Origin of the sequence: Acinetobacter sp. YH16042, assembly GCF_013417245.1 — a bacterium.
GTDB lineage: Bacteria > Pseudomonadota > Gammaproteobacteria > Pseudomonadales > Moraxellaceae > Acinetobacter > Acinetobacter amyesii.
The window spans coordinates 1-57,671 of record NZ_VPEJ01000001.1 but is presented as its reverse complement, the minus strand read 5'-3'; the positions used below and the strand labels follow the sequence as shown (position 1 = coordinate 57,671).

Genomic DNA, 57,671 nt, shown 5'->3' with positions numbered 1-57,671 from the left:
CAATTGCAGCTAAAGTCGCACCAATATTGGTGCCTTTAGAGTCATTATAATAACGAACACCATGCACTTCTTTGACAAATTCACAGCGGTGTTCTAAGCCTTTAAAGGTTTTCAAGGTTTCCAACATGCCTGCTAGTGGCAAACCAATCGCTTCACCCAAAGCTAAACATGCCAAGGCGTTTGCCACATTATGTGTCCCTTGGATATACATATCTGCACTTTTCAGTAAACGCTCACGACCACGTGCCAACCAAATTGTGCCATCAGTATCGCGTAAAATACCGAACTGATTCATATCTGGAGCATTTAGGCCAAAGCTTTGCATTGGAGTAATATCTGGAACCAATGGACGTGTTAATGAGTCATCACGGTTATACACCACTTTTTTCACCGCTTGGAAAATACGATGCTTCGCAGTGTGATAGCCCATCATATCGCCATGACGGTCCAAATGGTCTTCGCTCATGTTCAACACAACAGCAACCTCTGCTGCCAAGTTCGACGTGGTTTCTAATTGAAAACTTGAAAGCTCTAAAACATAAAGCTCAGGATCATCTTTGGTGAGATCCAAAGCCGGTCGACCCAGGTTGCCACCCACTGCCACTTTTTTGCCTGCATCTGCTGCCATAAGACCAAATAAAGTCGTTACGGTACTTTTCGCATTCGAACCTGTAATCGCGACAATTGGCTTATCCGTCGCACGACGTAAAATTTGAATTTCTGAAACCACAGGAATGTTGGCTGCAATGGCCGCCTGAATTTGCGGTAATTTTGGATCTAGCCCCGGGCTGATAATAATTTCTTCTGCTTGGAGTAATAAATCTTGATCCAACTGACCAAAACTGGTTTGTACATCACTTGGAATTTGATCATGACCCGGTGGGACTGCTCGTGAATCGGTGACTGCAACGCGGTAGCCATGGCTATGTAAGAAATTCACTGCGGAAACACCAGAAATCCCTAATCCGGCAACAACCTTCAATCCACCACGCTGTATTAACATTTTCGCCCCATTTTTTGGTCGGTTTTTAAATCTGACAAAATGTTAGCACTTTGCTGTTTTGAATGCTTTTTATGTTTTCACTTTCTCGCAGTTTTTTTGTGTCCGCTCGTAAAAAACCGCCCATCTCGGGCGGTTTCTTCACGCAACGGGCGGTGAGCTTATTTCCACTTCACCGCTTGTACTTCAGCTTTTTTTGCAGATGAATTATCCGAAGCTGAACATCCACAACCGCCTGCACAGCCTGCGACCATTTTTGGCTTTAACCATTTGGCTAGACTGTTCCAACCACGGTTTGCACAGTGCTCAGATAAAGTTGTGAAGACTGAGTTCGATGTTTTTGGAAATACCTTCTTAAACACCACGACAGCACTCCAAATCACCAATACCGCAATAATTATTGATTCAAGCATGTCTCTCTCCTTTGTTCAGCTTTTGCCATTCACAATTCAGAATCCAAAATAGCGTGTTGCAAATTGATACGTGATGAATGCCATTAAATAAGCCAAACCAAATAAATAGATGGTCATGAAACTCACCGTTTTCAAGGAGCCAGTTTCACGTTTAACTGTCGCCAGTGTCGCCAAGCAATGTGGCGCATAAATAAACCACACCAATAATGATAAACCGGTTGCCAATGACCAACCCAATGACCCATCACTACTAATTAAATTTGCCAGGCCTTGAGACATGGCATCGTCATCTGTTGCAGACAAGGCATACACCGTACCCAATGCCGCTACAACAACTTCACGTGCCGCCATCGCTGGAATTAAGGCAATACAGATCTGCCAGTTAAACCCTAATGGTGCAAAAATCGGTTGTAATACATGCCCAAGCATACCTGCCAATGAATAATCAATATCCGGCAAGGTTGCGCCTTCTGGCGGTTGCGGGAAGGTACACAAGAACCATAACAAAATCGATAAAGCGAAAATGATGCCACCGACACGTTTCAAGAAAATCTTGGCACGGTCCAGTAAACCAATCCAAACACTCTTAATATCTGGGAAACGGTAGCTTGGAAGTTCCATCAATAAGGCATGCTGTGATTTATCTTTTTGGAAGAATTTCAGCACTGTTGCCACAATTAAGGCACTCACAATCCCTGCTGCATATAATGCAAATAGCACCAAGCCTTGTAAGTTAAAGACGCCCCAGACCATTTGCTGTGGAATAAATGCTGAGATCAGCAAGGCATAAACCGGTAAACGTGCCGAACAGGTCATCAATGGCGCAACTAAAATCGTGACCAGACGATCTCGGGGGTCTTGAATACTCCGAGTTGCCATGATGCCCGGTACAGCACAGGCAAAGCTCGACAGCAAAGGAATAAAAGCACGACCACTCAGTCCGGCTTTAAACATCAGCTTATCTAGCAAGAATGCTGCACGTGGTAAATAACCTGATTCTTCTAAAACCAAAATAAAGAAGAATAAAATTAAAATCTGCGGCAAGAACACCACCACACCACCTGCACCCGCAATGATCCCATCAACCACCAAGCTGTTCAGTAGTGGATGTGAAATGTGTTCACCGACTAATTCACCGAACCAACCGAAGAAGGTTTCAATACCGTCCATAAACGGCGCAGCCCATGCAAACACCGCTTGGAAGATAATAAACATCATCACCGCTAAGGTAATTAAACCAAAGACTGGATGTAGAAAAATTTTATCGAGGAAGTCTGAGCGTTTATCTTCATGATCAACAAACACCACCACGTCTTTTAAAATTTGTTCAATTTTTTCGTGGTTAGTCCCAGAAAGATTGGTATCACTTAATGACGCATCTGGTTTTCTGAAACCTTCAGCATCCAAAGCGCCCATTAAGTTTTCAATACCCGCATTACGTACAGCAACGGTTTCTACAACAGGCACACCCAAACGCTGAGACAGCTTTTGGGTATTGATTTGCATGCCACGACGACGTGCTTCATCCATCATGTTGAGGACAAGTAAAATTGGACGACCCAAATCGATCATTTCCATGACCAAACCGAGGTGCAATTTTAAGTTTGTCGCATCAACTACACATAAAAAGACATCTTGATGCCCTTCTTCTGCAATTTTACCTTGCACGACATCACGCGTAATCGCTTCATCAGGACTCGTCGCTTCTAAGCTATACGTCCCCGGCAAATCCAAAACTCGAACAGATTTACCCGATGGCAAAGTAAATTGACCAACTTTACGCTCAACCGTTACTCCAGCATAGTTCGCAACTTTCTGACGTGTACCCGTTAAATGATTGAATAATGAAGTTTTACCACAGTTTGGATTACCAACGAGGGCAATACGTAACGCATCACTCATGCTGATGCCCCTTCCATTGCTATTTCCACTTTTTCAGCTTCTACTTTTCGCAGTGCAAAACGAGTAAACCCAACTTGAATTAAAATCGGGTCACCACCAAAAATACCTTTGGTAATCACCTGTACTTTTGTTCCGGGAACAAAACCCAAAGTCTCTAAACGGCTAGCGACTAAATCAGCCGGAGCATTGTTGCCATTCTGGTTACGATGTACCTTATGAATGACTGCGCTTTGTTTCACTTTCAAATCAGATAATCGCACGCAACTAACCCTAAAAAATTTTGAACATTATACAAACAAATGAGAATAATTAACAAATCGGATTCGATTTCAATTCTCATTTAACAATCTAGCATCGACACGACTATTTTTTTAAATTACATTGCATTAAACCATTGTGATTTCTTGGTTTAATTTCAAAAATGAGCGGCACATGTTAAATAAAAAACCACGAATCCCGACCCCAGTCCAAATTCCAGAAACACTCAGTTTTTTACACGGATATCGTGATGATTTAATTGCTCAAACGGTCAGTCCACATACTCGAAATGCATATTTATCTGATTTAATTCAATGCAGTGGGTGTCATACACATGTCATGACAGATTGGAGCAGTGACGACATTTCAGATGTCTTGCTCAGCCTGACTAAACAAGGAAAAAGCCCTCGCTCGATCGCCCGCTCACTTTCTGCACTGCGTTCATTTTTCAAGTTCTTACGCGAACAAAAAATACGCAGCGACAATCCTGTTGCAATCCATAAAACACCCAAATTGGGTCGTGCCCTACCAAAGGACTTATCTGAAGCAGATGTCGAAGCACTGATTAATGCCCCTGACCTCAGCACCGCATTGGGTCTACGTGATCGTGCCATGCTCGAAGTGCTGTATGCCTGTGGTTTACGTGTCTCTGAGTTATTAAATTTAAGATTAGAACTGATCAATCTGAAACAAGGCTATTTACGGATTACTGGTAAAGGCAATAAAGAGCGCTTAGTTCCTTTAGGTCAAATGGCGGTGGAATGGATCGAGAAATATTTAGCTGAAGCACGTCCCGTCTTATACAAAAGCGCAACCGATGCTTTATTTCTCACTCAACTCGGTGGAATGATGAGTCGCCAAAACTTTTGGTACGCGATTAAACGCTATGCGCTCATTGCAGGTATTCAAACTGAATTATCACCACATACCTTACGCCACGCCTTTGCCACGCATTTGCTCAACCACGGTGCCGACTTACGTGTCGTGCAGATGCTGCTCGGTCACAGTGACTTGTCTACCACTCAAATTTATACCCATGTCGCGCAAGTTCGTATGCAAAAATTACATGCAGACTATCATCCGAGAGCTTAACGGCAGGAAATATCAGACCAAGAAGTTCTATCGTGGCCGATATTTTTTGCTATGCTTACTCACCTGTTTGATAAAGCTAAAAGAAAAGGGTTGTTTATGTTATTTACCCGTTCAAAATTTTTTCTCGCATCGACACTTGTTGCCAGCATGGCGTTAGTGGCTTGTTCTAATTCAAATAATGATGAAAAGAAAGACGCGACATTAACGGCAAGTACGCCTGCAACTGGTGAAGCTTCGAATTTATCTGAACGTAATGCTCAGCAGCGTTTAATTGATACTTTGCAATCCAATCTGCAAAAAGCCAATATCAATGCCAAAGTCACTGGGGTGAAAGCGACTGAAGTTCCTAATTTGTTTTGGGTCAGCTTTGAAGGCATGCCTGCGGTCTATGCTACAGCTGATGGTAAATACATTTTCCAAGGCGACGTGGTTCGTTTAGGTGAAAAACAACTCTTTAATGTAGGCGATACCCTACAAGCAGAAGCCAACAAAAAATTATTTGATCAATTAAAAACTGAAGACTTACTAATCTATAAAGCCAAAGGTAAAACCAAACACGTGGTTTATGTATTTACCGATGTCAGCTGTCCTTATTGCCACAAATTACATGAACAAATCGATGATATTAATGCCCGCGGCATTGAAGTCCGTTATATCGCTTGGCCACGTGGTGAACAACACATGCCAATGATGGAAAATATCTGGTGTAGCAAAGACCGTCGTGCCGCATTTGATAAAGCTATTGCCGGTGAGCAAATCGAGCCTGCATCATGTAAAAACCCAGTGCGCAGCATGTATGAAATGGGTCTAAATATTGGTGTGAATGGTACGCCAGCGATCTATAACGCAGAAGGTAAACACATCGGTGCGTACATGTCGGCTTCCGAACTTGAAAGTGCGCTTAAATAACTAATTTTTATAGGCTAAATGAATGTTTTTTATGGGTGGGAATAAAGTGATTTCTACCCTAGAGTCCGAACGTTTTTTTAGCTATGATCTAAACTCACTTAAAGCAATGATGAAATAAATGGAGTGTGACGTGAAACCAGTTCGTCTGGCAATCCTCGGTCTTGGTACTGTGGGTGGTGGTGCCCTTAAACTACTAAAAGAAAATGCTGCTGAGATTAAACGTCGCACCGGTCGTGAAATTGAAATTACCCATGTGGGTACGCGTCGCCCTCGTCCTGATTTAGAACTACCTGCTTCAGTGAAGCAAAGTGCTGATTTATTAGATATCGTCCGTCAACCCGATGTAGACGTTGTGGTTGAAGTTATGGGCGGCATTCACCCTGCCTATGAAGTGATTCGTGAAGCAATCGTTCATGGCAAACAAGTAGTCACAGCCAACAAAGCTTTATTAGCTGAACACGGTAATGAATTATTTAAATTGGCCGATGATCATCACGTTCAGATTGCTTATGAAGCAGCTGTCGCAGGTGGTATCCCAATTATTAAAGTCCTCCGTGAGGGTTTGGCAGCCAATAAAATTGACTGGCTTGCAGGTATCATTAACGGTACTGGTAACTTTATCCTGACTGAAATGCGTGAAAAAGGTCGTGCCTTTGCAGATGTTCTCAAAGAAGCGCAAGAACTCGGTTATGCCGAAGCAGATCCAACATTCGACGTCGAAGGGATCGATGCAGCGCACAAGTTAACATTGCTGGCTTCTATTGCTTTTGGTATCCCACTCCAATTTGACAAAGTCTTCACTGAAGGCATCAGCAAAGTTACTGCCCAAGATGTCAAATATGCTGAAGACCTTGGTTTCCGTATTAAACATTTAGGTATTGCACGTCGTGCTGCAACAGGTATTGAGCTTCGTGTACATCCAACGCTGATCCCTGAAGACCAACTGATTGCCAATGTAAATGGCGTTAAAAATGCCGTATTGGTTCAAGCCAATGCCGTTGGTCCAACGCTTTACTATGGCGCAGGCGCAGGTGCAGGCCCGACCGCATCAGCGGTGGTTGCTGATGTTGTCGATATTGTCCGTGACATCTCCTATACCGAAGATGGTGCTGGCACAATTCCACAGCTTGCTTTTGAAGCACTGACCGATTTACCAATTCTTCCACGTGAAGAAATGACCACTGGATACTACATCCGTATTAATGCCGAAGATCAAACTGGCGTTCTTGCCGATGTGACGACTATTTTAAGCCGTGCAGGAATCAGCATCGATGCGATCATGCAACAGCCGCGCTTAAAAGACCTTATTCCTATCGTGATTCTGACTGATCCAGTCAAAGAATCTAAAATGGATGAAGCACTTCAACAAATTCAAGCATTGCCTGTCATTCATGGCGAAATTGTACGAATTCGTTTAGAATCGCTTGATAATTAATCGGGTCGAGGGGAATATTTCAGTTCCTCTCGCCAAGCTCTACACACAATTGGAACATCATCATGTCTAATGCCAATCGTTATACTGGTTTAGTTGACCGCTATCGCGACCGTTTACCCGTATCTGCAACTACTCGCGCAATTTCTTTGGGCGAAGGTAATACGCCACTGATTAAGCTTGAGAATATTCCACGCATTATTGGCAAAAATGTTGAAATTTATGTGAAGTACGAGGGCTTAAACCCGACTGGTTCATTTAAAGACCGTGGTATGACCATGGCTGTAACAAAAGCAGTTGAAGAAGGCTCTAAAGCAATTATCTGTGCATCTACAGGTAATACATCTGCTGCAGCGGCTGCTTATGCTGCACGTGCAGGCATTAAAGCCTTTGTGCTCATCCCAGAAGGCAAAATTGCCATGGGTAAAATGGCACAAGCAATGATGTATGGCGCGGTAACAATGCAAATTCACGGTAACTTCGATGACGGTATGCGTCTTGTAAAAGAAGTTGCAGATCAAGCACCAGTTACGATTGTAAACTCAATCAACCCATACCGTCTGCAAGGTCAAAAAACCATTGCTTACGAAATCGTTGACGAATTAGGTCGTGCACCAGACTACCACTGCCTACCTGTAGGTAATGCGGGTAACATCACAGCACATTGGATGGGTTATACCGAAGCTGTGGCGAATCAGCCTAAAGAAGAATTTGTACAAGTAGTTTATGATCCTGAAACTGATCAATTCACAGGTCCAAAACCTGCGGGTCTACCAACAATGGTGGGTTACCAAGCTGCTGGCGCGGCACCATTCCTACGCGGCGCACCTGTAGAAAACCCTGAAACTGTAGCAACTGCAATCCGTATCGGTAATCCACAAAGCTGGAACCATGCTAAAGCCGTAGTCCGCGACTCAGAAGGTTGGTTTGACGAACTGCAAGATGCTGAAATCTTAGAAGCACAGCGTCTACTATCTATGTACGAAGGTGTATTCGTAGAACCTGCTTCTGCAGCTTCTATCGGTGGCGCGATTCGTGACATCAAAGCAGGTAAAATTGCTGAAGGTTCTGTGATCGTATGTACTGTAACAGGTAACGGTTTAAAAGATCCTGACACTGCCATCAAGCAATGCCAAGATGCCGTAATGTTGTCGATTGATGCAACTATGGATCAAGTTCGTGATTCAATTCTGTCAAATATGTAATTTATATGCTGACTGAATAAAAAAAAGCCCTGCTCTTGCAGGGCTTTTTTTATATCTTGCATTCACTTCAGCATTTAAACGTTGAGTAAATCTAAATACTGAAAGAATGAAAAATCTGAAATCTTGTTAAATACGTTTTGGTAACTGGCTCGCCCAGTTCATTAAACGAGTCGCATCATTGGTTCGTGCCACTGAAGAATCCGCACCCAATAACACCACCACCGCTGGACGGTTATTCAGTGTGGTATGCATCACAACACAGCGCCCTGCTTCATTAATAAATCCTGTTTTTGAAATATTAATATTCCAACCACCATTACGCACTAAAGCATTAGTATTGTTTGATTTCAACACGCGGTAGCCCAAATTAAAGTCATAACTTGGTGTGGTTGAAAATTGACGAATCAAACCATACTGCGAAGCGGTATTCACCAAAATCCCCAAGTCACGTGCCGAAGCGACATTGCCTGGGTGCAAGCCAGTCGATTCCATATAATGAGTCGAGTTCATCCCTAATGAGCGTGCTTTCGCATTCATCGCTGAAATAAATGCAGAACGACCACCTGGATAAGTACGTGCTAATGCCGAAGCCGCTGGGTTTTCAGATTTCATCAAAGCAAATAGCAAAGCTTCTGCGCGGTTCATACTGTCGCCAGCACGCAGCGTTGAACTTGAGCTTTTACAGCCTGAACATGAGAAATCAGACTGTTGTAAGGTAATCTTTTCAGACATGTTTAATCGGGCATCTGAAATCACTACTGCTGTCATGAGTTTGGTAATTGATGCAATCGGTAAAGCGGTATTGCTATTTTTGCTATATAGCACTTCACCAGTTTGACCATCCATAACCAGTGCTGCACGCGCATTTACAGAGGGCTGTCCTGCGTATTGATTGGTATCAATAATACGGACCGTTTTCGATGGTGCTGTCTGTACCACACCGCCTGTACTACGTACAGAAGTAGTCACTTTCGTTGACCCTTGAGGAGATGGCTCTTCAGCGCTATAAGACACGTCACCGTTGAGTAACTGGTTTGCATCTTCAGATGACCAGCTAATATTTGACTGCTGATTTGCAGCACTATTCATCACAATTTCAGCAGAACTGAAACTGCTCATACTGAATAAAATTGACATGCCCAAAACGTGCATGAAGGATTTATTTAATTTTTTCACCATTGCTCACTCAACTCAGGATACTAAACATTTGCGCAAGACCAGCAATATGCCGTACATTGGTCACAACTACGAACATTTTTTGCTCACACATTGTGTATGAAGTTTTTCATTTCATATAAGAATAGGATTGCTAATTTTGTCGTTTCATTGCAAGCTTATTTTGCTTTATGTAACAAAAAAAACAGATTTTGATTTGAGGGAGAGTGTAGGTGATCACAGTTTTGGTGGTAGATGACCATGAATTAGTCCGTACTGGTATTTGCCGTATGCTCGAAGACCATGCAGATGTCCAAGTCATTGGACAAGCCGAATCGGGTGAAGATGCGATTACACTTGTTCGCCAACACCATCCAAATGTCGTTCTATTAGATGTCAATATGCCGGGGATCGGAGGTGTAGAAACCACACGTCGCCTACTTCAAACAGCGCCAGATACAAAAGTCCTCGCAGTCAGTGGACTTGCTGAAGAACCCTACCCGTCTTTATTGTTAAAAGCAGGTGCCAAAGGCTATATCACCAAAGGTGCACCAGTTACTGAAATGGTCCGTGCGATTAATAAAGTGATGCAAGGTGGCAAATATTTCAGTGCAGACATTGCGGAACAACTGGCTAGCTCATATTTGTCTGATACACAACAATCACCTTTTGACGCCCTGTCTGAGCGTGAAATGCAAGTTGCCATGATGGTGGTCAATTGTATTAGCGCACAAGAAATTTCCGATAAATTATTCGTTAGCGTTAAAACAGTGAACACCTACCGTTACCGCATTTTTGAAAAACTGAATATTGATAGTGATGTCAAACTAACTCACTTGGCGATTCGCTACGGGTTAATCAAACCTTAACACAACGTACATCCTGTTACTTATGACACAGCGTTCAATCCATAGTGAATTGAACCAGTATCATTTGGGCCTTTGGTACAGTGCTTATCGCTTTATCATCAGTGCCTGTCTGTTACTGGTCTTTTTACTGACCTACACTCAATTCAGTTCAGATTATGAATACCCACGTTTATACCTATATGTATTGACGATTTATTTGCTGTTTACCAGCATTCAATTCATGTCACTTGGACGTTTCAAAGTCCGGATCCCAAACCAGTTACTACTGTTATTCATTGTAGATGTCATTTCGCTGAGCTTACTGACCTTAGCCATCGATGGACCTAATTTACATTTGAGTTTGCTGTTTGTGATTACGATTTTTGCAGCATCCCTGTTATTAGATGCCCAAAAAGCTTTGGTCATCACCCTCATCGCTGTGATTTGCGTGGTGTATCAACTGTTTTTAGGTTCAATTCTTGAATTTACCTCACTCAAAAATTTAACCAACAGTGCGATTTTGGCTTTTTTATTTTGTGTGGTGTATGGCAGTGCGCAAATTGCCGTGAAACGTTTCCAGTTACTAGAAAATCTGAATTTTTCGCAATCCTTAGAGCTACATCGACTACAAAACATTAACCGCTATATCTTGGAGCAGATTGATACGGGCTATTTGGTGTTGGATGAAAACTGTCATGTGGTGCTGAGTAATCCTGCTGCTTGCCATTTACTCGGCATGCCAAATTCTTATCATCATGATCAATATCCACTGTATACCACGCAGCCCGACTTATTTGAATTACTCAAGTTTGAAGATTTAAAAAGCGGGGAAAAATTTCAATTTGAATCGCAACAAAGCCAATACCACATTCAGGTACTCGTACAAAAACTCGTTGTGCCGCATCAAATGTTGACCTTGCTGATTTTACAAGATGCACAAAAACTCAATCAGCAAGTGCAACAATTAAAATTAGCCGCTTTAGGTCAACTCTCAGCCAGTATTGCTCACGAAATTCGCAATCCCTTAGCGGCGATTGTGCATGCCAATGATTTATATCCGCAAAGTGATACCGAACAACAGCACATGTTGAATCATATGATTTCACGTCAAGCGGTGCGGATTGACCGAATTATTCAAGACACCCTAAATATGGTGCGTAATAAGGAAACCCATCCGACTCGTCTAAATCTAGAACAATTTTTACCGCTGTTCCTGCAAGAAGATCTGGCAGACATTCAACAGAACATTCGGCTCAATGTGCAAGCCAAGACTTTAATCGATTTTGATGAGGCACAGTTCAGACAAATTTTAATCAACCTAATTCGTAATGCAATTCGCCATAACAATCCGGACATGTCGTATATCGAAGTGGTAGCGCGGACGGATCAGAAAAAAGTCCAGATCGATGTCCGAGATTTCGGTCATGGGGTTGCTTTACAAAACCGCACACAGTTATTTCAACCATTTTTTAGTACCGAAATTACTGGAACTGGTTTAGGATTATATCTTGCTCATAGCTTCTGTGAAGCGAATCAAGCACAGCTTTCCTATGTAGAACAAAAACAGGGAGCTTGCTTTAGGATTGAGTGCTTACAAGCTGTTATTTAATTGTTTTTAGGGGGAAACTGTGGATTCACAACCACTGGTATTATTAGTTGATGACGAAGAAGACTTATGTATGCTAATGCAAATGTCTTTATCAAGGATGGGGGTTAAAACGCATGTTGCACATCGCCTCGACGAAGCTAAAAAAGCCTTGTCTACCTATAGCTACGATGCCTGCCTAACCGATCTCAACTTACCCGATGGTAATGGTCTACAGCTCTTAGATTGGATGAATGAACACTGTCCTACCCTGCCCGTTGCTGTGCTAACAGCCTATGGCAACATGGACATTGCCATTGCCGCATTAAAGGCGGGAGCATTCGATTTTGTCAGCAAACCGATCAATCCCAAACATCTTGAACAACTGCTACAAAAAGCCCTGAATAAGCCTTTGGCCGAAGACATTACTTCGCAAGATGCTTTAGAACATAAAATGTTGATTGGTGAATCACTCCCAATCCAGCAATTGCGTCGAACTCTAAAGAAAATTGCACGTTCACAAGCACCTGTTTTTATTACGGGTGAATCTGGTACGGGTAAAGAGGTCGTAGCCAATCTGGTTCACCGTTTAAGCAACCGTAATGAAGGGCCCTTTATTGCTATTAACTGTGGGGCAATTCCCACAGAGTTAATGGAAAGTGAACTTTTTGGCCATAAAAAAGGCAGCTTTAGTGGTGCCACCCAAGACAAGCAAGGTCTGATTCAATCTGCACATGGCGGTAGCTTATTTCTGGACGAAATTGCCGAATTACCTTTAGCCATGCAAGTTAAACTGCTACGTGCGGTACAGGAAAAACGTATTCGCCCCGTAGGTTCAGACTGTGAAATTGATGTTGATTTCCGTGTGATCAGTGCCAGTCATCAGGACTTAGAAGCTCTTGTCCAACAAGGTCGATTCCGCCAAGATTTATTCTTCCGTATCCATGTGATGGATTTAGTGTTGCCTGCCTTACGTGAACGTGGCGACGACATCCTCTTATTGGCACAACATTTTATCCAAAAAATTAGCCATGAATGGGAAATTGCCTCTAAGCCTCTGACTGAACGTGCGAAGAGTTTCCTGCTCAGCCAATATTATCCGGGTAATGTCCGTGAACTCCGCAATATTATCGAACGTGCCATGACCCTCTGCGATGATGAGCAAATTGATCTTCAACATCTGCAAAGTGCGCCATTAAGACAACCGAGTGCTCAGTTCAATTCCGCTCCAACAACGAATGATTCTGCTCAGCTTGCTGCAAACAGCAACGAACAGAGTGTGGTTCCTCGTAAACTACCTGAAGAAGGTTTAGAACTCTTTTTAGAAAATATCGAAAAAGAAGTGCTCATGAATGCGTTGAATTTGACTCACTGGAACCGAACCCTTGCCGCAAAAAAATTAGGTATGTCATTCCGCTCATTGCGCTATCGTTTGAAAAAATTCGGCTTAGATACCGAAGACGAAGAGTAAAAGTTTTCCAGCGTATTGCTGTTTATTTTTGATTCAGCAATAACTCTGCAACATGATCGACATAGTGATCTTCACGTGCATCATGTTGCAGCGGATAGTTATAGTCTGGCTGCACCCCAATTCCTTCAATCATTTTGCCATTCGGTGTCAGATATTGCGACACAGTCATTTGTAAAGCCGCACCATTACTCAATGGAAATAGTTTTTGAACCACACCTTTACCATAACTTTTCTCACCCGCTACCCATGCACGTTTATGCTCTTTTAATGCTGCGGTAAAGACCTCTGCGGCAGAAGCAGAACGATTGTTGATTAAAATACCAACTTTCATATTTTGAAATTCAAAACTTGGTAAAGCCTGAAATTGTTGGTCACCCTCAGATCGACTTCGTGTCGACACAATAATGCCCTGATTCAAAAATAAATCGGCAGACTCGACAGCTGCGGACAATAACCCACCGGGGTTATTTCTTAAATCAAACAATACGGCTTTGACACGTGAACCATGGCTTTCAATTAAACGCTTTATTTCATTGGCTGTATCTTGTTGAAAAACTTTAACGTGTAATACTAAAACCTGATTATTTAATAATTTAGATTCTATATCTGTTTCAACTTTAGTGTTTCTGACCAAATTGATCGGTTGACTTGCAGTTATCAGCTGTAGATTCAGCGTCGAGCCTATACTGCCGGTGAGCAGGTGTCGCACTTGATCTTGATTAAGTTTTTTGAGTTCTTGATCATCAATTTTAAACACCGCCGCGCCATTTTTCAGACCTAGCTTTGCTGAGTCGGCATCAGGCTTTAAATTGGTGATGACCCATTGCTGTAGACCTGCATCAAAGCGCAAATTGAAATCGACACTCGCAATATCCCCTTCGGTATATTGCAAAAGCTGCTTATAGTCTTCAGATGAAAGATATCGTGAATAGCGGTCTAAACCACTGACCATGCCTTTGATGGCTTGTTGGAATAATGCATCGTCATTTTTTTCAACGACATAATTTTCTTTGACAATGCCATAGATCTGAACAAATTGTTGGATTGATTCGACAGGTACTTCGGCATAACTTTGTTCATAGCTGCCATCAAATTCATCGAAAGCCGACTTTGCTTTGTCGGCTCCCCATGTCGAATGACTAGAACACAGCAGCAAGGCTGTAAGACTTACAACTGACATCCAGTGTGCTTTAGTCATTCATGCTTCCTTACATTTTAAGCTTCAAGAGTAATCAAGTTACGACCTTGCATTTCTGTTGGTACAGGAATGTGCATAAGAGTTAACAGTGTCGGCGCTACGTCAGCCAAAACACCACCTTCTGCAATTGTTGCATGGGTCGGACCAACATAGATAAACGGCACAAGTTCAGTGGTATGTTGAGTATGCACCTGACCACTTTGGTAATCCTGCATTTGCTCTACGTTACCATGATCGGCGGTCACTAACATGTGACCTTTATTTGCCATCACAGCTTCATATACACGACCTAAGCACGTGTCTACGGCCTCAACTGCTTTGACTGCTGCATCAAACACACCAGTATGACCAACCATATCACCATTGGCATAGTTCACCACGAGTAAGTCGTACTCACCTGAGTTAATTGCGGCAACCAACTCATCAGTGACTTCATAAGCACTCATTTCTGGTTTTAAGTCATAAGTCGCAACGTTTGGTGATGGAATCAAAATACGTTTTTCACCCGGATATTCATCTTCACGACCACCACTGAAGAAGAAGGTCACGTGTGCATATTTTTCAGTTTCAGCAATACGCAGTTGTGTTTTACCCAAATTAGACAGGTATTCACCAATCGAGTTATGCAACGCTTCTGGCATATAAGCCACAGGTGCATCAATTGTTGCTTGGTAACGTGTCAACATGACAAATTTTGATAAAGCAGGAACCACTTTACGTTCAAAACCTGCAAAATCTTTTTCCACAAAAGCTTTGGTAATTTCACGCGCACGGTCAGCACGGAAGTTCATAAAGACAACGCTATCACCATCTTGGATCGGTGCTAAATCACCAATACGGGTCGCTTTCACAAATTCATCTGATTCTTCAGCAGCATAAGCCTGCTCTAGACCTTCAACAGCAGTCGCTGCAGTGCGCACTGCTTCACCTTCAGTTAATAGGCGATAGGCTTGCTCAACACGATCCCAACGGTTGTCACGGTCCATCGCAAAGTAACGACCAATCATGGTAGCAATACGACCTTGACCCGGATACTGAGCAAACAGCGCATCTAATTTTTCAAGCGAAGGTTGTGCGCTTTTTGGTGGCGTATCACGACCATCAAGGAATGCATGAAGATAAACTTTTGCACCGCGTTTTAATGCCAATTCAGCCATCGCCACAATGTGATCTTCATGTGAATGCACACCACCTTCAGACAACAAGCCCATGATATGTACAGCACGGTTTGCAGCTTTGGCTTTTTCAACCGCATCGACTAATACGTCATGTTCAAAGAAGGCACCGGTACGAATATCTTTGGTAATACGAGTAAAGTCTTGATACAGCACACGTCCTGCACCAAGGTTCATGTGACCCACTTCAGAGTTACCCATTTGACCATCAGGTAAACCAACGTCTTCGCCAGAGCCTGAAATCAATCCATGCGGATGCTTTTCCTGCATTGCAGTCAAGTTAGGTCGTTTTGCTGCTAAAAAGGCATTGTCCTCGACCGCTTCGCGATGACCCACACCATCCATAATTACCAATACGTGTGGGATTTTGCCAGCAGTTGCATCCGTCATAATGAACACTCTTTCGTTTATAAATTAATCATACTATCTTACCGAATTTTCGGTGAAGACTCTATGTGACAACCATGGTTTATCTAGGTCATCAACATTGTTTTACTCAATCTTGCATGCACTTAACGTGCGCGGTGCAGCAGATAGCCACCCGCTACAAACATCAAAATAATTGGTATAAAGACGAACCATGCAGGCGATGGAGCGTACACCAAACTTGCATAACCCAAGAAATCTTGTAAGTAGTAAAAGCCCAGTCCAGCAAATAAGGCAATCACCAAGCGGAAACCCATCGACTGTTGACGTAAAGGTCCAAAAATAAATGAACACGCAATCACCACTAAGGCAATTAAAGCAAAGGGCGAACCAAACTTTTGCCAAAACGCCAATTGGTAAGTTTTCGGGACTTGGCTATATTCATGCATATAACTCATAAAGCTCACCAATTGACTGGGTGATAGGTCTTCAGGGTCAATGGTAACCATATGCACATATTTAGGTTGCAAGGCCAATGAAAGCGGCTGTTCAGCATTTTGCTTCGCCACGGCATCACCCGTCGCTAAGAGATCGACTTGGGTTGAATTTTGCAATGTCCAAGAGCCATTTTTGACAAAATTCCCTTGCTCTGCATCCAAAGTGCCTCGCAAACGATATTTTTCATCAAAATCAACAACCTGAACATCTTTAATTTGACCTTGTGAATTGGCATAGTCAATATAAATAAAGCGCTGGCCTTCACGTGACCAATAGCCTTTGACTTCGCCCAGTTCAGCCACAGTGCGGTGACTTTTGACGCTTTTGGCTTGTTCATTGGTATAGGGAATGACCCATTCGCTTAATGCAAAGGATAAAACCACCAAAATGAGTGCCGAACGAATCACCCAGCCCACAATCCGCCAAAGGCTGATGCCGACCGAACGCATCACAATTAATTCACTATTTGAAGCTAGAGTACCTAAACCCAGTACCGCGCCAATCAAGGCTGAAATCGGTAAAATTTCATATAAATAATTCGGTGAACTCCATAACACATACTGCAAAGCATTCCATGCGTTATAACCTTCTTTCAGCGAGCCCAATTCACCTAAATAAGTAAAAAGCACTTGTAAGCCAGCCAATACCGCTGTCGCACCAAGCATGGCTAAAGCAGTAGTTTTGGTCACATGTTTTGCAACTATACGACGTGCCAACATTTTAAGACCTCACTCGCTGAATTTGTTTCTTAATTTTGGGCGCTAATTTTTGTTTACGCGAGAACAATGCCGCTGCAATGCCGTAAATCACTAAGACCAGTGGATAAGTCCAGATGCCCATTTCATCTTTACTGATCCGCGTTTTGATCGCCATTAAAGCCACAATTAAACTGGCAAAAATAAGTAAGGCTGGGAACAATTTCAGGTAACGCCCTTGACGAGGGCTTACCTCAGACAAAGCAGTGGCAAGCAATAACGCCACCAAAATAGCGAACGGCACAAAGATTCGCCAACCGAGTTCGCTGGCAACCACAGGATCATGGCGGTTATCCCATAACTTCGAGGTTGGTAAAGCTTCTACTTCGGTACTTTCAAATTTTGCTTCTTTATCATTTTCTAAACGTAAACGATAACTTTGGAATTCAGCTTGAGAATAACGCGGTTGCCCCGGATAGATTTCGTAACGGCGGCCTTCAACTAAGTCAACCACATTGGCATTATCATCGGGCACTTCGACGCGGGTCGCTTCTTTTGCCAAAATAATGACATCAGGCTTACCCTCCTTTTCTGCACGCTGATAAAAGAAAATATCTTTTAAGTTTTTACGGTCTTCTGACAAGTCCCCTGCATAAATGGTATAGGGCCCAGAGGAAATAAACTCTTTTGGTCGAACCAAGTCAAAGCCTGTTCGTACCGCTTGCGAAGTCGTTAATGCTTCAAACTGACGGATGCCCCAAGGCGACGCCCACAGCATCAAAAATGCTTGAACAGCCATAAATACCACGGTCATCGGCACCAATAAACGTGACAATTGATTACGACTGACACCACTACCATTGAGCACAGCCATTTCATGATCGACATACAGACGACCAAAGACCAACATCAGACCAATAAAGAAACCGAGCGGAAGAATTAAGGTTAAAAATTCAGGCAAACGGTAGCCAATGATGCTAAATAAAATACTTGCATCTAAACGGCCCTGAGCCGCCACACCAAAGTACTTGATCAAACGACCACCCATCATGATCAAGGTCAATAAGGCAATCACAACCAGTGATGTCGACACCACTTGCTTGACCAGATAACGCCGAATAATCAAATTAATTCTTCCAAAAATAGGGCCAATAAAAACTAGCGTTAGTTTACCCGAATGTAGAAAATATAAAACCTATACCCTTGTTGCTCATTGAAACTCTATTCATATAAATGTTTCAATGGTTTAATGGTTTATAAATTTAAAAAGGCATAAATACCGCACATGAAACTTTCTATTAATACGTCATTCCAAGCGAATGCGTCCAGCCAATATTTGTTGATATTAGTAGATTCTGAGTACGTTAAAAATGCAGCTACTTCATATCAAATCAATGATTTAGATAATTTAATTGACGCGACTCAATTTAAAGCAGCACTCAATGAAAGCCTGCCTTTGGTGGCGAACATTGCCGCTTGTCGCAATAGCGCACTTTTAGGCCTCGGCAAAGTTGCTGAATTACAGGTCAATAAATTTGCAAAAATTGCACAAACCATTATTAAAGCATCACAAAAAAAATTCAAACAGATCAGTGTCGATATCTCTGCTCTACCACAAGAACAACATTATTTATTTGCACTTAGCCTGACCCAAGCGGCTTATGCATTTGATGAATACAAGTCTAAAAAAAATGAATTTGTTTTGGAGCAGATCCATTTAATCGCTACTGAAAGCCCATTAACCACTGCACAGCTTGAATTAATTTCTGCAGTGCAATCAGGTCAAAGTTTTACTCGTGACTTAGGTAACCGTCCGGGCAATATCTGTTTTCCTGAATATTTAGCCGAACAAGCTCAAGCACTTGCAGCTGAATTCCCAGATCAACTCAAAGTGACTGTACTCGATGAACAGCAAATGGCTGATCTCGGTATGGGTGCTTTCCTTGCTGTGAGCAAAGGTTCTGACCGTCCAGGCCGTATTATTACCATCGAATACCTTTCAAATCGTGAAGAAGCCCCTGTAGTGCTTGTTGGTAAAGGTGTGACTTTTGATACGGGTGGTATCTCACTTAAACCCGGTGCGGGCATGGACGAAATGAAATTCGACATGTGCGGTTCTGCATCAGTTTTGGGTACCATCCGTGCGCTGTGTGAAGCGAAATTACCAATTCATGTTGTCGGCGCAATTGCTGCTGCAGAAAACATGCCGTCTGGTCATGCCACTCGCCCGGGTGACATCGTAACCACCATGAGCGGTCAAACCGTTGAAATTTTAAATACCGATGCCGAAGGTCGTTTGGTGCTGTGCGATACCTTGACCTATGTAAAACGATTTAACCCTGCACTGGTGATTGATATTGCAACCCTCACTGGTGCATGTGTCGTAGCACTGGGTTCAGTCCTCACCGGTATGTTCACTCCGGATGATGAACTTGCGGCTGAATTGACTGCTGCGGGTCAACACAGCTTTGACCGCGTATGGCGCATGCCAGTAATTGAAGATTATCAAGAACAACTTGATTCTCCATTTGCAGATATTGCCAACATTGGTGGTCCAAAAGCAGGCTCTGTGACCGCTGCATGTTTCCTTCAACGCTTTACGCGTGAATATCGTTGGGCGCATTTAGACATTGCGGGTACTGCATGGAACTCAGGTGCCAATAAAGGCGCAACAGGTCGTCCTGTACCATTATTAATGCAATTCTTGGCAAATCGTGTTCAAGCGAATGGCTAAAGTTAGCTTTTATTTATTTGAAAAAAGTCCTGAACGACAAGTCGAAAGCACTTGTCGTTTATGCCGTAAGATCCTGCGTCAGCCTGTACGTATTTGGCTACATTGTGCTGACCCAGACTTACAGCAACAACTTGATGAACGCCTGTGGAGTTTCGATCACACAGGTTTCATTCCCCATGGTATCGATCAAGCCGAGGCAACGGTCTGTATTTCTGCCCAATTGCCTGAGCAAGCCGACTGGATTGTGTTTAATTTTAACGATCAAGCACTTGAACAGTTCGCAAGTTTTAGTCACATTATCGAAATTATTGAAAATAACGAACCCGCTAAAATTATCGGGCGTGAAAAATATAAACAATATCGACGTTTGGGCGTTCAACCACAGACCCATAAACTTTAACGTGATATTGGTTTTACCCTATTTGCAAGGAGATGCACCATGGCATTGAATGTCGGTCCAGACTTTAAACAGCGCTGGTTAAAAGTACCTGAAGCTATTCGTCAGACCTTTATTGATGACCTTGGTCGCGTTTGCGATGTCCTCAATCCCAGTACAGACATTCAACAATGGCTGGTCAATGACCAACAGCAGCAGCAAGTGTCTTTTGACAAAATTGAGTCTGCCTATGCAGATTTGAAAGCACAGCTGATAGAAGATGCTCGTATTCGCAAACAGTTGGCTTTAGAAAAAGCCTTAGAAGAAAAACGTGAAGCTGAACAGGCCTATGCAGAACAACTGAAACGTGACGAAGAGTTACGCTTTGCTGCACAAACGCAAGCGCTCACCATGATGCAGCATAATCTTGATCGTGAAGTACAACATTATGCTGCTCGCTATCATAAAAACCCTGAAACGGGTTTAGCGGGATTAAGCCAAAGCTTATCGGTGAGCGAAGGACAAATGTTGTCAGAACTTGAAAGTGTACGCGTGCGTTTGGAACTTGAGGCAGAAACGCAAATCGAAATGGCAGTCAGTGATTTTCGTGCAAAATTGAAAGCTGCCGCACAAGAAGAAATTGACTATATCTTAGAAAACTCCAATTTTTCGACAGAATCTACATCTTCCCAAGCATCTTAAGCTGTCGATCGAAATCTGGTCACTGTCATTAAACTGACATGTATTTGCAACATGATGTTCATATGGCTGAAGCATTGTCCCTCAAAACACAATGCTTCAGGCATCCTAAAAATATAATCATGCATCCAGATGGGAATTCAATATGGACATCATTCACCAGATTACCCAGAAAATATCCTCTCTATCTGCTGGAGAACAATGGGACATTCGTGCCAAAGATCTTTGGCTGAGTCATTCAGACTTTCACAGTATTTCGGTTTATCTCAGCCGAGAATCAGAAAAAGGTGGTTTTAGCATTCAGCAACCGCCCCACAGCTCGATTTTTCAAACCCTTGATGTGGTGACAGTTACAAAACACTAAGTTGTCATCGACTCCATAAAAAAAGCCCACAACTGTGGGCTTTTTTTATGTCTAAGTTTAGCTTAGACCAAATCTGCAACTGCAGAAACAGTATGTCCTAGGAAATAACCAATACCAAGTAATAATCCAATCCAGATGAAACCACCCAGCACGTTATAGAACATAAATGTACCGAGGCTCATGCGCGCAGACCCAGCGGCAAAAGGCGCAAAAGAACGTACAAAAGGTACAAAGCGTGCGACTAAAATCGTTTTACCGCCATGCTTCATAAAATATTTATTGGTTTTGACCATATATTCGGGCTTAAAGTAACGTGTGTGCTTATTAAAGTACTTAATGCCTAACACGCTGCCCGTATAGTAATTGACGCAGTAGCCCAAGACCGATGCGACAAATAACATTAGCCCCATGGTGTGTAAATGCACCACTTCCGTCGTTGAGCATAATGCGCCAATGGCAAGCAACAGGCTGTCTCCCGGCAGGAAGAACATAAATACTGAACCCGTTTCTGAAAATATCACCAGAAATAAAATGGCATAAATCCACACACCATAATTTTCCAATAACATGGGTAACCACTGTTCCAGATTCAGTAAGAAATCAATCATTATCACCTGTCTGATTATTCATCATATATGTCATTCCGCGACGCATTATCACCAAAAATAAAAAAACAGTCTAATTTTTCAATCAGACTGTTTGGTTTTCTTCGGTATCAACTTATTTCAAGAAGCCATTTTCAGCGAGAAAATCTAAGCTAATTTTCGATTGCGCTGTGGTCTCAGCGGCTTTATCACCAAGCAATAAACGCTCAATATAACGTGCTAAAACATCCACTTCCAAGTTCACTTTAGCCCCAGCCTTCCACGTACCGATATTGGTTCGTTCAGCCGTGTGCGGAATTAAATTTAAGCTCAGCACATTACCTCGTAAATGGTTAATCGTCAGGCTAATACCATCCACGGTCACAGAGCCTTTTTCCGCTAAATAGCGTGCAATTTCTTTCGGTGCGGTCACTTCAAAATAAATAGAACGCGCATCTGAACGAACTTGAGTGATTTCACCCACTGCATCGACATGACCACTGACAATATGTCCACCAAAACGCGTAGTCGGCAACATGGCTTTTTCCACATTCACCGCCTGCCCTGCTTTCCAGTGTTCCAAGGTGGTACGATTTAAACTTTCACGTGATACATCGGCTGCATACCAATTACTGCCAAAGTCGATCACGGTTAAGCAAATGCCATTGGTGGCAATAGAATCCCCCAAATGCACATCCGACATGTCTAAATCTGTCTGGATACGCAAGCGGACATCGCCACCCACGTTTTGAATGCTTTCAACTTTACCTAGACTTTCAATAATGCCTGTAAACATGTTCAATCCCTGAAAAATATGGGGCGATGATTTTTACCACAAATCAAGTTGCGTACTCACACCAGAGGTATCGACACCACCCAATTCTGCAAAATGGTGCAATTGACTCAACAACTGACGGATCGGTGGACCTGATTTGGCATGCGTATCCGTGATGACAATAAACTCTAGTACGCGCGCACGTTCAGACTGACGCTGCTTGCTCACACGGTAACGTGGCACATCTTGCGTCAATAAGCTTACTCGACCACGTTTTAAATTGGCTTGTAACAAATCTGTGGCGCTGATATTACCATCGGTTGAATAGCTCGTCAGGATGTAACGTGCATTGATGGTTTCTAATAATTTTTCATAAGCTTCTTTCGCATGCTTCGAAGAATTATATGGACTTGGACGTTCTTTACGCCATGCACGATCGATTCCGCTCTTAAAGCCTTTGGTGTCTGGTGTTGGTAAATCCACCTGATCCCATAACGTTAAGGCATTCAACACATGGTAGTTACTGCTGTAAGCGTGCTGGTTATATGGTGGATCGAGATAAGCCACATCTACTTCAAAGCCACTCATTTGATTAGCCAAATGCTGTGCGTCGACACACCACATTTCCGCGGCGGGTTTTTTCGGATCACCAATTTCACAAAAACGACTTGGGGTCAGCCATAACAATGAACCGATACGATCTAAGGCTGCTTGGGTTTTACCACCCCAACCATGATGAAAGCTTTTAAATACACCGCTGGTATTGCTGACAAAACTTGCTGAATACAATAACGGTGCCAACAAAGCACTCATTTCCACATCATCAATCGCGCCTTGAGCCTGCCAAGTTGCAATTTGCTGACGAATCGCATCGATACGCATACCATTACGACGTTTAAAGAATAAACGGTCACGTGCCGGATCGTAGATTTCATCATTACGTGGACACAAGTTATGGGTCACCCAACCTTTAACTTCTGGCAAACGGTTCAGATAATCAATCGCTTTCTGATAGCCACCCAACTCTTTAAAAGCAGGTGCTTCAACGCAAGAGAGAATCGCGCTGTTCAAGGCATGACTGTAAGGTTCCCAGTCATTGGCAATAACACGATAGCCGTTTTGACGTGCCAACCGTGACACCACACCCGAACCTGCAAAAAAGTCAGCAAATATCGGCGCACGACCATCTTCGCGTTTTAAGGTTCCCGTTTGCTCAAGTGCTTCTAAAATCAGATGTAATAGACGGCGTTTGTTTCCCAAATAAGGAACCAACTGATGGAAAAGATATTCGTCTGTGGTACGAGCCGCATGACGACGTTTGTGATAAACCGTAGACTCTGAATTCATAGCGTCTCTTGAGAAGGGATTAACCTTAAGCAAATGTCATCACCCAATTGAGTGACATCTTTCAGCTTAAATCGAAGCTGCTCTGCCATGCGGTCAAATTCCGCATTAAACATCGCACGTGCTGACTGACCCAACAAGGTCGGTGCAACATAACTGATCATTTCATCGATCAAATGTTCTTGTAAGAAAGCGGTCGAAAGTGTCGCACCAGCTTCCACAAGGACATCATAAATTTGGAACTGTTGAACACAAACTGCTAACAGATCGGCCAAGGGCTGAATTTCAAATTGTACCACGCCCAAGTCAGCAAGTTCCTGACGATATGGCCCCATGACCATCACGGTTTCAGGTTGCTGCAATATTTTTGCGGTTAATGGCAAGCGGCCTTGACGATCTAGCACGATACGTTTCGGCTGAACCACGTTACGCATGTCAACATCGTCATCGAGCTGACGTACGTTGAGTAAGCAATCATCAGCTAATACAGTTTCAATCCCAGTAATCACAGCACCTGATATCGCACGCCAATGCTGTACATCTTGTCGCGCCATTGCACCGGTAATCCATTTAGACTCACCCGAGGCCATGGCAGTACGCCCATCTAGGCTCGATGCAACTTTGAGGCGGACATAAGGCATGCCTGTCGCCATGGCTTTTAAAAAGCCCGAGTTCAATTGATGCGCTTCTGCTTCACAAATACCCGTAATGACTTCAATGCCAGCATCACGTAGGATTTGTACACCTTTACCCGCAACCAATGGATTCGGATCGGGACATGCCACAACGACTTGAGCAACGCCTGCTTCTACCAAGCCTTTGGCACAAGGTGGCGTACGTCCATAGTGTGCGCAAGGCTCCAAAGTCACATAAGCAGTTGCGCCACGAGCGGCCTCACCTGCATCACGCATTGCAAAGACTTCTGCATGCGGCTGACCCGCTTTGGGATGAAAGCCTTCACCAACCAATTGACCATCTTTGACAATCACACAGCCCACATTGGGATTGGGACGAGTGCTGTATTGCCCCTGCTGTGCCAATGCAATTGCACGCCGCATCCACTGTTGATGCTGCTGCAAAGTCACTTGATCTAACTCAGACATGTAATCACTCATGATAAAAATGGAAGCAGATGTGCATTAGTGCTCACGCTGCTGCATTTGTTCAATTTGACGACGAAAAGCTTCTACATCTTGGAAGTCTTGATACACAGAAGCAAAACGTACATAAGCCACATGATCTAAAGCGAACAATGACTGCATGACAATTTCACCAATGGTGCGTGATTTCACGTCACGTTCACCCAAACGGCGAATTTGCAATTGAATATCACTGAGTACCGTTTCAATTTGCTCTTGCGTTACTGGACGCTTTTGCAAGGCATGCATGAGCGAGCGGCGGAGCTTGGCTTCATCAAAAGGTTCACTCTTTGAATCAGACTTGATGACACGCGGCATCACCACTTCATAGCTTTCAAAAGTTGTAAAACGTTCACCGCAACTAATACATTCACGGCGGCGGCGTATCTGACAGCCTTCAGCAGCAAGACGTGAGTCAATCACTTTACTGTCTTCAGCGTTGCAAAATGGACAATGCATAGCGGTTAAATTGAACAAATCCGAATGGATTTAGAGTGTAGCAAAAATTTTGAAATTTGTAGAGCTTTACGCTAGATATGGAAAAAAAACAGCCCTTTCGGGCTGTTTTACACAATATATTGATTTACTGTGATCTTATTATTCTACACGTTCACCATGTTGACTTAAGTCTAGACCCATACGTTCGTCATCAGCTTCAACACGGATGCCAATCACTAGATCAATCACTTTCAAGATAATGAATGTCATCACTGCTGAGTAAGCAATAGTCGCTAGTACGCCTTCGACTTGAACCCATAATTGATGCATTAAGTCGCTCGGTGCTTTATCACCCATGATGAATTCGCTGGCAAAGAATGCTGTAAGGATCGCACCCACGATACCACCGACACCATGTAGACCAAACGCATCCAAAGAGTCATCCGCTTTCAACGCACGTTTCAGCGCAGTAATCCCCCAGAAGCAAACCACACCACCGATCAGACCCATCGCTAAAGCACCACCAACTGTTACGAAACCTGCCGCAGGTGTAATCACCACAAGACCTGCTACTGCACCAGAAGCACCGCCCAAGACAGACGCTTTACCACGAACCACTTTTTCAGTAATTAACCATGCCACTGCTGCTGCTGCTGCTGCAACTTGTGTTACCACCAATGCATAACCAGCGGAACCATTTGCACCTAGTGCAGAACCACCGTTGAAACCGAACCAACCTACCCATACAAGGCTTGCACCGATGACAGTTAGCGTTAGATTATGTGGTGCCATAGATTCACGGCCAAGCCCCATACGTTTACCAAGCATGTACGCTGCAACGAGACCCGCAACACCTGAGTTGATGTGAACAACCGTACCACCCGCAAAATCAAGCGCACCGTCGTTACCTAACCAACCACCGCCCCATACCCAGTGGGTAATTGGTGCATAAACCACGATACTCCAAATTGCGATGAACGCAACGAAAGCACCGAATTTCATACGTTCTGCAATCGAACCGCTAATAATGGCAACGGTAATGATGGCAAATGTCATTTGGAAAATAACAAAAAGAATCTCTGGAATCGTACCGGACAAGGCTTCTGTGGTGATACCCGACAACATAAATTTGTCTAAGCTACCAATAAAGGCATTACCTTCACCAAATGCTAAGGTATAACCCACAATCACCCACGTTAAGCTCACGACACCTGCCGCAACGAAACTGTGTGCCATGGTGCTGAGTACATTTTTCTTACGGACCATACCGCCGTAAAACAATGCTAAACCGGGAATTGTCATAAGTAGAACAAGTGCAGTGGATACTAAAATCCATGCTGTATCACCTGTATCGAGCTTAGGTTCTTCTTCTGTAGGTGCTGGTTCTGCAGGTGCTGGCGCTGCTTCAACTGGAACTGCAGCTTCTGTTGTATTTAGCGTTGTTGTATTTGCAGTATCAACTACTGTGACTTCTTCTGTAGGTGCTGTTGCGCTTTCTTCAGCCCACGCAACAGAACCACCTAAAAGTGCACTGGACAAGCCGAGTGCAATTAGCATTTTTTTCATTCGTATCCCCCGACCTGATTTTCTGAGTTATTAGCTACTCAGCAAACTTCATGCCAATTTTTTAAACGGCATCTGCACCTGTTTCACCAGTACGGATACGGATGACTTGTTCCAGATTGCTTACAAAAATTTTACCGTCGCCAATTTTTCCTGTGCTTGCAACACGAGTAATTGATTCAATTACGGTATCGACCATTTCATCACTGATTGCGATTTCGATTTTTACTTTTGGTAAGAAATCAACCACATATTCAGCACCACGATAAAGTTCAGTGTGACCTTTCTGGCGACCGAAGCCTTTAACTTCAGTGACAGTGATCCCTTGAACACCATTTTCAGAGAGTGCTTCACGCACGTCATCTAATTTAAAAGGTTTTACAATTGCAGTTACGAGCTTCATGTTTTGTTTTCCTTCGGCTTATTTCACCTGTAAGGTTTTATGTTCAATTTTCATGCCAATATGACTACAGTCGGGGGAAAATAGTCAGCCCAGCATGAGATTTCTTTATAACCTATTTTATACGGATAATCTTGCGTATGCTTATAAAAATAGACGTTTTTACTAGAAGAATTACGATTTTACTGATCGATTAAACGCATATTTAAATAAAAGCACTATGGTCATGAATGTGGCGATGTTAAACTGCTGCCACCAATTCACTGAGGATGGTCAAAACAATGATTGAAACCTTATTACAAGCGATATTAGAACAAATCGATCAGCCGAAAAAAGACGTCGAACATAATCTTCGCAGCTTACTCAATGAAGCTGTGAGCAAAATGGATCTCGTGTCGAAAGAAGAAATCGAACGCCAACGTACTGCACTGAATAATGCCAATTTACGTTTAAATGAATTGTTGAAACACGTCGAAGAACTCGAACAAAAAATTCAGAACAAAAAATAAGCACCTTTTTAGTGCAACAAAAGACGCATAACGATTAAAAATAATGCACCATAACGGAACAATAATATGTCTTTTGCCAAAATCTATACTCGGGGTTTGCTCGGCTTAAATGCACCCCAAATTGAAGTTGAAGTCCATGTCAGCCAAGGTCTGCCTTCATTGACCATTGTTGGCCTACCTGAGGCCGCCGTCCGTGAAAGTAAAGACCGTGTCCGCTCTGCGATTATTAATAGCGGCTTTCAGTTTCCGACCAAACGTCTGACCATTAATCTAGCACCCGCAGATTTACCCAAAGATGGTTCACGTTTAGATCTCGCCATTGCTTTAGGGATTCTGATCGCGTCGGGACAACTTCCTGAAAATGCAGCAGATGGTTTTGAATTTATTGGAGAATTGGCACTTGATGGTTATTTACGACCTGTCAGTGGCATCTTAAGTATAGCCATTGCCTGTCAGCATATCGGGCATCATCTGATTCTACCGGCACTCAATGCCGATGAAGCGGCGCAACTGCCGGAGTTCCAAGTCTTTCCTGCTCAGCATCTTAAGGATGTATGTGAACATTTGAGTCGTTCAGCCTTAATCAGCAGCCACCCCTCGACATCGTCAGCCAATCAACACAGTTACCCTTTTGATTTATCTGATGTGAAAGGTCAACTGAGACCACGTCGTGCTTTAGAAATTGCGGCGGCTGGCGGTCATTCCCTGCTATTTCGTGGCCCTCCAGGCACAGGTAAAACTCTACTCGCCTCGCGTTTAGCCAGCATTCTTCCGCCCTTAGATATGCAAGAAAATTTGCAAGTCGCCAGTATTTATTCCATTGTAGGTGCAAATCATCATTTTGGGCAGCGTCCATTTCGTGCGCCGCACCATACTGCGTCTGCAATCGCCCTCGTCGGTGGAGGATCAAATCCTAAACCGGGTGAAATCACCTTGGCACATTTAGGGGTTTTATTTTTAGATGAGCTGCCTGAATTTGATCGAAAGGTGTTGGAGGTATTACGGCAACCACTCGAATCCAAAGAAATTGTGATTTCACGGGCTTCTCGTCAAATCACTTTCCCTGCAAATTTTCAATTGATCGCAGCAATGAATCCTTGCCCTTGTGGCTATGCCTTTAACCAAGACAGCCGCTGTCAATGTAGTGCTGAAAGTATTAAACGCTATCAAAACCGTATTTCAGGTCCATTATTAGATCGTATTGATTTACATATAGATGTCCCGCCACTGGCAGCGCATGAATTACAAAGTTCGCAAGAGGTTGAAAGCTCAAGTACGGTTAGGCATCGTGTCATTCGTGCCTATGAGTTACAAATAGATCGCCAGCAAAAATCCAATATGGCACTGACGCCGACGCAATTGGAGCAACAAGCAGTTTTGGATGCTACTGCACAGAATATTTTACAGTTAGCCCAGCAGAGAATGAATTTATCTGCGCGTGCCTATCATCGGGTGTTACGTGTTGCCAGAACCATTGCCGACTTGGCTCAAAGTGAACACATTCAAGCTCAGCACGTTTCTGAAGCACTGTCCTATCGAAGCCAGCTCAATACTTAAAAAAATGGCGACCTTAGGTCGCCATTTTTAATGCTTTTTAACATTAGAATTCGTATTTCAAACCAAATACGACTTTATTCTTTTGTTTTTCATCCGCACGGTCATAACCACCAACTGTGTAATTCATGCTTGCGGTAACACCTGTATCTGCTAAAGGCTTGCTTAGACCAATATCAAAGTGACGGAAACCAAAGCTTTCTGTTGTTCCTAAATTATCTTCAAAATCACCTGAATCTTGATATGCATATAAACCAAGCGCGGTATCTAGACTGAAGTCTTTAGGAAGTGCATAGCTATATGATGCTTTGATATAAGTATCACCTGCATTACCCCATGAAACATCTTCAAGCAAAGTTTGCGCTGTTAAGCCAAAATCTTTATAGCTTAGCCCAAGCATTGTTTCTAAACCGTTTGCATCACTTGTATCAATATCATAGTAATAGTAGTAAGTTAGGCCTGCTGTGTAACCAAGATCATCATTAATTGAACCGTTATAGCCCGCATAAAAATCATTTTCAAAACCATTCGGTAGGTCATCACCATAGTTTAATGTTGAACCCCACCAACCTGCATAGAAGCCTGATGCATGGCTATAATCCAAACCACCTTGGATTGTCGCATCTTTATTTTCAGGCACATTGGTAATACCACGTAAATTATAGCTAGACAGTACGCCGATATTTCCAGATACAGAATGCTCTGAAGCAGGTGCTTCAGCAAATGTAAACGTCGATGCTGCTCCAAGTACAGCGATTGATAAAGCTTTAAGTGCAAATTTCATGGTTTGTTCCCCCACATCGTGCGACGACGTATTTTTTGGTTATTTCGTTGAACTCAATGAGGTATTAGCAAGCGCTGTGCCATGTTTAAAAATATACACATATTTTTTTTATAAAGGTCACGATTTTGGCTTTCATAAAACATATAAGATACTGTTTTTATTTGTTATTTTTTAATTACTCTATTTAACTATTTTTCTCTAAATTTTTTTTTAGAATGCAGATTGTCAACTATTCAGATTATTTAAATCCTTAGGTTGATAGTTGTAACAGGATTTTAAAAATGCGCTTTTTTGAGTATATTTTTTTAACACCGATCTCAAAAATGCATAAAAAAAGTGCACAATCACCATTGTGCACTTTCAAAAATATGACCGAATACGATCAACTCGTTAATGTTAGAAAGAATAGGTCAATCCAACCACAACGTTATCGTCTAATTCCTCGCCTTCACGATCTTTACCGCCCCATACATAATCAGCAGCAATTTCAAACCCAGTATCTACAATCGGTTTACTCAAGCCTAAACGTGCTTCAGTGAACACCACATCTTCTGTAGTTGTTAATAGGCTGTCATCACGACTGTCATTAAAAACAGAAACACCAAGCGATGAATTTAATGAAACATCATAAGGTAATGCATAGCTATAAGTAGCATTCAGATATACATCACCTGCGTTGCCATAATTAACATCAGACAACAATACAGCCATGCTTGCAGTTAAATCTTTATAACTAATGTCCTGAATAAATTCGACGCCTGTCGTGCGACGCTTTTCAGATCGGTCATCGTTATAAACTGAACCGCCACCTTGATAGGCATAGGCCATCACTTGTGACTTATAGCTCCAATCTTCATTCACTTCACGTCCATATCCGACATAGAAATCATGTTCAAAACCATGTGACTGACTATCGTCCGTAGGGTCATAGTTGAGTGTAGAACCCCAATAACCCGCGAACAGCCCACTGTTGTGTGCATATTCAAGTCCGGCTTGTAATGCCGCTTGATCATTTTCTTCACTCGCACGGTACACATATTTGTTTACCACGCCCAAACTTCCAGACCAATTCCCTTGTGCAGTTGTGGCTTGTTCAGTTTGTTCTGCAAATGCAGGGACTGTACCTAGGGTCACTAAAATACTTAAAATTGCTTTTTTATAAAATTGAATCATGTTTAGTCCCCACATCGGATCGATCGTGGATTGGGTTGAGTAAAATTTAGCGCCGATTTTAATCGATTTTACCGCACTGTATAGCCCCTTTTTTCTTATTTTGATAAATTAAATCATTTAAAAACAAAGGTAAGATTATATAAAACAGTAAAAACTAAGCTTTTGATTCATAAAATGTCTTTTATCGTGTTCCAGTCTTTAACAATGATTTAATGTTTTCATTTATATGTATTTATCACGATTATTATCATCTTTTATTGAGCTAGATTTTAAGGAAAACATTTCTGACGACTTCGCTAAAAGTCATTCTCTATTTACAAAAAACACGCCAACGGTGCTTACTGTGCCTGAACAGTGATGCCATGCACCTCAACCATTGATATACTTTTTGATCAAAATACGAATTTAGATTCGGCACAATTTGTCGCAAAGAGTAATGATAAATCAGCAAGTTAAATGAAAGTTTTTACCATTTTTTATATTTTTTTATGATAAGTAATGAATAAACTTCTCTTTAGATTGATATATATTCAATTTAAATAAACTATTTGTTAAACAACAATAACATACGAAATATTTGCTTATTACAGATTGACCAATGATCTGAATGTTTTCTAACTTTAGTGTAATAAGCGCATTAAAAATAGTGATTTTTTTAAGAAAAAATATACAATCGCACTACATATTAACCAAATTTGCATGAGGCTCTCTCCCAATGCTTAAAGCTCAACAACTAACACTTGCAGTATTAGTAAACGCTGCTCTTATTTCTACTGCTTTTGCTAGCGAACAAAGCGAATCTAAAGGCTTTGTGGAAGATGCCGAAGGCTCTGTATTGTTCCGTACAGGTTATTTACATCGTGATAAAAAAAATGGCGTAGATGATACTAGCTCTTTTGCGCAAACTGCTATCGTAAATCTTGATTCAGGTTTTACCAAAGGCACTGTTGGTTTTGCAGCGGGTATCATAGGCGATGCATCAATCAAACTTGGTGAAAATGCTCATACCGGTAACGATATGATTCCAACGCATGGTAGCAAAGATGCGAATGGTAAAGTTGATGCTTATGATCACTGGGCGCGTGGCGGTGCATATGTAAAAGCACGTATTTCAAATACGACTGCAACTTACGGTACACAACTTCTCGACATCCCTGTTTTAGCAAGTAATACTGCACGACTAGTACCTGAATACTACACAGGTGTTTTGGTTGAAAGTAATGAGATTAATAATCTTAACCTGATCGCTGGTAAATTCACTGAAAATCAATTATCAAATCAAATTAATTCTGATGGTGCTAAGTTAGACCGCGCAATTGTTTGGGGTGCAAAATATAAAGCAAATGATCAATTAAATCTTGCTTACTATGGTACAGATATTAAAGATCGTTTAGATCGTCATTATATCAATGCCAATTTTACTCAAGGTTTAGCTGATAAAAGCTCATTGACTTATGATTTAAGCGCTTATCACACAAAATGGGATAAAGATGCTAATCAATACTTATATTCTCAAATTGGTGAAAGCAACGACTCATTCGATAACTCAATCGCTGCCCTTTCTACAACATATAATCGTGGTCCACACAATGTCATGGTTGCTTACCAACAAAACTTTGGTAATACCGGTTACGACTATGGCTTAGGTACAAACGTTGGTGATGGTAAACAATCTATTTACATGCCAAACTCGTATCTATCTGACTTTATTGGTAATGATGAAAAGTCTGTACAACTTCAATATACCTATGACTTTGGCGCATTAAATGTTCCAGGCCTATCTTGGACTTCAGCATTTGTTTACGGTTGGGATATTAAAGCCACTAATAATGCTGGCACAATGATTAGCGACAATGAAGAAGAACGCGAATTCTTTAACCAAGTGAAATATACCGTTCAATCTGGTTTTGCCAAAGATGCAAGCTTACGCCTTCGTCATTCTTACTACCGCGCTAGTAATAACTACCAAAACAACTATATTGGTGATACCAATGAATGGCGTATTTGGTTAGACATCCCTGTGAAATTATTTTAATTTCGCAGCTAGTCTAAGATAGCGAAAAAAAACCTGCACACTGTGCAGGTTTTTTTTATGAGCATCGTTTTCATATAAAAACGATGCTCAACTTAAAACAATATTATTTGTTCGCAGCTTGGTAAGCTTCAATTGAGCTCAGTACTTCTTGTTTCGCAACATCAGCACCTTCCCAACCACTTAACTTAACCCATTTACCAGGCTCTAAGTCTTTGTAGTGTTGGAAGAAATGCTCAATTTGATTGATCAACAATGCAGGAAGATCGGTATATTCTTGAACATCTTTATAAAGCGGAGTCAATTTGTCGTGTGGAACAGCAACAAGTTTTGCGTCAACACCACCGTCATCTTCCATGTTCAATTTACCAACAGGACGGCAACGAATTACAGAACCTGGCTCTACTGGATGTGGAGTTACCACAAGTACGTCTAATGGGTCACCATCCAAAGATAATGTATTTGGAACATAACCATAGTTCGCTGGGTAGAACATTGCAGTACCCATGAAACGGTCTACAAATAACGCATCAGAATCTTTATCGATTTCGTATTTGATTGGTGCTGCATTTGCAGGAATTTCAATAATGACATAGATGTCGTTTGGTGCATCTTTACCCGCTGGGATATTGCTGTAGCTCATAGCATCACTCTTTAAACAAAGTTAAATCTTTTAATCCGGCACAATTATAACGGTTTTATCGCTTTTTTTGTGATTTTAGCGATCATGCTGATAATTTAATCATCAAGCAGAACATTTAGCTTAATTTAATGACCAATAACATCAGGCAAATCGGGCATAACATCGACAAGGTCCAAATGATCGAACGTAAAGTTGCCCAATTGGCTAAATAACATAGCCCATAAATAACGCGTAAAACGAGATAGGCTATCCCAAAGGTCATGATGTATTGTTGATGAATCACCATGTATTCGGCCATTAGAATAGCCGCAATAAATAAAGGTAAACTTTCAAAACTATTTTGCTGCACTGCATGTGCGCGGCTCGCCAACCCTGTAGAGCGCGCTAAAACTTCACGTGGATTTTGATTATCACTCGACTTAAAACCTGCAGCTCGCTTCGCAATAAATGTAAATACATATGGCAGTAAACAAGCGGCCAAAATGAGATAGATGATCCCACTGATGCTGTGCATGTGTTTTTTCTCAGGAAGATTTTATGGCTGCTATAATACCATGGCATTTCGTGAATAATTTTTGTTAAATATAGTGTTTTTATAATCGGCAGATGAAAGGATCCTCTATGAGCACTTCTGATCAAGATCAATTATTTGAAGTTCTTGAAGAGCAAAAACGCCATCAGCTTCGCGTCGATCGTGTCTTAAAAATCGTCATTCCTGTGACTGCATTTTTACTTGCTGTGATCTGTGCCAACTTAAATGTATGGTCGACTGTTTTCAGCTTTGTCATCATGTGGATTGCATTCTATGCAGTTTCCATCAAGCAACTTCCCCTTTGGCATTGGGTCATTGTCATTGCACTGTATTGTTTAGTCGACAATATTTTAACTTATGGCAGCTATAACCAATCTGGCTTTAGTCGTCAGTTCGGCGCGATGTTTATCTTCTTAGGTGTTTTTGGTGTAGGACGTCGCTACTTTGATCGCTGGTCGATGAATAAAGGCAAGCTTTAATGATCTAAATTAAAAGCGATAAAAAAAGCGCCTGAAGGCGCTTTTTTTATGCATTATATTATGCTGTTTTACGCAAATCTTTACGTAGAATCTTACCAACATTCGATTTTGGTAATTCATCCATAAATTCAACATAACGTGGGCGTTTATAGCCAGTTAAGTTTTCTTTTGCGAATGCCAAAACTTCTTCAGTCGTTAAAGATGGATCTTTTTTCACAACGAATAATTTAGGTACTTCACCTGATTTTTCATCAGGAACACCAATCGCAGCAACTTCTAGTACTTTTGGATGTTTTGCAACAACTTCTTCAATTTCAGAAGGATAAACATTGAAGCCAGACACCAAAATCATGTCTTTTTTACGGTCTACAATCTTCACATAACCGCGTGGATCCATGACACCAATGTCACCAGTACGGAAGAAACCGTCCGCCGTCATTACTTTGGCAGTTTCATCTGGACGGTTCCAATAGCCTTTCATGACTTGAGGACCACGAATCGAAATTTCACCTTGCTCACCTTGAGCAACTTCATTGCCATCATCATCTAAAATAGCAACTTCAGTCAGTGGCAATGGAATACCAATCGTACCGCTGAATTCCATTGATGCTGGAGGGTTTGCAGTTGCAACAGGTGAAGTTTCTGATAAACCATAACCTTCGATGATATTGGTACCGGTAACTTTCTTCCACGCTTCTGCAGTCGAAGGAAGTACTGCCATACCACCACCCATCGCCATTTTTAGCTTACTGTGGTCAAGTTGCTTGAACTCTTCATTGTTCACCAAAGCATTAAACAAAGTGTTCACTGCTGGAAAGAATGAAGGTTGGTATTTACGTAATTCTTTCATTACCGCAGGTAGGTCACGCGGGTTAGGAATCAATACGTTTGCCTGACCTTTGTACATACCGTAAAGTGCACACACCATAAATGCAAAGATGTGATACAGCGGTAATGCACAGAAGATACGATCATCTGGCTGACCATCTTGCTGACCAAATTTACTTTGGAAAATACCATCACACTGCAACATGTTTGACACAAGGTTACGATGTGTCAATTCTGCGCCTTTAGATACGCCAGTTGTACCACCAGTATATTGAAGTACTGCAGTATCACTTAGAGTTAAGTTTGGACGTTTGTAATTGTTTGCACTCACTTTAGACATTGCTGCATTAAAGCGAATATGACCTGGAATGTTCCAAGCTGGAATTTGTTTACGTACTGAACGTAATACAAAGTTAACCAATGTACCTTTCAGTGTACCGAGCATGTCGCCCACAGATGCCACGATCACGTGTTTTACTGGGGTTTTACCAATAATCGCTTGGTAAACAGATGCAAAGTTTTCAATAATAACAAGAGCTTCTGTTCCAGAGTCATTCAATTGATGCTCAAGTTCACGAGAGGTATACAGTGGATTCACATTGACCAATACCAGGCCAGCGCGGAATACACCCAATGCGACAACAGGATATTGAAGAACGTTCGGCATCATGACTGCAACGCGTGAACCTTTAGCCAAACCTAAGCTTTGCAAATAAGTTGCAAATTTACGGCTAGCTTCATCAAGTTCTTTAAAAGTTAAGACTTTATCCATGAAGATAAAGGCATCTCTTGAACCAAACTTCTGAAAATTACGCTCAAAAATATCGACCAATGAGGTATTTTCTGCGGGTAATTCTACAGTTTCTGGAATCCCTGTCTTTTGGTATTCAGCGAACCAAATCTTTTCCATAACGCCCAATTCTCCTGTCGTAATCCTTAATAATCCAACTGTTTTTTTTCAATATTAAGCGGTCATTATTTAACTTGTTTGTGCTTAATATTGCATCCATTTCACGAATAACAGCATATATAACGTATTTCGTTCCATGGATGCTAGTATTATCTTTGAATGAACAGTTTATTTGCTTTTTGATATCCACGTGGTAACAACACACCTTTCGATGCACGTTTGCCCACATATTTTTGCAGATCGTCGCCTTTAAGCTTTAATTGTTGATTTCCTGCAAGCACTTGAATTATTTCATCTAAATTCAAAGTTGTCATGGATACAATTTGATCTTTTGCCTCAAGTTGTATCAATTTATTACCTTTACCCTTATTCAATACTGGTAATTCATCAAGTTCAACCAACAGCAAACGACCCGCAGAACTGAGGAGTGCAAGATGTGTTGCATTCTCAATCGCCGTTAAATTCATGACCGCCGCGCCTTCAGATAAACTAAGGAAAGCTTTACCCGCTTTTGCATTGGTATCGAGGTTTTTGGCTTGGGTTTTAAAGCCATAGCCTTTACTACTCATCGCCAAGACTTCTGTTTCATCTTCGGCAATAAACACTTGTTTAAAGCCGACACCACTTGCAGGTGCAAGTTTAGAACTCAGAGGCTCACCTAAACCACGCGCGGATGGCAAGGTATTGATGCCCAAAGCATAGCTTCGTCCGGCATCATCTAATACATACACACGTTGATTCGATTTACCTTGCGCATGGCTGAGATATTGGTCACCTGCACGGAAATTTAAGTTCTCAGCATCGACTTCATGCCCTTTCGCCGAGCGAATCCAACCCGCTTCAGACAACACCACAGTCACAGGATCTGCAGGAAGCATATCTTGTTCATTAATCGCATGGGCTTCTGCACGTTTCACAATTGGAGAACGGCGGTCATCACCAAATTTCTTCGCATCTTCTTTCAGTTCATTAATGATCAAGGCTTTTAATGATTCAGGATTCGCCAATTGTTCACGAATTATGGCAGCTTTGGCTTCCAGTTCTTCTTGTTCACGGCGCATTTCCATTTCTTCAAGTTTTGCCAAATGACGTAACTTGAGTTCTAAAATGGCTTCGGCTTGAATTTCATCGATATTAAAATGCGTCATTAACACCGGTTTAGGCTGATCTTCTTCTCGAATAATACGAATCACTTCATCAATATTCAGATAAGCAATGATCAAGCCTGCAAGTATATGTAATCGTTTTTCAATTTTATTCAGATGATAAGTCAAACGACGTGTTACGGTATTTTTACGGATTTCAATCCATTCCAACAAAATACGGCGGATCGATTTCACTTGCGGACGACCGTCTGCGCCAATCATGTTCATATTGACACGATAGCTCGACTCTAAGTCGGTGGTTGCAAATAGATGGCTCATCACCGATTCAGCATCAATACGGTTTGAGCGCAGGACAATCACTAAACGTGTTGGGTTTTTATGATCTGACTCATCACGTAAGTCCGTGACCAATGGCAACTTCTTCGCCTGCATTTGATCTGCAATCTGCGTGATCACTTTTGAGCCTGAAACCTGATACGGCAGCTCCGTAATCACGATTTCATTTTTCTCAATGCTGTACACTGCACGAGTTCGATAACTACCGCGACCCGTGGTTTGAATTTTAAGTAATTCTTCTGGAGAGGTAATAATTTCAGCACGTGTCGGCAAATCAGGTGCAGGAATATATTCTGCGACTTTTTCATCGGTTAAATTAGGATTGCGAATTAAGGCGATGGTACCCTTCACCACTTCACGTAAGTTATGCGGTGGAATATCGGTTGCCATACCCACTGCAATACCCGTTGTGCCGTTGAGTAAAATATTCGGTACACGTGCGGGTAAATTCACCGGCTCTTTCATCGAGCCATCAAAGTTATCCTGCCAATCACAAGTCCCTTGTCCTAACTCAGACAATAATAAATCACTATAAGCAGACAGTTTTGCTTCGGTATATCGCATTGCTGCGAAGGATTTCGGATCATCTGGTGAGCCCCAGTTTCCCTGACCTTCAATAAATGGATAGCGATAACTAAACGGCTGCGCCATGAGGACCATGGCTTCATAACAAGCTAAGTCACCGTGAGGATGGTATTTACCCAGTACATCACCAACCGTACGTGCAGATTTTTTTGGCTTACCCGTTGGCTTTAGCCCGAGTTCGCTCATCGCATAGACGATACGACGCTGAACGGGTTTTAAACCATCACTGATATGTGGCAATGCACGATCCATAATCACGTACATGGCGTAGTTGAGATATGCTTGTTCGGTAAATTCTGCTACGGAACGGTTTTCTGTCGCATGATGCGCAAGGCTTGTCATAACAACCTGTAATCCTAAATTGTTCGTTCTTTATTGGGTTCTTATGCTATGTCGCAGGTGTCCCCTATACAAGGGGATGATCTAACACTCTGCGACAAATTGTGTCTTATGGCGTAAAAATATCCATTTTATTCACCATGATCAACTAAAAATTCAACAGTCTTTATAGACCGATGGATTCTAAAGTTTTGCCCTTAGTTTCTTCACCTAAAACCAAAATCACCACGGCAACTGCAATTAAGACTGCTGTAAACATCATAAAGACATAGCTAAAACCATGATCCATATCCATCATATGTGTCACGGCAAAAGGTGCTGCAATGCCCCCAATCCGACCAATGGCACCCGCCCAGCCCGAACCAAAGGCACGAATATTGGCCGGATATTGTTCTGGTGTATAGGTATAAAGTACGCCCCAAGCACCGAGATTAAAGAAAGACATTAAACAGCCCCAAATCACAATCTCTGTCACACTGCCAGACTGACCGAAGAAATATGCCGAAATGGCACACATCCCAATGAAGCCCGCCAAAGTAGCTTTACGACCCAATTTTTCGACCAACCATGCCGCTGCAATATAACCCGGCAATTGTGCCAAAATCATGACCAAGACATATTCAAAGGATTGAACAATGGTGTAGCCTTCTTTGACCAATAAACTTGGTAACCACGTAAAAATGCCATAGTAAGAAAAAACGATACCGAACCAAATGAGCCACAGCATTAAAGTACGACGTGCAAAAATGCCTGACCAAAGCTGTGAAAAACTGATGTTGTGCTTTTCTGCAACTGGTTTGACTTCAAAGATTTCAACAACTTCTACACCACATTTGGCTTCAATCTTTTTCACCAATGCATGTGCTTCATCAAAACGTCCACGGTTAATTAAATAAGGCACCGATTCGGGCACCATTTTCCAAATCACGATCGCATATAACGCAGGAATACCGCCAATTAGGAACGCTGCATGCCAACCAAAATCAGGAATAATAAAGCGTGAGACCAATGCAGCAACCAACCAGCCCAGTCCCCAAAAACTTTCCAGTAAGACAATAAAACGTCCACGTACATGCGCTGGAATATATTCACTGACTAAAGTCACCGCGACAGGGAGTTGCCCCCCTAAACCTAAGCCGACAATAAAACGAAATACCAACAACCAAGTTAGATTAGGTGCAAACGCACATGCAGCGGTGGCTAAGCTATAAATCACCAATGTCCATGCAAACACTGTTTTTCGGCCGAAGCGGTCTGCTAGTCCACCAGAAAACACCGCACCAATCGCCATCCCAACAAAACCAATCGAGACCACCCAACTTTTATCATTTGGCGTCATGGCCCAATCTTCAGCCATTTTCGCTAAGATAAAGGAAATGAGTCCCGTATCCATGGCATCAAACATCCAGCCAAGGCCAATAACCCAAAGTAAAGTGTAGTGAAACTTACCGATGGGTAAGCGTTGTATACGTGAGACTAAGTCCATAACAAGATCTCTGAACTGGTGGAAGGATGAACACTGCTTTCCCAACAGGATGTATGATTTTGCGTTTTTTAGTATAGATCCATGCAAAAGACCGACCATTGATCCGCCTTTTCAGCATTTTAATGTGATGTTATAGCAACGCGGCTATGACAAATCTTTTGAAGATACTGACTGATCATCATCATCTTTATAAATAAATTTAGGCATTTCTAAGCCAAAGTAAATGGCGATCAGACGTAAGGTGAAACCGAAAATGAGCGTCGCAATGACGGTCAATTCTAGCGATAAGCCAATCTCAATGCAGAGCCAATAACAAATCACGGACACAAAAGAAATACTGGCATAAAGTTCACGACGGAACACCAGCGGGACATCGTTACACAGGATGTCTCGTAAAATACCGCCAGAGACGCCCGTTAGTACCCCTGCTACCGCAGAAACGACAAAACCATGTCCCATTTCTAAAGCGATTTGACAGCCAATGATGGTAAAACCAATGAGACCCAAGGCATCGAGAACCAAGAAGATATTACGCAGATGACGCATCCACTTTGCAATCAGGATGGTGACAAATGCAGCAAAGCAGGTCAGCATGAGATATTCAGGATGCTTAACCCACGTCAGTGGATAGTGCCCAAGTAGCACATCACGAACCGAACCGCCCCCCAGTGCCGTGACACAGGCAATCAATGTTACCCCAAACCAGTCCATACTCCGCCGACCCGCAGACAATGCACCTGTCATTGCTTCTGCCGTGATTGCGATAATATAAATAACGGTAAGTAACATCGCCCTTCTTCCACTGAGGGTTGAGATGCGCGCTATTCTAAGCTAAATCTGCTCAAATGTTATAAAAATTGCGCACAACATTGTTTAAATTTTCGTCCAGAACCACAAATACACGGCTGCTTCATGGTGATTTGCATCTCTGTGGTCGGATCAAGGAAATACCAGCGTTGCTCGAACTTCACAAAGTGTGAAATTTCATGATGTACCTGCGCTTGCTGCCCATCGTGATAATGCGCTTTAAATTCAACTTGAGCATGGTTTTTATCGAGTTTTTCTTGGGCTTGTACCACCTCAAGCTTTAACCACTGATTGGCCTGACTCCACGCTGCAATAGCACTCACATCCAAAGCTTGCTGCTGTCCAATTGCAGTTGTTTGTACAATATAATCAATCTCATGTTGTGCAAATGCACTATAACGTGAACGCATCAATTGCTCTGCAGTCTGTGCATTTTCACGCCCCGTATGTAAGGGCTGACAACAGCTACCATACTCACCTTTGCCACATGGACACTGGACTTGTGACATATTTGTTTCCATAAAAAATAGCCTGACAATGCAGGCTATTTTAACGGATCTTTCCACACAATTTTCATCAGTAGATCCGTATCGATTCAAATAAAAGAATGATACACGGTAAGGTCATCCGCAAGTGTTTGAGACAGGACTACTTCTAATCAAAAATGTTTTTGCAATGCTTTGAATAATTTGACGGTAGTGAACGAGTTTTGCGGATGACAATGGTTTTGGGTACTTTTGCCGAAACAAAAGTACCTCCAGCCGAAGGCTAATCCCTTTATTTAAACCCTAGATGTAAGACTCCGTCGAATAGACTTAAAAATCATTTTAAAAATGCGTAATTACTTTTACGTGCGTAACATCAGTGATCTATATAGATTACCCCCCGATACGCAACTTAATCTTCAGTTGGCATGGGAATGACATGCACTTTTTCAATCTTATGACCATCCATCGTGACCACTTCAAAGATGTGTTCATCTGCTTTGAATTTTTCACCATTGGCTGGTAAACGGCCCAAATGGAATAAGATATATCCGGACAGAGTTGAATACTGTTCAGCATCATCCACCAAGTCACGACCTAACAATAAAGACACATGACGAATGTCGGTTGAGCCATCGAGTAACAATGAACCATCATCGAGACTTTCTGCTGCCGTCTCTGGTTCATCTTCATCAGGGAACTCACCAGCAATCGCTTCTAAGACATCAATCGGTGTTGCAATCCCTTCAATTGAACCGTATTCGTTCAACACCAAAGCCATTTGCAACGGTGCTTGACGTAGCTGTTCCATCACCATCAAAACTTGAGCATTTTCATGCACCACCACAGGCTCACGGAGATGTTTTTCGAAATCGAGTACGCCTGTTTCAATATAGTCATTCATGACTTTATGAGTCAGTACCGCACCCGCAATATTGTCAAGCTCACCATGTGCCACAATTAAACGTGAATGCGTGGTACTGAGTAATTGAGCACGAATCGCCTCAGGTTCTTCATCTAAATCAATCCATTCCAGTTCAGGACGAGGTGTCATCACGGACTTTACTGGACGCTCAGATAAACCCAGTACCCCTTGTACCATGACACTGTGGTAAACCCCGTTGTCTTCATCAAAGACTTCATCAGCAAAAGCACGTGTTGCAAGCACATCTTCATTTTCATTTTGATTGTCTGCAACATTTTTCCCACCGAGCATACGCATCACTGCTGAGGCTGTGCGATAACGTAAGTCTGTGGTTGTCACCATTTTTTCCTGATTATGACGCATGGTTTGGTTCAAGAACTCAATCATGACAGAGAAACCAATGGCCGCGTATAAGTAACCTTTTGGAATATGGAAACCAAAGCCTTCGACCAAGAGCGAGAAACCAATCATCATCAAGAAGCACAGGCACAGAATCACCACCGTTGGGTGACGGTTCACGAAGTTCATCAGTGGTTTAGATGCCCACAGCATAATGCCGACAGCAATAATGACCGCAATCATCATGACAGAAAGGTGTTTCACCATCCCGACAGCGGTAATCACGCTATCGAGCGAGAACACGGCATCGAGCACCACAATCTGCACAATCACCATCCAAAACGTCGCATGCACAGGATTTTCTTCCTTTAGCATAGGCTTGTTTTCAAGACGTTCACGCAGTTCCATGGTGCCTTTAAATAGCAAGAACACCCCACCAAACAGTAAAATTAGATCTCGACCGGAAAATGGATGGTCGAAAATATGGAACAGTGGGTTGGTTAGAGTCACCACCCATGCAATCGAGGCCAGTAAGATCAATCGCATACACAGTGCAAGCAATAAGCCGACAATCCGTGCAGTATTACGCTGTTCTGGCGGTAATTTTTCCGCAAGAATCGCAATAAATACCAGGTTATCGATACCTAAAACAATCTCAAGCACCACCAGTGTCAATAAACCCACCCATGCAGATGGGTCGGACATCCATTCAAAGATCATGGTTGTATCTCCTGAATGTTATTCACACGTAGATCATGCTGATTTGAAGATGAAATGCATTGGACATGCGCAAACGCTTTTAATGGCGTTCTTTCTAATATTTTGATGTGTGCTGAGTGACAACAACCACTACCCATGACGGTTCTTTAGCTTGAAATGAAGTTTTAAGTATAGCAAGTTAAGGTAAAAATTCACCCTTTTTTACCAAAGTACAATCTCAGTATGGAAGAATTTAAACCCAGTGATGACATTAAATTGTCATATTTAGCTGCCAATGTAGTGTCATAAAAAATAACATGCTAAGGTAAAATTAAAACGTAATGAATAGCGGATTAAAAATGACAGAAAAACGTGGTAATCCTTCTCCTGCTACAACACAACCTTTAATCGCACTGTATTGCGGCTCCCGCTCTGGGAACAATCCAATTTATCAAGAAAAAGCCATCGCATTGGCGCAAGGCTTGGCTGAACATGGTTTTGGTCTGGTCTATGGTGGCGCCAGTATTGGCCTGATGGGTCAAGTCGCTGACGCTGTGGTCGAACATGGCGGCGAAGCCGTTGGTGTGATTCCTGAGTTTATGTTGGATTATGAAATTGCACATAATCATTTGACTGAACTACACGTCGTGCGCAGTATGCATGAGCGTAAAGCCATGATGGCAGAACGTGCCAGTGCCTTTGTTGCCCTGCCCGGTGGTCTTGGCACATTCGAAGAAATTTTAGAAATCGCCACTTGGGGGCAGTTGAATCAACACCAAAAACCGATGATGCTGTATAACGTCAATGGCTTCTATGATGCACTGATTGCACAATTAGACCATGCGGTCGCTGAAGGTTTCTTGCCGCCCCAGCATCGTGCCAAACTGATCGTGTGTAATTCATCGAAGCAAATCTTTAGTGCACTGAAAAATTTAGATTGCCCAAAAAATTTCGTGGTCTAACTGTATTTTAGATGTCAAAAAGGGGAATAAAGTATTCCCCTTTTTTTTATTGCTCGATGTCCTAATTCAAATCGAGATCGTGCCGACTTAACCGGACACCACACGATAGAACCATGGCAAGGTTGTCGCTAAGAAAATACTCATCAATAAACCAAGCATCAATTTCATCGCATCTTTGCTGACATTTCGTGAAGTTCGATATTTATTCACTTCATGTAAATGCATGGACATGGCAAATTCACGTCCTGCGAGTAAACCCAAGAACACCCAAGTGGTACTCATTGGAATATTACTCCACTCTTTGAACACCAATAAAATCAAGGCATACATAAAGTCGATAATGGTTGCCGAGCGGATATCAGCCACACCCGTTTTGGTGTCGATAATGCCCTGAATCGCCCCACCACGTTGGTACAAAATGATCCCAAGCAGTACGATAAACACCACAATTGCAAAAATCAGGAACTCCAGCGGCACCTGACGAGGGACGTAGACAAAAATATTGGCCAAATCCTGAATCAGCCACTGACTCCATAAAAATGCCGTCGAAACCCACTGTAGTCCCACCCAAATATTCGAGGGTGTTTCATCACGTGTTTTACTGAAATAAACCGAGATGCCTTTAATCACAAAACGGTAAATAATAATCGCGACAACAAAAGCTACCGCATAACCCATCATCGACTTAGTTAACATCGACCCAAGACTACTCGGAGAGAAAATCGTTAACACTAAGAATGTGGTGCTGACCGGAATTCCGTAGCGAGTCAAAATGATCAGTAAGATCGGTGGCACAATATAGAGCCACGTGACCCCTTCTGCGGGAAATGGAATCGTTTCTAAACGACCATAAGATGCATCCCCCACACCAGAACTATACCAACCATAAACCAATACAATAGCTAAAATACTGCTGACATAGATCCACAACAGCCACCAAGGGCGATGCGCATTGGATGAAATAAAGGTTCCCAATGTCTGTGGCACATCATTACCGACAATAGAATAGGCCGCGAGACAGAAGCCTATGACCATCAGAATTTCGATTGTCATGAAAACAAAACACCTTTGCCATAAAGAAAAAGCCCTCCAATAAATGAAGGACTTGAGCGCATTATGACAGTTTATCTGGCGTTCATACAATTTTGTGCCGTGCTTTTCTCGACATCAAAATAAAAACTTTAAATAAAACAAAAATTTAAAATTTAATTATTTCAATTTAATCTGATAAACCGCAGTGCTACCGTTCACTTCATTTCTAACCACCAACAAAGGTTGAGCATTGGGCGAATCTTTGGCGGCAATAAAAATCAGATCTTCAGGTCCCACATCGCCTTGTTTAACCACATCAGTACCGAAACTTGTAGTTTCATGTTTTCATTCGTCTTTTATTTAAATATGACCAAGTTATAAACATTAGATTGCATAGAGATTAAACTTTCATTGCATTTTTCTTGCAATTTTTTGGCTCAATTATGCAAAGCTTTTACTACATCCGAATGGCAATATTCATTTAAACTGTTTAAAAATCTCAGCTTTATTGACTTATGAATAGCACGCCAACGCATCAGGCTTTACAACCCAAATTTAGACTTCTAGTGCTATTGGTCTCTATTGGCTTTTTTATGCAAGGCCTGGATACGACCATCGTCAATACAGCAATCCCAGCGATGGCAAGAAGTTTGGGCGAAGACCCGCTACAAATGCATAGTGTGGTCGTGGCCTATGTCTTGTCCGTTGCGGCGTGTATTCCCTTAAGTGGTTGGTTGGCCGATCGTTTTGGCGTACGAAATACTTATTTCACAGCCATTATTATTTTTACGTTAGCATCGCTAGGCTGCGGCATGGCCAATAGCCTGAATGAGCTGCTGGTTTATCGAGTAATTCAGGGCATAGGTGGCGCATTACTGCTACCTGTTGGGCGTTTGGCGATGCTCAAAGTGATTCCTCGGACACAGTTTTTATCGGCCATGAGTCTGATGAGCCTTGCCGGTTTGATTGGCCCCTTAATTGGCCCTACCCTTGGCGGTTGGATGGTGGAAGTCGCAACATGGCATTGGATCTTTTTAATTAACATTCCAATGGGACTGCTAGGGGTACTCATTACCTTTAAAGCCATGCCCAATGTGACCGAACCGAGCGTACAACGCTTCGACTTTATGGGTTTTGTCTTATTGGTCGTCGCCATGGTGGGGTTATCGTTAGGCATTGAAAACTTTGCTAGCCCGCATCTGCCGCTATGGTGGAGCCTGCTTTTAGTCGCAGCAGGCATCATCGCCAGTTTGATCTATGCCTTTCATGCACATACCCACGCCAATGCGCTGTTTCGCAGTAAATTATTTCAAAATCGGATCTATGCCATCGGCATTATCGGCAACTTCTTTGCCCGTCTTGGCGGCAATGCCATGCCATTTTTGATTCCCTTAATGCTACAAGTGGCTTTTGGCTTTGAGCCCTTTATCACAGGGTTATTGATGATACCGACTGTACTCGGTTCATTGGCATCTAAACCGATTATTCGTCAAATTATTCAACGCTTTGGCTATCGCAAAGTGTTATTGGTAAATACCTTCTTGGTCGGCGCCTGTATTTGCAGTTTTGCACTCTCTACGGCTGAAACCCCCACGTGGTTACGTGCCTTACACTTTTTTATTTTTGGTATTTTAAACTCGCTGCAATTCGTTTCGATGAATACCTTAACCCTCAAAGATTTACCTCAGCAAGATGCCAGCAGTGGCAACAGTTTCTTGTCGATGATTATGATGGTGTCGATGAGTATCGGTGTGGCTTTGGCAGGGACTTTAGTCAACGTGTTTACGGCCTATTATGGTCCTGCACAAATCGAAACGGCATTCCATAGCACCTTGATTTTACTCGGCTGTATTAACCTGATTACCGCAGCGATTTTTTGGCAAATTCCTAAACATGTGGATGTCTAAACCTGTGTCATCGGGCAAATCTATGACAGATCAGCCCTTAAAGGGTTATGATAAAATAGATACTTGGATACATTTTCATGCCTAAAAAAGCCAAATCACGTACCTCTAAAAGTTCACTCAAAAAATACAGCCCGATTATTGCACTCAGCGCTATCAGCGGCGTCATGGTGGTGGCTGGATTAGGTTATTTAGCCGTGATGCCGCATCGCCCTGCATCTGCAGAAGAATATCCCGTCAAAGGTTTTGATGTTTCCCATCATCAAAAAGATATTCAATGGTCAAAAATTTCACCTAAAAAATACCAATTTGTTTATCTCAAAGCCACAGAGGGTGGTGATTTTAAAGATCGAAAATTTCAAGATAACTGGTTACAAGCACGGGAAAACGGCTTTTTAGTTGGGGCCTATCATTTTTACCGTCTGTGCCGTGATGGCAAGATTCAGGCGGAAAATTTTATTGCTTCCGTGCCGAAAAAAGCCGATGCCCTTCCTCCCGTGATTGATTTGGAATATGACACCAACTGCATTAACACCTACAGCAAAGAGCAGTTACTCAAAGAAATCACTTATATGCATGATCGCTTGCACCACCATTATGGCAAACAACCGATTTTTTATACTTCGAAGTCTTTTTATAATATTGTCTTAGCAGGCGAGTTTAAACAGACGCCGCTGTGGGTCCGTGAATATAAAGGCCCACCCGATCTAAAAAACAATCCGAAATGGCTGATTTGGCAACATACCAATCAAGGACAAATTCAAGGCATCTCGACCACTGTCGATTTAAATGTATTTTCAGGTGATGCCAAGGCATGGACTGAGTTTTTAGACAAAAATGGCGTTTCGCCGCTCAAACCCCGTTGATTTATTCACCGACTCAGGACAACATCGAAGCAAATAATCCATAAAAACTGAGTCGCAGGATGCGTATTTTAAAAATTTTTCTTATTATATTTTCAGTCTTTATAATCCTCGCCATCGGGATATTGGTCTACTTGATCCAACCTTCAGGGACCTTGGCAGTGTTTAAAACGTGGCATTATCAACATCCCGCACAAAGCACTATAGATACTCACTCAGCGGCGCCCTATCACGTAAAATTCTTTGGTGTTTCGACCTTACTGTTTGACGATGGCCAAGAGTAAATCCTCATCGATGGCTTCTTTAGTCGGCCATCGCTCAGTCGGACCATATTCACTCAAATCCAAAGTGATCAGCCTTTATTACACAGCTATATCGACCAATACGACTTAAAACGTACACGTGCTATTTTCGTGACTCATTCACATTATGATCATGCGCTCGATATTCCAATGTTGGCCCACCAGCTCCCTAAGGCCATGATTATCGGCTCTAAAAGTACCTTAAATATCGCACGGGCAATGCCAATCGCTGAATCACAATTACACGAAGTTCAAGCTTGGCAGCCGATGCAAATCGGTAAATTCACCATTACTGCCATCCCCTCGCAACATACTCCGCCAACGGCCGTTAATGATGATTTGGGGGGAGAAATTTCGCAGCCACTGCAACTCCCTACACATTTTAGTCAGTTTAAAGAAGGTGGATCGTATGATTATCTCATCCAACATGGGCCGCATTACAGTTTAGTCAAAGCCAGTACAGGTGCTGTGCCCAAACAGTTGCAAAAACTAAAAGTCGATACCTTATTTTTAGGCATCGCCCAACTTTCCAAGCAAACGACAGCGTTTCAACAGCAATATTTCAAAGAAACCTTAGCGACTCTTCAACCCAGCACCGTGATTCCAATTCATTGGGATAATTTTTTCAAACCACTGAATCCAGAGCTCGAATTTTTGCCTCGCTTTGCCGATGACACCCCTCAAAGCCTAAATCTATTGATACAGTCGGCAGCAGCTCAAAACACCAAGGTGGTTTTACTCAGTCAACCTGTGTCGTTTGAGTTAAAAAATTGAGGAAAGCGCTAGATTGACTGTGCGATACTGAAATTCAATTTTTTAAGCACTGATCTAACTAGGCATGAGGAAAATCATACATATCGACATGGATGCATTCTTTGCATCAGTAGAGCTGCGGGAACATCCAGAACTCAAGCAGCTTCCTGTTGTTGTGTCTTCACATCACCCTCGTGCAGTCATCTGTGCCGCATCTTATCCTGCACGTGAATTTGGTTTACGTTCTGCAATGTCGATGGCACAGGCCCGTAAACTCTGCCCACAGGTCGTGGTGATCGAACCTAATTTTGAAAAATATCGTGCCGTTTCGGCGCAAATTCATGCCATTTTTCAACGCTATACGTCTCTGATTGAGCCGCTATCTTTAGACGAAGCTTATTTGGACGTCACAGAAAATTTACAACATATTCCGAGTGCCACTGAAGTCGCTATGCGAATTCAGGCAGAGATTTTACAAAGCACTGGTTTAACTGCCTCCGCAGGTGTCGCGCCCAATAAATTTTTGGCTAAAGTTGCTTCTGATTGGAACAAACCCAATGGCATTTGTATTATCAAACCGTCTCAAGTTTTGCATTTCATCCATGACTTGGCACTGAAAAAAATTCCCGGTGTGGGAAAAGTGACTCAAGAAAAATTAAAAGCCATGCAACTCAATACATTGGGTGATTTACAACAAATTGAAGAAGCCGTTCTGATTCATCATTTCGGTAAATATGGCCGACAACTCTATCTGTATGCACAAGGGATTGATGAACGACCGGTCCAATCTAGCCGCGAGCGTCAGCAGATCTCGAAAGAAACCACTTTTGATGATGATCTCACCCTGAACCAATGTCAGCCCTATTGGCCCAAACTGATTGACCAAGTTTGGTCTAGTTTAGAAAAAAAGCAGTTAAGCGCGCGCGGTGTATCGGCCAAATTAAAACTGAAGAATTTCCAAGTGCTACAGCACAGTAAAAGTTTTAAAACGTCACTGAATCATCGTGAAGACCTTGCGCAGGTATTACAGCAATTACTGCATGAAATGCATATTTCTGAGGAAGATCAATTTCGCCTGATTGGCGTAGGGGTCTATCAATTAAGTGCGCAAAACCAAGAAACACAACTTTCGCTGCTCTAAAAACTTCAAGAAGATCGTATTTGCTTAAGATTTAGGCAGAAGAACAAATTTAAAGCAATTTGCTATTCACAAAGCCTAAAATTAGAGTACTCTATCAGCGCACTACATTATCCGTGTATGCGCTGAGATGCTGAAAATCACCTTTACTTTCAGCATGCTGTCCTGTGATTGGCGTGACGATCAAATCCGAATATTACAGGGCAACTCTGTTGTCAATCATGGAATACCCCGCTGTATGCCTTCTGCAAAATCTGCTCCAAATCCTCAAAATATTTCACAAAATCAAGAACAACGTGCGCGTAAAGCCGCATTAAGTAGCTTCATTGGTGCCGTAGTCGATTGGTACGATTTTTTACTTTATGGCATTGTTGCCGCACTCATTTTCAAAGATCAGTTTTTCCCCAGTATTGGCAACAATATGGGAACCTTGGCAGCCTTGGCGACCTTTGGCGTCGGCTTCCTGTTCCGCCCCTTAGGCGGCATTGTGTTTGGACATTTTGGTGACAAGCTGGGTCGGAAAAAAATGTTGGTGCTCACCGTCATCCTGATGGGGATTTCGACGGTCGGTATCGGTTTATTACCCAATTTTGCGGCCATCGGTTGGTTGGCCCCGATCCTGCTCGTAACACTTCGGGCAATACAAGGTTTTGCCGTCGGTGGTGAATGGGGCGGCGCTGCCCTGATGGCCGTGGAAAATGCCCCGAAAGGCAAAAAAGCCTTTTACAGCAGTGGTGTACAAATTGGCTATGGCGTCGGACTCGTTCTGGCAACAGGCGCTGTGTCGTTGATTATTGCCACTTTGGGTGAAGATGCTTTTGCTGATTGGGCATGGCGAATTCCCTTTATTGCCAGTATTGTCTTGCTGGCTATCGCGATGTGGATTCGACGTGATCAAGACGAATCACAAGAATTCATCGACAATGTGGTCAAAGCTCGACAAACGCCGCAAAAATTACCGATTCTGCAAGCGATTAGCCAACACCCCAAAGCCTTTTTTTACATTATTGCGCTGCGCCTGACCGAGTTACTCACCATGTATTTGGTGACGAACTTTGCACTGAATTATTCCACCGCTCAATTGGGCATGGACAAACAGTTCTTCCTCAATATCACCTTAATGGTTGGTGCAATTAGCTGCTTCAGCATTCCCCTCTTTGCGTGGCTAGCAGATCGATTTGATCATCGTAAAATGTGCGTGCTGGGTGGATTGATTGGTGCGCTTTCAGCTTTTCCCTTCTTCATGGCCCTTGATGCACAAAATACTTGGCTAATTATTGTCGGTGCAATTTTCCTTGCCAATATTGCCCATGATATGGTGGTGAGTGTACACCAGCCGATTTTTACCTCCTTGTTTGGTACCGCCTATCGCTACAGTGGCGCAGGTGTCGGCTATCAAGTAGCCAGTATTATCGGTGGTGGCTTTACCCCAATGATTGCAGCAGCTTTGGTGATTTGGGGTGATGGTTCATGGCATTATGTGGCAATCTACCTTGCTGTCGGCTGTTTATTGACGGCTTTGGTTGCAACTACAATGCCTAAAACTCAAGATTAAGTGACCTTTTTGCTTTCAGGATATTTCGCATGACCATCCAACGCCTGCATGTTTCAAAACGCTTTTCCGAAATCGCTATTTCAGGTCAATTGATCCATTTGGCAGGTCAATTGGCAACAGACCTTGATTTAGACATCAAAGGACAAACACAGCAAACATTTGAGATCATTGATCAATTCCTTGCAGATGCCGGCACAGATAAAAGCCAGATTATGTCAGTGACCATTTATCTTAAAGATATTGAACAGGATTATGCAGCATTCAATGAGGTATGGGATGCGTGGGTGTCTGACATTGAAGCATTACCACGGACTTGTGTCGAAGCCAAATTATACGACCCCCGTGTACTGGTAGAATTAACCGTCGTAGCCGTTAAGCCTGAATAACCATTAAGCCTGAATAACAATAAAAAAAGCATGTCTAAAGACATGCTTTTTGAAAAAGACTTGGCTCTTTGAATCCTTAAGATCCAATAATTTTGATCTTTTTACGTTCCAAATCTGAATATAAATGATATTTTTTCAGATCATTAACCGGCACAAATGGCGCTTGTACACGCTGCTCATTCAAGAAATCTTCGCGTAATTGAACGTACTCAGGCACATCATCATAACGAATGACCCGATAGCCTGCCAAAGCGAGCAAAGCATCTTGATATTGCGACTGCTGCATCCGTTTTAGCACCATTGGATCATCTAAAGCGACGATCGCCAAGATCTGATGCTGTTCATCTAGGACGACAAAGTCCGCCACCATATTTCGATACTTATTCCGCGTACGATAGTATTTCGTGGTCAACAGTGCATCAAAAGACACGTGCGCAAGGATCGTATGCTTAGGCAAAATTTCTTTTAAACGCGTGTAGGTTAATTGCTCATTAATGTTGAAAATAGCACGTTGTTTCAATGCGCTATCTTGTTGCTTAGAATCACCTTCTAAACTTTTCCAAGCCATTATGAGCACACAGAAGAGTAAAATACTCCCTATTACTATGTATATAGTCATCTCATAATCCTTTATATTTCTTATATTTTTGGTTTTTGACATACTTCTTTTGAAGACGAAGTATACAACCAGTATTATTTTTTTAATTTCCTATTAAAAAAAATAACTCTAACTTTCACACAATACGTATTTAAACTGACAAAAAGTTGCAAACTTAAAGCGTCAAACATCACATGCCACTTCGTTCAGAGTAATAGCATCCATTGCTATATACAGATACTTTAGATCATTCGCTAAAACGACAGCAAGTGCATTTCCTCTCACTGTCAGACTATTCCGATAAGCTGTCAAATTTTGCTCGTATTTCATTGAGATAACCGACACACATATGGCATTGAGCTTGTAACAGCATATAAAAATGCAAACTTTCTTATGCTGCCGAGCATAACACCCATAAAAAAAGACACCGAAGTGTCTTTTTTTATCTATCCATTTTAAGCGCGTGATTTAGACTTCGATTTTCCTTTGGGTTTCGGACCGCCAAAAGGTTTTTTCGCATCACCCGTTTCACGCGGCGGCAGACCAGTATGCTGCGTCAAGATTTGACCACGCTCAGGACGCTTCTTGGTATTCGAAGGACGCGATTGAGCAGCCTTAGTCCGATTGCCTTGTTCACCTGTACGTTTTTGTGAATCACCTGCAATGCTTGAGTTCTTTTTACGTGCAGATTGGTATTGGCCCTCAGCACTACCCGCAGGCTGATACGTCGGAATCAAATGCTGTTTTGAGTTCCCGATCAGATCCTGACGCCCCATTTCTTTGAGCGCTTCACGCAGCAATGGCCAGTTGTTTGGATCATGATAACGCAAGAAGGCTTTATGCAAACGGCGGCGTTTTTCACCTTTCACGATATCGACATTTTCGGTATAACGCGCCACTTTAGCCAGCGGGTTTTTACCGGTGTAATACATGGTCGTTGCAGTCGCCATTGGTGATGGATAGAAGGTTTGCACCTGATCGGCACGGAAACCATTCTTCTTCAGCCAAATCGCTAAGTTCATCATGTCATAGTCCGTCGTACCCGGATGCGCTGCAATAAAGTAAGGAATGAGATACTGCTCTTTCCCTGCTTCCTTACTGAAACGATCAAACATTTGTTTGAAACGGTCATAGGTCCCGATCCCCGGTTTCATCATCTTCGATAATGGACCTTTTTCGGTATGTTCAGGCGCAATCTTCAAGTAACCGCCGACGTGATGTGTCACCAATTCTTTGACATATTCTGGGTTTAACACCGCAAGGTCATAGCGTAAACCGGAACCGATCAGAATCTTTTTAATCCCCGGCAATGAACGTGCTTTACGGTATAACTGCGTTAAAGGTGCATGATCGGTGTGCAAGTTTTGACATACACCCGGGAATACACACGACGGCTTACGGCAGTTCTTTTCAATCTCAGGATCTTTACATGCCAAACGGTACATATTGGCCGTTGGGCCGCCTAAGTCAGAAATGATCCCAGTAAAGCCCGGTGCGGTATCACGAATTTTTTCAACTTCACGCAAAATCGATTCTTCAGAACGGTTTTGGATGATACGCCCTTCATGCTCTGTAATTGAGCAGAAGGTACAGCCGCCAAAACAGCCGCGCATAATGTTCACAGAGAACTTAATCATGTCAAAGGCAGGAAAACGCGCTTCACCATAAGCTGGATGCGGCAGACGTGCATATGGCAAGTCAAACACATAATCCATTTCTTCTGTAGTCAATGGAATCGGCGGCGCATTCAGCCAAACATCACGTTCACCATGCTTTTGCACCATCGCGCGCGCATTGCCTGGATTGGTTTCCAAATGCAAAATACGGTTGGCATGTGCATACAGCACAGGATCATTCGCCACATCTTCATAGGCAGGTAAACGAATCACCGCCAATTCACGCGGCGGCAATTTATGCTTAATGGCTTTTGATGCAGGCTGCAGCTGCACGATTTGCGTATCGGCGTCTAAGTTATCGCCTTCACGGACAATCGGATTTGCTACCGCTTCTTTTTGGAAGCCTTGATATTGCGTAACGCTGTCTTTGCCTTTTTCGATTTCACAGCCTTCAAGGTCTTCGGTCATTACATAAGGGTTAATGATCGGATCGACACGGCCAATTGCATCGACATCATTCGAAGCAATTTCAACAAACTTCGCTTTTGAAGCCCGGTTATTTTTATTCACAATAAATGCGGTACCGCGGACATCCGTAATCTCTTGGATTTTTTCACCGCGGGCCAAACGATGCATGATTTCCGTGATTGAACGTTCACCATTACCATACATCAATAGGTCGGCTTTCGAGTCCATCAATACTGAACGGCGGACTTTATCTGACCAATAATCATAATGCGCAATACGGCGCAGCGAGGCTTCAATACCACCCAATAATACAGGCACATCTGGATATGCTTCACGCACACGCTGGCAATATACCGTTGCTGCACGGTCTGGACGTTTATTCGGTTGATTATCTGGAGAATACGCATCATCCGAACGGATTTTACGGTCTGCCGTATAGCGGTTGATCATCGAATCCATATTGCCGGCTGTTACGCCCCAAGCAATATTCGGTTTACCCAATACACGGAACGCTTCTACATTGGTCCAGTCTGGCTGAGCAATAATCCCGACACGGAAACCCTGCGCTTCAAGGGTTCGACCGATGATGCCTGAACAGAATGACGGATGATCGATATACGCATCACCGCAAACCAAAATAAAGTCGCAGCTGTCCCAACCGAGTTGATCCATTTCTTCGCGTGACATCGGCAAAAATGGCGCAGGGTCAAAACATGACGCCCAATATTTGTCGTAATCAAACAACGCTTTTGGCGCAGTCTGCATAGTATAAGCAGTAGACATGGCTAGCAATTCTCGGCTGGCAGATGGAATGATCTGAAAAAAGATCAAAGAAGATGAAAGCCGATCATTTTACCATGAATTCCACTCATCATGCTTGATTATAATTTATACAACAGCTACAGAATCATTGAATTGTTTTATATAGACATCACATTTAACAGCGCTATTGCACGACTTTAAAACTACATATATAAATCATTTTGATCAGGGAATCAGTTTCAATAAACCTAGAATGTGCTATGAGTTATCGCATTTTTATTCAACATTAAAGCCTGCGCCTGTTGAAATTGAATGTGCATTTCAGGTAAATATTTTTCAATATAAATCTTACGCTTATCTATATTGTCTTGAGTCATCAATGGTTTTACATCAAGCATTTGACGGCGTGCCGTTTCCTGCTGATATTTTTGCCAAAAACTCAATGCTGCATTTGGATCAAAGCCAGCTTTCGACATCAGATCAAGTGCAAGGACATCTGCTTCTAGTTCAAATTTTGAAACTTTAGGCAAAAAAACAGCTTGCCCAGTCACACTACTGGCCGCAGTTTCAAGCGCGCCGATACCCGCAGTCGAAGAAATCATCGCCACCTGACTAGCAAACAGCAAGGAAATCTTCTCACGATGATGATCACGTAATGCATGTGCCATTTCATGCGCCATCACAAATGCCAATTCATCTTCAGTCAGCTTTAAACTCCAATATAAGCCCGTGTTAATGACAATTTTCCCACTTGGAAAACCATGTGCATTTAAATCTTTATTTAAATTCCCACTGACTTGCCAATCCCATTGACTCGAACCATGACGGTAAAACTCTGCATTTTGCTTGAGTTTATTTAAAACCTGATCCAATTTCGAATCTATGATCAAAAGTTGCTTATCTTTCGCCTGATGAATAAATTGTTGATACGTTCTATCTGCCTGTTTAGGGTCTGTTGACATTTGTTGATTAAAAAAATAGCGAGATAGTAAAATTAAATCGCCAAACCCAATTTTACACTCGCTATGCCTCGAACAATGCTAAATGATCAACACTGGTCCAAGTTACTTGCTATTTTCCGTCACTTTAATATTTATCTCAAATTAAATTTACGGAATTTTATTGAAGCGATTTTATTTCGAATTAGAACAGGCTGTCCTTGG

General features: G+C 42.4%; 52 protein-coding genes and 2 pseudogenes (1 of these 54 running past the window's edge). 23 read left to right on the top strand and 31 right to left on the bottom strand.

The features are described 5' to 3' along the window. The 4 genes from murD to FTV37_RS00255 form a co-directional block, all read right to left on the bottom strand. Positions 1 to 1,003 carry the 5' portion of a UDP-N-acetylmuramoyl-L-alanine--D-glutamate ligase gene (gene murD, locus FTV37_RS00270; RefSeq protein WP_180062778.1) on the bottom strand. It extends 344 nt beyond the left edge of the window, so 1,003 of the gene's 1,347 nt are visible here — the first part of the coding sequence; it begins with the start codon at positions 1,001 to 1,003; its stop codon lies off the left edge, out of view. Between the two features lie 158 nt (positions 1,004 to 1,161). Further along, entirely contained in the window at positions 1,162 to 1,413 is a 252-nt protein-coding gene (locus FTV37_RS00265; RefSeq protein ID WP_180026527.1) for a DUF6587 family protein, read from the bottom strand. A 36-nt stretch (positions 1,414 to 1,449) separates the two neighbouring features. Beyond that, entirely contained in the window at positions 1,450 to 3,315 is a 1,866-nt protein-coding gene (gene feoB, locus FTV37_RS00260; RefSeq protein ID WP_180055464.1) for a ferrous iron transport protein B, read from the bottom strand. Continuing rightward, the gene (locus tag FTV37_RS00255; RefSeq protein WP_078189444.1) at positions 3,312 to 3,575 is read right to left on the bottom strand and encodes a FeoA family protein; all 264 of its coding nucleotides are present in this window, start codon (positions 3,573 to 3,575) and stop codon (positions 3,312 to 3,314) included. The genes feoB and FTV37_RS00255 overlap by 4 nt, the downstream gene beginning before the upstream one ends. 172 nt (positions 3,576 to 3,747) lie before the next feature. Between FTV37_RS00255 and xerD the strand changes: the two genes are divergently transcribed. The 4 genes from xerD (at position 3,748) to thrC (ending at position 8,211) form a co-directional block, all read left to right on the top strand. Then, on the top strand, positions 3,748 to 4,665 hold the full coding sequence (gene xerD, locus FTV37_RS00250) for a site-specific tyrosine recombinase XerD (protein ID WP_180062777.1): 918 nt from the start codon (positions 3,748 to 3,750) through the stop codon (positions 4,663 to 4,665). A gap of 96 nt (positions 4,666 to 4,761) precedes the next feature. After that, the gene (locus tag FTV37_RS00245; RefSeq protein WP_180062776.1) at positions 4,762 to 5,574 is read left to right on the top strand and encodes a DsbC family protein; all 813 of its coding nucleotides are present in this window, start codon (positions 4,762 to 4,764) and stop codon (positions 5,572 to 5,574) included. Positions 5,575 to 5,704: 130 nt separating this feature from the next. Further along, positions 5,705 to 7,009 (top strand): homoserine dehydrogenase, encoded by a 1,305-nt coding sequence (locus FTV37_RS00240; protein WP_078192857.1) that lies wholly within the window; start codon positions 5,705 to 5,707, stop codon positions 7,007 to 7,009. Positions 7,010 to 7,071: 62 nt separating this feature from the next. Continuing rightward, entirely contained in the window at positions 7,072 to 8,211 is a 1,140-nt protein-coding gene (gene thrC / locus FTV37_RS00235; RefSeq protein WP_078192584.1) for a threonine synthase, read from the top strand. A gap of 126 nt (positions 8,212 to 8,337) precedes the next feature. On the opposite strand, the gene FTV37_RS00230 is transcribed toward thrC, so the two are convergent. After that, positions 8,338 to 9,387: a serine hydrolase gene (locus FTV37_RS00230; protein ID WP_180004717.1), complete on the bottom strand. Its 1,050-nt coding sequence runs from the start codon at positions 9,385 to 9,387 to the stop codon at positions 8,338 to 8,340. A 212-nt stretch (positions 9,388 to 9,599) separates the two neighbouring features. On the opposite strand from FTV37_RS00230, the gene FTV37_RS00225 reads away from it, so the two are divergent. Genes FTV37_RS00225 through FTV37_RS00215 form a run of 3 tightly spaced genes read left to right on the top strand, consistent with a single transcriptional unit; the run spans position 9,600 to position 13,270 of the window. Beyond that, on the top strand, positions 9,600 to 10,235 hold the full coding sequence (locus tag FTV37_RS00225; protein WP_078189449.1) for a response regulator: 636 nt from the start codon (positions 9,600 to 9,602) through the stop codon (positions 10,233 to 10,235). A gap of 22 nt (positions 10,236 to 10,257) precedes the next feature. After that, positions 10,258 to 11,823: a PAS domain-containing sensor histidine kinase gene (locus tag FTV37_RS00220; RefSeq protein WP_180062775.1), complete on the top strand. Its 1,566-nt coding sequence runs from the start codon at positions 10,258 to 10,260 to the stop codon at positions 11,821 to 11,823. A 19-nt stretch (positions 11,824 to 11,842) separates the two neighbouring features. Then, positions 11,843 to 13,270, top strand: coding sequence for a sigma-54 dependent transcriptional regulator (locus FTV37_RS00215; RefSeq protein ID WP_180062774.1), 1,428 nt, complete (start codon positions 11,843 to 11,845; stop codon positions 13,268 to 13,270). Between the two features lie 22 nt (positions 13,271 to 13,292). Here the strand turns inward: FTV37_RS00215 and FTV37_RS00210 are convergent, their stop codons facing one another. The 4 genes from FTV37_RS00210 to lptF form a co-directional block, all read right to left on the bottom strand. After that, on the bottom strand, positions 13,293 to 14,468 hold the full coding sequence (locus FTV37_RS00210) for a S41 family peptidase (protein ID WP_180062773.1): 1,176 nt from the start codon (positions 14,466 to 14,468) through the stop codon (positions 13,293 to 13,295). Between the two features lie 17 nt (positions 14,469 to 14,485). After that, positions 14,486 to 16,033, bottom strand: a complete 1,548-nt coding sequence (gene gpmI, locus FTV37_RS00205; protein ID WP_180062772.1) for a 2,3-bisphosphoglycerate-independent phosphoglycerate mutase — start codon at positions 16,031 to 16,033, stop codon at positions 14,486 to 14,488. 122 nt (positions 16,034 to 16,155) lie between these two features. Further along, the gene (lptG, locus tag FTV37_RS00200) at positions 16,156 to 17,226 is read right to left on the bottom strand and encodes an LPS export ABC transporter permease LptG (protein ID WP_180062771.1); all 1,071 of its coding nucleotides are present in this window, start codon (positions 17,224 to 17,226) and stop codon (positions 16,156 to 16,158) included. 1 nt (position 17,227) lies between these two features. Then, a complete protein-coding gene (lptF, locus tag FTV37_RS00195) occupies positions 17,228 to 18,328 on the bottom strand; it encodes an LPS export ABC transporter permease LptF (RefSeq protein ID WP_180062770.1) in 1,101 nt (366 codons plus the stop codon). Between the two features lie 159 nt (positions 18,329 to 18,487). Between lptF and FTV37_RS00190 the strand changes: the two genes are divergently transcribed. The 4 genes from FTV37_RS00190 (at position 18,488) to FTV37_RS00175 (ending at position 21,375) form a co-directional block, all read left to right on the top strand. Beyond that, positions 18,488 to 19,936 (top strand): leucyl aminopeptidase, encoded by a 1,449-nt coding sequence (locus tag FTV37_RS00190; protein WP_180062769.1) that lies wholly within the window; start codon positions 18,488 to 18,490, stop codon positions 19,934 to 19,936. Next, complete coding sequence (locus FTV37_RS00185; protein ID WP_078189457.1) at positions 19,929 to 20,336, top strand: DNA polymerase III subunit chi; 408 nt, start codon at positions 19,929 to 19,931, stop codon at positions 20,334 to 20,336. Before FTV37_RS00190 ends, FTV37_RS00185 begins: the two co-directional genes overlap by 8 nt. Positions 20,337 to 20,375: 39 nt before the next feature. Beyond that, positions 20,376 to 21,014, top strand: a complete 639-nt coding sequence (locus FTV37_RS00180) for a hypothetical protein (RefSeq protein ID WP_078189458.1) — start codon at positions 20,376 to 20,378, stop codon at positions 21,012 to 21,014. Between the two features lie 142 nt (positions 21,015 to 21,156). Beyond that, a complete protein-coding gene (locus FTV37_RS00175; RefSeq protein WP_078192596.1) occupies positions 21,157 to 21,375 on the top strand; it encodes a hypothetical protein in 219 nt (72 codons plus the stop codon). Positions 21,376 to 21,437: 62 nt separating this feature from the next. On the opposite strand, the gene FTV37_RS00170 is transcribed toward FTV37_RS00175, so the two are convergent. From FTV37_RS00170 to glnK, 7 genes are all read right to left on the bottom strand, one after another. Next, on the bottom strand, positions 21,438 to 21,983 hold the full coding sequence (locus FTV37_RS00170; protein WP_078189460.1) for a VTT domain-containing protein: 546 nt from the start codon (positions 21,981 to 21,983) through the stop codon (positions 21,438 to 21,440). Positions 21,984 to 22,095: 112 nt separating this feature from the next. After that, positions 22,096 to 22,755 carry a riboflavin synthase gene (locus tag FTV37_RS00165; RefSeq protein WP_078192598.1) on the bottom strand — a complete coding sequence of 220 codons (660 nt, stop codon included), beginning with the start codon at positions 22,753 to 22,755 and terminating at the stop codon, positions 22,096 to 22,098. A 33-nt stretch (positions 22,756 to 22,788) separates the two neighbouring features. Then, positions 22,789 to 24,081, bottom strand: coding sequence for a DNA adenine methylase (locus FTV37_RS00160; RefSeq protein WP_078189462.1), 1,293 nt, complete (start codon positions 24,079 to 24,081; stop codon positions 22,789 to 22,791). Then, positions 24,078 to 25,181: a bifunctional diaminohydroxyphosphoribosylaminopyrimidine deaminase/5-amino-6-(5-phosphoribosylamino)uracil reductase RibD gene (ribD, locus tag FTV37_RS00155; protein ID WP_180010696.1), complete on the bottom strand. Its 1,104-nt coding sequence runs from the start codon at positions 25,179 to 25,181 to the stop codon at positions 24,078 to 24,080. Before ribD ends, FTV37_RS00160 begins: the two co-directional genes overlap by 4 nt. A 36-nt stretch (positions 25,182 to 25,217) precedes the next feature. Beyond that, on the bottom strand, positions 25,218 to 25,676 hold the full coding sequence (gene nrdR, locus FTV37_RS00150; protein ID WP_067763170.1) for a transcriptional regulator NrdR: 459 nt from the start codon (positions 25,674 to 25,676) through the stop codon (positions 25,218 to 25,220). Positions 25,677 to 25,814: 138 nt separating this feature from the next. After that, a complete protein-coding gene (locus tag FTV37_RS00145) occupies positions 25,815 to 27,221 on the bottom strand; it encodes an ammonium transporter (protein ID WP_180062768.1) in 1,407 nt (468 codons plus the stop codon). A gap of 61 nt (positions 27,222 to 27,282) precedes the next feature. After that, complete coding sequence (glnK, locus tag FTV37_RS00140) at positions 27,283 to 27,621, bottom strand: P-II family nitrogen regulator (protein WP_067763174.1); 339 nt, start codon at positions 27,619 to 27,621, stop codon at positions 27,283 to 27,285. A 278-nt stretch (positions 27,622 to 27,899) separates the two neighbouring features. Between glnK and FTV37_RS00135 the strand changes: the two genes are divergently transcribed. Together FTV37_RS00135 and FTV37_RS00130 are read left to right on the top strand one after the other, a co-directional pair. Further along, positions 27,900 to 28,127, top strand: coding sequence for an accessory factor UbiK family protein (locus tag FTV37_RS00135; protein WP_078189551.1), 228 nt, complete (start codon positions 27,900 to 27,902; stop codon positions 28,125 to 28,127). Positions 28,128 to 28,193: 66 nt separating this feature from the next. Beyond that, positions 28,194 to 29,684: a YifB family Mg chelatase-like AAA ATPase gene (locus FTV37_RS00130; RefSeq protein WP_180062767.1), complete on the top strand. Its 1,491-nt coding sequence runs from the start codon at positions 28,194 to 28,196 to the stop codon at positions 29,682 to 29,684. Between the two features lie 43 nt (positions 29,685 to 29,727). On the opposite strand, the gene FTV37_RS00125 is transcribed toward FTV37_RS00130, so the two are convergent. After that, on the bottom strand, positions 29,728 to 30,465 hold the full coding sequence (locus tag FTV37_RS00125; RefSeq protein ID WP_180008086.1) for a TorF family putative porin: 738 nt from the start codon (positions 30,463 to 30,465) through the stop codon (positions 29,728 to 29,730). A gap of 396 nt (positions 30,466 to 30,861) precedes the next feature. After that, entirely contained in the window at positions 30,862 to 31,638 is a 777-nt protein-coding gene (locus tag FTV37_RS00120) for a TorF family putative porin (RefSeq protein ID WP_180062766.1), read from the bottom strand. Between the two features lie 715 nt (positions 31,639 to 32,353). On the opposite strand from FTV37_RS00120, the gene FTV37_RS00115 reads away from it, so the two are divergent. Further along, positions 32,354 to 33,673: an OprD family outer membrane porin gene (locus tag FTV37_RS00115; RefSeq protein WP_180026517.1), complete on the top strand. Its 1,320-nt coding sequence runs from the start codon at positions 32,354 to 32,356 to the stop codon at positions 33,671 to 33,673. Between the two features lie 103 nt (positions 33,674 to 33,776). Here the strand turns inward: FTV37_RS00115 and ppa are convergent, their stop codons facing one another. Next, entirely contained in the window at positions 33,777 to 34,313 is a 537-nt protein-coding gene (gene ppa / locus FTV37_RS00110) for an inorganic diphosphatase (protein WP_168378239.1), read from the bottom strand. Positions 34,314 to 34,428: 115 nt separating this feature from the next. Then, complete coding sequence (locus FTV37_RS00105) at positions 34,429 to 34,827, bottom strand: MAPEG family protein (RefSeq protein WP_078189470.1); 399 nt, start codon at positions 34,825 to 34,827, stop codon at positions 34,429 to 34,431. A gap of 107 nt (positions 34,828 to 34,934) precedes the next feature. Here FTV37_RS00105 and FTV37_RS00100 point away from each other — a divergent pair, with 107 nt between their 5' ends. Beyond that, positions 34,935 to 35,324 carry a hypothetical protein gene (locus tag FTV37_RS00100; protein ID WP_078189471.1) on the top strand — a complete coding sequence of 130 codons (390 nt, stop codon included), beginning with the start codon at positions 34,935 to 34,937 and terminating at the stop codon, positions 35,322 to 35,324. 58 nt (positions 35,325 to 35,382) lie between these two features. On the opposite strand, the gene FTV37_RS00095 is transcribed toward FTV37_RS00100, so the two are convergent. The 6 genes from FTV37_RS00095 to FTV37_RS00070 form a co-directional block, all read right to left on the bottom strand. Then, positions 35,383 to 37,062 carry a long-chain-fatty-acid--CoA ligase gene (locus tag FTV37_RS00095; RefSeq protein WP_180008091.1) on the bottom strand — a complete coding sequence of 560 codons (1,680 nt, stop codon included), beginning with the start codon at positions 37,060 to 37,062 and terminating at the stop codon, positions 35,383 to 35,385. 149 nt (positions 37,063 to 37,211) lie between these two features. Beyond that, positions 37,212 to 39,431, bottom strand: a complete 2,220-nt coding sequence (gene parC, locus FTV37_RS00090; protein WP_180005204.1) for a DNA topoisomerase IV subunit A — start codon at positions 39,429 to 39,431, stop codon at positions 37,212 to 37,214. A gap of 163 nt (positions 39,432 to 39,594) precedes the next feature. Beyond that, the gene (locus FTV37_RS00085; RefSeq protein ID WP_078189474.1) at positions 39,595 to 40,914 is read right to left on the bottom strand and encodes an MFS transporter; all 1,320 of its coding nucleotides are present in this window, start codon (positions 40,912 to 40,914) and stop codon (positions 39,595 to 39,597) included. Positions 40,915 to 41,058: 144 nt separating this feature from the next. After that, the gene (locus FTV37_RS00080) at positions 41,059 to 41,703 is read right to left on the bottom strand and encodes a trimeric intracellular cation channel family protein (protein ID WP_078189475.1); all 645 of its coding nucleotides are present in this window, start codon (positions 41,701 to 41,703) and stop codon (positions 41,059 to 41,061) included. A gap of 59 nt (positions 41,704 to 41,762) precedes the next feature. After that, positions 41,763 to 42,230: a YchJ family protein gene (locus FTV37_RS00075; RefSeq protein WP_180062765.1), complete on the bottom strand. Its 468-nt coding sequence runs from the start codon at positions 42,228 to 42,230 to the stop codon at positions 41,763 to 41,765. Positions 42,231 to 42,618: 388 nt separating this feature from the next. Beyond that, complete coding sequence (locus FTV37_RS00070; protein WP_078192606.1) at positions 42,619 to 44,190, bottom strand: TerC family protein; 1,572 nt, start codon at positions 44,188 to 44,190, stop codon at positions 42,619 to 42,621. A gap of 320 nt (positions 44,191 to 44,510) precedes the next feature. On the opposite strand from FTV37_RS00070, the gene FTV37_RS00065 reads away from it, so the two are divergent. Then, the gene (locus tag FTV37_RS00065; protein ID WP_078189478.1) at positions 44,511 to 45,131 is read left to right on the top strand and encodes a TIGR00730 family Rossman fold protein; all 621 of its coding nucleotides are present in this window, start codon (positions 44,511 to 44,513) and stop codon (positions 45,129 to 45,131) included. A gap of 87 nt (positions 45,132 to 45,218) precedes the next feature. Here the strand turns inward: FTV37_RS00065 and FTV37_RS00060 are convergent, their stop codons facing one another. Next, a complete protein-coding gene (locus tag FTV37_RS00060; RefSeq protein ID WP_111884840.1) occupies positions 45,219 to 46,184 on the bottom strand; it encodes a hypothetical protein in 966 nt (321 codons plus the stop codon). Between the two features lie 156 nt (positions 46,185 to 46,340). Further along, positions 46,341 to 46,478 carry a hypothetical protein gene (locus tag FTV37_RS00055; protein WP_180005189.1) on the bottom strand — a complete coding sequence of 46 codons (138 nt, stop codon included), beginning with the start codon at positions 46,476 to 46,478 and terminating at the stop codon, positions 46,341 to 46,343. Between the two features lie 200 nt (positions 46,479 to 46,678). Here FTV37_RS00055 and mdtD point away from each other — a divergent pair, with 200 nt between their 5' ends. The 6 genes and pseudogenes from mdtD (at position 46,679) to FTV37_RS00025 (ending at position 53,064) form a co-directional block, all read left to right on the top strand. After that, the gene (gene mdtD / locus FTV37_RS00050) at positions 46,679 to 48,070 is read left to right on the top strand and encodes a multidrug transporter subunit MdtD (protein WP_180062764.1); all 1,392 of its coding nucleotides are present in this window, start codon (positions 46,679 to 46,681) and stop codon (positions 48,068 to 48,070) included. Between the two features lie 77 nt (positions 48,071 to 48,147). Then, entirely contained in the window at positions 48,148 to 48,933 is a 786-nt protein-coding gene (locus tag FTV37_RS00045; RefSeq protein WP_180062763.1) for a GH25 family lysozyme, read from the top strand. Between the two features lie 59 nt (positions 48,934 to 48,992). After that, a pseudogene (locus FTV37_RS00040) lies at positions 48,993 to 50,006 on the top strand (MBL fold metallo-hydrolase). 64 nt (positions 50,007 to 50,070) lie between these two features. Then, positions 50,071 to 51,126, top strand: coding sequence for a DNA polymerase IV (gene dinB / locus FTV37_RS00035; RefSeq protein WP_180062762.1), 1,056 nt, complete (start codon positions 50,071 to 50,073; stop codon positions 51,124 to 51,126). A gap of 235 nt (positions 51,127 to 51,361) precedes the next feature. Beyond that, a complete protein-coding gene (gene shiA / locus FTV37_RS00030; protein WP_180062878.1) occupies positions 51,362 to 52,678 on the top strand; it encodes a shikimate transporter in 1,317 nt (438 codons plus the stop codon). Positions 52,679 to 52,707: 29 nt separating this feature from the next. Continuing rightward, on the top strand, positions 52,708 to 53,064 hold the full coding sequence (locus FTV37_RS00025) for a RidA family protein (protein WP_180005213.1): 357 nt from the start codon (positions 52,708 to 52,710) through the stop codon (positions 53,062 to 53,064). 76 nt (positions 53,065 to 53,140) lie between these two features. Here FTV37_RS00025 and FTV37_RS00020 read toward each other — a convergent pair whose 3' ends face one another. The 3 genes from FTV37_RS00020 to FTV37_RS00010 all read right to left on the bottom strand — a co-directional run bounded on the left by FTV37_RS00020 (position 53,141) and on the right by FTV37_RS00010 (position 57,470). Further along, a complete protein-coding gene (locus FTV37_RS00020; RefSeq protein WP_078189487.1) occupies positions 53,141 to 53,683 on the bottom strand; it encodes a DUF2726 domain-containing protein in 543 nt (180 codons plus the stop codon). Between the two features lie 434 nt (positions 53,684 to 54,117). Further along, positions 54,118 to 56,529, bottom strand: a complete 2,412-nt coding sequence (locus FTV37_RS00015; RefSeq protein ID WP_180026509.1) for a YgiQ family radical SAM protein — start codon at positions 56,527 to 56,529, stop codon at positions 54,118 to 54,120. 227 nt (positions 56,530 to 56,756) lie between these two features. Further along, positions 56,757 to 57,470: a M48 family metallopeptidase gene (locus FTV37_RS00010; protein ID WP_180062761.1), complete on the bottom strand. Its 714-nt coding sequence runs from the start codon at positions 57,468 to 57,470 to the stop codon at positions 56,757 to 56,759. Positions 57,471 to 57,533: 63 nt separating this feature from the next. On the opposite strand from FTV37_RS00010, the pseudogene FTV37_RS00005 reads away from it, so the two are divergent. Beyond that, a pseudogene (locus FTV37_RS00005) lies at positions 57,534 to 57,671 on the top strand (IS5/IS1182 family transposase); the annotation flags it as partial.

Bases quoted from the DNA above. Each gene is read 5' to 3' on its own strand.
- feoB (WP_180055464.1), bottom strand. From the start codon at position 3,315: ATGAGTGATGCGTTACGTATTGCCCTCGTTGGTAATCCAAACTGTGGT.
- FTV37_RS00135 (WP_078189551.1), top strand. From the start codon at position 27,900: ATGATTGAAACCTTATTACAAGCGATATTAGAACAAATCGATCAGCCG.
- shiA (WP_180062878.1), top strand. From the start codon at position 51,362: ATGCCTTCTGCAAAATCTGCTCCAAATCCTCAAAATATTTCACAAAAT.
- FTV37_RS00160 (WP_078189462.1), bottom strand. From the start codon at position 24,081: ATGAATTCAGAGTCTACGGTTTATCACAAACGTCGTCATGCGGCTCGT.
- glnK (WP_067763174.1), bottom strand. From the start codon at position 27,621: ATGAAGCTCGTAACTGCAATTGTAAAACCTTTTAAATTAGATGACGTG.
- FTV37_RS00085 (WP_078189474.1), bottom strand. From the start codon at position 40,914: ATGGACTTAGTCTCACGTATACAACGCTTACCCATCGGTAAGTTTCAC.
- FTV37_RS00180 (WP_078189458.1), top strand. From the start codon at position 20,376: ATGGCATTGAATGTCGGTCCAGACTTTAAACAGCGCTGGTTAAAAGTA.
- FTV37_RS00165 (WP_078192598.1), bottom strand. From the start codon at position 22,755: ATGTTTACAGGCATTATTGAAAGTCTAGGTAAAGTTGAAAGCATTCAA.
- FTV37_RS00210 (WP_180062773.1), bottom strand. From the start codon at position 14,468: ATGACTAAAGCACACTGGATGTCAGTTGTAAGTCTTACAGCCTTGCTG.
- gpmI (WP_180062772.1), bottom strand. From the start codon at position 16,033: ATGACGGATGCAACTGCTGGCAAAATCCCACACGTATTGGTAATTATG.
- FTV37_RS00190 (WP_180062769.1), top strand. From the start codon at position 18,488: ATGAAACTTTCTATTAATACGTCATTCCAAGCGAATGCGTCCAGCCAA.
- FTV37_RS00145 (WP_180062768.1), bottom strand. From the start codon at position 27,221: ATGAAAAAAATGCTAATTGCACTCGGCTTGTCCAGTGCACTTTTAGGT.
- mdtD (WP_180062764.1), top strand. From the start codon at position 46,679: ATGAATAGCACGCCAACGCATCAGGCTTTACAACCCAAATTTAGACTT.
- FTV37_RS00120 (WP_180062766.1), bottom strand. From the start codon at position 31,638: ATGATTCAATTTTATAAAAAAGCAATTTTAAGTATTTTAGTGACCCTA.
- xerD (WP_180062777.1), top strand. From the start codon at position 3,748: ATGTTAAATAAAAAACCACGAATCCCGACCCCAGTCCAAATTCCAGAA.
- lptG (WP_180062771.1), bottom strand. From the start codon at position 17,226: ATGTTGGCACGTCGTATAGTTGCAAAACATGTGACCAAAACTACTGCT.
- FTV37_RS00095 (WP_180008091.1), bottom strand. From the start codon at position 37,062: ATGGAAAAGATTTGGTTCGCTGAATACCAAAAGACAGGGATTCCAGAA.
- nrdR (WP_067763170.1), bottom strand. From the start codon at position 25,676: ATGCATTGTCCATTTTGCAACGCTGAAGACAGTAAAGTGATTGACTCA.
- FTV37_RS00080 (WP_078189475.1), bottom strand. From the start codon at position 41,703: ATGTTACTTACCGTTATTTATATTATCGCAATCACGGCAGAAGCAATG.
- ribD (WP_180010696.1), bottom strand. From the start codon at position 25,181: ATGTCTGAGTTAGATCAAGTGACTTTGCAGCAGCATCAACAGTGGATG.
- FTV37_RS00045 (WP_180062763.1), top strand. From the start codon at position 48,148: ATGCCTAAAAAAGCCAAATCACGTACCTCTAAAAGTTCACTCAAAAAA.
- FTV37_RS00105 (WP_078189470.1), bottom strand. From the start codon at position 34,827: ATGCACAGCATCAGTGGGATCATCTATCTCATTTTGGCCGCTTGTTTA.
- FTV37_RS00245 (WP_180062776.1), top strand. From the start codon at position 4,762: ATGTTATTTACCCGTTCAAAATTTTTTCTCGCATCGACACTTGTTGCC.
- FTV37_RS00125 (WP_180008086.1), bottom strand. From the start codon at position 30,465: ATGAAATTTGCACTTAAAGCTTTATCAATCGCTGTACTTGGAGCAGCA.
- FTV37_RS00065 (WP_078189478.1), top strand. From the start codon at position 44,511: ATGAATAGCGGATTAAAAATGACAGAAAAACGTGGTAATCCTTCTCCT.
- FTV37_RS00265 (WP_180026527.1), bottom strand. From the start codon at position 1,413: ATGCTTGAATCAATAATTATTGCGGTATTGGTGATTTGGAGTGCTGTC.
- thrC (WP_078192584.1), top strand. From the start codon at position 7,072: ATGTCTAATGCCAATCGTTATACTGGTTTAGTTGACCGCTATCGCGAC.
- FTV37_RS00070 (WP_078192606.1), bottom strand. From the start codon at position 44,190: ATGATCTTTGAATGGATGTCCGACCCATCTGCATGGGTGGGTTTATTG.
- FTV37_RS00015 (WP_180026509.1), bottom strand. From the start codon at position 56,529: ATGTCTACTGCTTATACTATGCAGACTGCGCCAAAAGCGTTGTTTGAT.
- FTV37_RS00185 (WP_078189457.1), top strand. From the start codon at position 19,929: ATGGCTAAAGTTAGCTTTTATTTATTTGAAAAAAGTCCTGAACGACAA.
- parC (WP_180005204.1), bottom strand. From the start codon at position 39,431: ATGACAAGCCTTGCGCATCATGCGACAGAAAACCGTTCCGTAGCAGAA.
- FTV37_RS00020 (WP_078189487.1), bottom strand. From the start codon at position 53,683: ATGACTATATACATAGTAATAGGGAGTATTTTACTCTTCTGTGTGCTC.
- FTV37_RS00175 (WP_078192596.1), top strand. From the start codon at position 21,157: ATGGACATCATTCACCAGATTACCCAGAAAATATCCTCTCTATCTGCT.
- FTV37_RS00010 (WP_180062761.1), bottom strand. From the start codon at position 57,470: ATGTCAACAGACCCTAAACAGGCAGATAGAACGTATCAACAATTTATT.
- FTV37_RS00075 (WP_180062765.1), bottom strand. From the start codon at position 42,230: ATGTCACAAGTCCAGTGTCCATGTGGCAAAGGTGAGTATGGTAGCTGT.
- dinB (WP_180062762.1), top strand. From the start codon at position 50,071: ATGAGGAAAATCATACATATCGACATGGATGCATTCTTTGCATCAGTA.
- FTV37_RS00025 (WP_180005213.1), top strand. From the start codon at position 52,708: ATGACCATCCAACGCCTGCATGTTTCAAAACGCTTTTCCGAAATCGCT.
- FTV37_RS00060 (WP_111884840.1), bottom strand. From the start codon at position 46,184: ATGACAATCGAAATTCTGATGGTCATAGGCTTCTGTCTCGCGGCCTAT.
- ppa (WP_168378239.1), bottom strand. From the start codon at position 34,313: ATGAGCTACAGCAATATCCCAGCGGGTAAAGATGCACCAAACGACATC.
- FTV37_RS00170 (WP_078189460.1), bottom strand. From the start codon at position 21,983: ATGATTGATTTCTTACTGAATCTGGAACAGTGGTTACCCATGTTATTG.
- FTV37_RS00115 (WP_180026517.1), top strand. From the start codon at position 32,354: ATGCTTAAAGCTCAACAACTAACACTTGCAGTATTAGTAAACGCTGCT.
- FTV37_RS00130 (WP_180062767.1), top strand. From the start codon at position 28,194: ATGTCTTTTGCCAAAATCTATACTCGGGGTTTGCTCGGCTTAAATGCA.
- FTV37_RS00100 (WP_078189471.1), top strand. From the start codon at position 34,935: ATGAGCACTTCTGATCAAGATCAATTATTTGAAGTTCTTGAAGAGCAA.
- FTV37_RS00220 (WP_180062775.1), top strand. From the start codon at position 10,258: ATGACACAGCGTTCAATCCATAGTGAATTGAACCAGTATCATTTGGGC.